The sequence below is a fragment of the Pseudomonas sp. MWU13-3659 genome (assembly GCF_023757525.1).
Taxonomy (GTDB): Bacteria; Pseudomonadota; Gammaproteobacteria; order Pseudomonadales; family Pseudomonadaceae; genus Aquipseudomonas; species Aquipseudomonas entomophila_E.
Genome location: NZ_JAMSHW010000012.1, coordinates 57,672 through 114,466, shown reverse-complemented (window position 1 = coordinate 114,466; position 56,795 = coordinate 57,672). Strand labels below are relative to the sequence as shown.

55 protein-coding genes and 3 tRNA genes (2 of these 58 cut by a window edge) are annotated in these 56,795 nt (G+C 63.3%); 15 read left to right on the top strand and 43 right to left on the bottom strand.

The annotated features are described in order from the left end of the window. Positions 1-45: the final stretch of an NAD(P)/FAD-dependent oxidoreductase gene (locus NGM28_RS16680; protein ID WP_050703671.1), read on the top strand. The gene continues 1,251 nt to the left of window position 1, outside the view; only the last 45 of its 1,296 coding nucleotides appear in the window; its start codon lies beyond the left edge, outside the window; the stop codon is at positions 43-45. A 123-nt stretch (positions 46-168) separates the two neighbouring features. Here NGM28_RS16680 and NGM28_RS16675 read toward each other — a convergent pair whose 3' ends face one another. Next, entirely contained in the window at positions 169-705 is a 537-nt protein-coding gene (locus tag NGM28_RS16675; RefSeq protein ID WP_213658339.1) for a dihydrofolate reductase family protein, read from the bottom strand. Positions 706-895: 190 nt separating this feature from the next. On the opposite strand from NGM28_RS16675, the gene NGM28_RS16670 reads away from it, so the two are divergent. Further along, positions 896-2,149, top strand: coding sequence for a VWA domain-containing protein (locus tag NGM28_RS16670; protein ID WP_252090800.1), 1,254 nt, complete (start codon positions 896-898; stop codon positions 2,147-2,149). Between the two features lie 10 nt (positions 2,150-2,159). On the opposite strand, the gene NGM28_RS16665 is transcribed toward NGM28_RS16670, so the two are convergent. The 20 genes from NGM28_RS16665 to rluD form a co-directional block, all read right to left on the bottom strand. Next, positions 2,160-3,167 carry an LppP/LprE family lipoprotein gene (locus tag NGM28_RS16665; protein ID WP_252090799.1) on the bottom strand — a complete coding sequence of 336 codons (1,008 nt, stop codon included), beginning with the start codon at positions 3,165-3,167 and terminating at the stop codon, positions 2,160-2,162. Between the two features lie 115 nt (positions 3,168-3,282). After that, positions 3,283-3,861: a TerD family protein gene (locus tag NGM28_RS16660; protein ID WP_240064579.1), complete on the bottom strand. Its 579-nt coding sequence runs from the start codon at positions 3,859-3,861 to the stop codon at positions 3,283-3,285. Between the two features lie 34 nt (positions 3,862-3,895). Continuing rightward, a complete protein-coding gene (locus NGM28_RS16655; protein WP_110991753.1) occupies positions 3,896-4,471 on the bottom strand; it encodes a TerD family protein in 576 nt (191 codons plus the stop codon). Positions 4,472-4,500: 29 nt separating this feature from the next. After that, positions 4,501-5,532, bottom strand: coding sequence for a TerC/Alx family metal homeostasis membrane protein (locus tag NGM28_RS16650; protein ID WP_430624199.1), 1,032 nt, complete (start codon positions 5,530-5,532; stop codon positions 4,501-4,503). Positions 5,533-5,543: 11 nt separating this feature from the next. Next, positions 5,544-5,993 carry a tellurite resistance TerB family protein gene (locus NGM28_RS16645; RefSeq protein ID WP_110991754.1) on the bottom strand — a complete coding sequence of 150 codons (450 nt, stop codon included), beginning with the start codon at positions 5,991-5,993 and terminating at the stop codon, positions 5,544-5,546. A 46-nt stretch (positions 5,994-6,039) separates the two neighbouring features. Next, positions 6,040-7,227: a TerD family protein gene (locus NGM28_RS16640; protein ID WP_252090798.1), complete on the bottom strand. Its 1,188-nt coding sequence runs from the start codon at positions 7,225-7,227 to the stop codon at positions 6,040-6,042. Then, positions 7,224-7,823 carry a TerD family protein gene (locus NGM28_RS16635; RefSeq protein WP_240064581.1) on the bottom strand — a complete coding sequence of 200 codons (600 nt, stop codon included), beginning with the start codon at positions 7,821-7,823 and terminating at the stop codon, positions 7,224-7,226. The genes NGM28_RS16640 and NGM28_RS16635 overlap by 4 nt, the downstream gene beginning before the upstream one ends. 2 nt (positions 7,824-7,825) lie before the next feature. Then, positions 7,826-8,554 (bottom strand): HAD family hydrolase, encoded by a 729-nt coding sequence (locus tag NGM28_RS16630; protein WP_240064582.1) that lies wholly within the window; start codon positions 8,552-8,554, stop codon positions 7,826-7,828. Continuing rightward, a complete protein-coding gene (locus tag NGM28_RS16625; protein ID WP_252090797.1) occupies positions 8,554-9,501 on the bottom strand; it encodes an HpcH/HpaI aldolase/citrate lyase family protein in 948 nt (315 codons plus the stop codon). The genes NGM28_RS16630 and NGM28_RS16625 overlap by 1 nt, the downstream gene beginning before the upstream one ends. Next, the gene (locus NGM28_RS16620; RefSeq protein ID WP_502943863.1) at positions 9,498-10,574 is read right to left on the bottom strand and encodes a cysteine protease StiP family protein; all 1,077 of its coding nucleotides are present in this window, start codon (positions 10,572-10,574) and stop codon (positions 9,498-9,500) included. The genes NGM28_RS16625 and NGM28_RS16620 overlap by 4 nt, the downstream gene beginning before the upstream one ends. A 4-nt stretch (positions 10,575-10,578) precedes the next feature. Next, on the bottom strand, positions 10,579-11,337 hold the full coding sequence (locus NGM28_RS16615; protein WP_252090795.1) for an HAD family hydrolase: 759 nt from the start codon (positions 11,335-11,337) through the stop codon (positions 10,579-10,581). Next, positions 11,327-12,454 (bottom strand): phosphoribosyltransferase domain-containing protein, encoded by a 1,128-nt coding sequence (locus NGM28_RS16610; RefSeq protein ID WP_252090794.1) that lies wholly within the window; start codon positions 12,452-12,454, stop codon positions 11,327-11,329. The genes NGM28_RS16615 and NGM28_RS16610 overlap by 11 nt, the downstream gene beginning before the upstream one ends. Before the next feature lie 70 nt (positions 12,455-12,524). Then, the gene (locus NGM28_RS16605; protein ID WP_240064587.1) at positions 12,525-13,664 is read right to left on the bottom strand and encodes a trypsin-like peptidase domain-containing protein; all 1,140 of its coding nucleotides are present in this window, start codon (positions 13,662-13,664) and stop codon (positions 12,525-12,527) included. 73 nt (positions 13,665-13,737) lie between these two features. Continuing rightward, on the bottom strand, positions 13,738-14,736 hold the full coding sequence (locus tag NGM28_RS16600) for an ATP-grasp domain-containing protein (RefSeq protein WP_252090793.1): 999 nt from the start codon (positions 14,734-14,736) through the stop codon (positions 13,738-13,740). 305 nt (positions 14,737-15,041) lie between these two features. Then, positions 15,042-15,117, bottom strand: a tRNA-Lys gene (locus tag NGM28_RS16595). Positions 15,118-15,123: 6 nt separating this feature from the next. Then, positions 15,124-15,200: transfer RNA gene (locus tag NGM28_RS16590), tRNA-Pro, on the bottom strand. Positions 15,201-15,204: 4 nt separating this feature from the next. Further along, positions 15,205-15,280 (bottom strand) — tRNA-Asn (locus NGM28_RS16585). Between the two features lie 458 nt (positions 15,281-15,738). After that, entirely contained in the window at positions 15,739-18,303 is a 2,565-nt protein-coding gene (gene clpB / locus NGM28_RS16580; RefSeq protein WP_252090792.1) for an ATP-dependent chaperone ClpB, read from the bottom strand. Positions 18,304-18,547: 244 nt separating this feature from the next. Next, the gene (gene pgeF / locus NGM28_RS16575) at positions 18,548-19,285 is read right to left on the bottom strand and encodes a peptidoglycan editing factor PgeF (protein WP_252090791.1); all 738 of its coding nucleotides are present in this window, start codon (positions 19,283-19,285) and stop codon (positions 18,548-18,550) included. Beyond that, complete coding sequence (gene rluD, locus NGM28_RS16570) at positions 19,282-20,244, bottom strand: 23S rRNA pseudouridine(1911/1915/1917) synthase RluD (RefSeq protein ID WP_240064590.1); 963 nt, start codon at positions 20,242-20,244, stop codon at positions 19,282-19,284. Before rluD ends, pgeF begins: the two co-directional genes overlap by 4 nt. Positions 20,245-20,393: 149 nt before the next feature. On the opposite strand from rluD, the gene NGM28_RS16565 reads away from it, so the two are divergent. Further along, positions 20,394-21,413 (top strand): outer membrane protein assembly factor BamD, encoded by a 1,020-nt coding sequence (locus tag NGM28_RS16565; protein WP_252090790.1) that lies wholly within the window; start codon positions 20,394-20,396, stop codon positions 21,411-21,413. Between the two features lie 94 nt (positions 21,414-21,507). Further along, positions 21,508-21,738, top strand: a complete 231-nt coding sequence (locus NGM28_RS16560) for a PP0621 family protein (protein WP_240064592.1) — start codon at positions 21,508-21,510, stop codon at positions 21,736-21,738. 57 nt (positions 21,739-21,795) lie between these two features. Here NGM28_RS16560 and NGM28_RS16555 read toward each other — a convergent pair whose 3' ends face one another. The 5 genes from NGM28_RS16555 to rplU form a co-directional block, all read right to left on the bottom strand. Beyond that, entirely contained in the window at positions 21,796-22,242 is a 447-nt protein-coding gene (locus tag NGM28_RS16555; protein WP_240064657.1) for a CreA family protein, read from the bottom strand. Between the two features lie 23 nt (positions 22,243-22,265). After that, the gene (gene proB / locus NGM28_RS16550; RefSeq protein ID WP_252090789.1) at positions 22,266-23,384 is read right to left on the bottom strand and encodes a glutamate 5-kinase; all 1,119 of its coding nucleotides are present in this window, start codon (positions 23,382-23,384) and stop codon (positions 22,266-22,268) included. Positions 23,385-23,471: 87 nt separating this feature from the next. Then, positions 23,472-24,695 carry an Obg family GTPase CgtA gene (cgtA, locus tag NGM28_RS16545; protein ID WP_240064594.1) on the bottom strand — a complete coding sequence of 408 codons (1,224 nt, stop codon included), beginning with the start codon at positions 24,693-24,695 and terminating at the stop codon, positions 23,472-23,474. Positions 24,696-24,882: 187 nt separating this feature from the next. After that, positions 24,883-25,140, bottom strand: a complete 258-nt coding sequence (rpmA, locus tag NGM28_RS16540) for a 50S ribosomal protein L27 (protein ID WP_003247464.1) — start codon at positions 25,138-25,140, stop codon at positions 24,883-24,885. A 37-nt stretch (positions 25,141-25,177) separates the two neighbouring features. After that, positions 25,178-25,492, bottom strand: coding sequence for a 50S ribosomal protein L21 (gene rplU, locus NGM28_RS16535; protein WP_011532169.1), 315 nt, complete (start codon positions 25,490-25,492; stop codon positions 25,178-25,180). A gap of 245 nt (positions 25,493-25,737) precedes the next feature. Between rplU and NGM28_RS16530 the strand changes: the two genes are divergently transcribed. The 3 genes from NGM28_RS16530 to NGM28_RS16520 all read left to right on the top strand — a co-directional run bounded on the left by NGM28_RS16530 (position 25,738) and on the right by NGM28_RS16520 (position 27,607). Further along, on the top strand, positions 25,738-26,706 hold the full coding sequence (locus tag NGM28_RS16530) for a polyprenyl synthetase family protein (protein WP_213659546.1): 969 nt from the start codon (positions 25,738-25,740) through the stop codon (positions 26,704-26,706). A gap of 166 nt (positions 26,707-26,872) precedes the next feature. Then, positions 26,873-27,214, top strand: a complete 342-nt coding sequence (locus NGM28_RS16525; protein ID WP_240064595.1) for a zinc ribbon domain-containing protein YjdM — start codon at positions 26,873-26,875, stop codon at positions 27,212-27,214. Positions 27,215-27,361: 147 nt separating this feature from the next. Continuing rightward, positions 27,362-27,607, top strand: a complete 246-nt coding sequence (locus NGM28_RS16520) for a PA4570 family protein (RefSeq protein ID WP_011532166.1) — start codon at positions 27,362-27,364, stop codon at positions 27,605-27,607. Positions 27,608-27,682: 75 nt separating this feature from the next. Here the strand turns inward: NGM28_RS16520 and bamJ are convergent, their stop codons facing one another. The 5 genes from bamJ to NGM28_RS16495 form a co-directional block, all read right to left on the bottom strand. Next, positions 27,683-28,300, bottom strand: a complete 618-nt coding sequence (gene bamJ / locus NGM28_RS16515) for a BamJ family beta-barrel-assembly machinery protein (protein ID WP_240064596.1) — start codon at positions 28,298-28,300, stop codon at positions 27,683-27,685. A gap of 86 nt (positions 28,301-28,386) precedes the next feature. Further along, positions 28,387-28,692, bottom strand: coding sequence for a DUF6482 family protein (locus NGM28_RS16510; protein ID WP_240064597.1), 306 nt, complete (start codon positions 28,690-28,692; stop codon positions 28,387-28,389). Between the two features lie 161 nt (positions 28,693-28,853). Continuing rightward, on the bottom strand, positions 28,854-29,342 hold the full coding sequence (locus tag NGM28_RS16505; protein WP_011532163.1) for a TIGR00645 family protein: 489 nt from the start codon (positions 29,340-29,342) through the stop codon (positions 28,854-28,856). Positions 29,343-29,510: 168 nt separating this feature from the next. Then, positions 29,511-29,849, bottom strand: coding sequence for a PA4575 family protein (locus NGM28_RS16500; protein WP_011532162.1), 339 nt, complete (start codon positions 29,847-29,849; stop codon positions 29,511-29,513). Between the two features lie 162 nt (positions 29,850-30,011). Then, positions 30,012-32,450, bottom strand: a complete 2,439-nt coding sequence (locus tag NGM28_RS16495; RefSeq protein ID WP_252090788.1) for a Lon protease family protein — start codon at positions 32,448-32,450, stop codon at positions 30,012-30,014. Between the two features lie 253 nt (positions 32,451-32,703). Here NGM28_RS16495 and NGM28_RS16490 point away from each other — a divergent pair, with 253 nt between their 5' ends. From NGM28_RS16490 to NGM28_RS16475, 4 genes are all read left to right on the top strand, one after another. Next, on the top strand, positions 32,704-33,192 hold the full coding sequence (locus tag NGM28_RS16490) for a DUF3015 domain-containing protein (RefSeq protein WP_213659541.1): 489 nt from the start codon (positions 32,704-32,706) through the stop codon (positions 33,190-33,192). A 78-nt stretch (positions 33,193-33,270) separates the two neighbouring features. Further along, complete coding sequence (locus tag NGM28_RS16485; protein ID WP_252090787.1) at positions 33,271-35,124, top strand: Lnb N-terminal periplasmic domain-containing protein; 1,854 nt, start codon at positions 33,271-33,273, stop codon at positions 35,122-35,124. A gap of 138 nt (positions 35,125-35,262) precedes the next feature. Further along, positions 35,263-35,619: a hypothetical protein gene (locus tag NGM28_RS16480; protein ID WP_252090786.1), complete on the top strand. Its 357-nt coding sequence runs from the start codon at positions 35,263-35,265 to the stop codon at positions 35,617-35,619. 150 nt (positions 35,620-35,769) lie between these two features. After that, positions 35,770-36,267: a GreA/GreB family elongation factor gene (locus NGM28_RS16475; protein WP_240064601.1), complete on the top strand. Its 498-nt coding sequence runs from the start codon at positions 35,770-35,772 to the stop codon at positions 36,265-36,267. 82 nt (positions 36,268-36,349) lie between these two features. Here NGM28_RS16475 and gdhA read toward each other — a convergent pair whose 3' ends face one another. From gdhA to NGM28_RS16460, 3 genes are all read right to left on the bottom strand, one after another. Continuing rightward, a complete protein-coding gene (gene gdhA, locus NGM28_RS16470; protein WP_252090785.1) occupies positions 36,350-37,690 on the bottom strand; it encodes an NADP-specific glutamate dehydrogenase in 1,341 nt (446 codons plus the stop codon). A gap of 286 nt (positions 37,691-37,976) precedes the next feature. Beyond that, positions 37,977-39,644 (bottom strand): energy-dependent translational throttle protein EttA, encoded by a 1,668-nt coding sequence (gene ettA / locus NGM28_RS16465; protein ID WP_240064603.1) that lies wholly within the window; start codon positions 39,642-39,644, stop codon positions 37,977-37,979. A 257-nt stretch (positions 39,645-39,901) separates the two neighbouring features. Further along, the gene (locus NGM28_RS16460) at positions 39,902-40,288 is read right to left on the bottom strand and encodes a hypothetical protein (RefSeq protein ID WP_240064604.1); all 387 of its coding nucleotides are present in this window, start codon (positions 40,286-40,288) and stop codon (positions 39,902-39,904) included. 252 nt (positions 40,289-40,540) lie between these two features. On the opposite strand from NGM28_RS16460, the gene NGM28_RS16455 reads away from it, so the two are divergent. Next, a complete protein-coding gene (locus tag NGM28_RS16455; RefSeq protein WP_252090784.1) occupies positions 40,541-44,371 on the top strand; it encodes a sensor domain-containing protein in 3,831 nt (1,276 codons plus the stop codon). 310 nt (positions 44,372-44,681) lie between these two features. Next, complete coding sequence (gene glyA, locus NGM28_RS16450; RefSeq protein ID WP_240064606.1) at positions 44,682-45,935, top strand: serine hydroxymethyltransferase; 1,254 nt, start codon at positions 44,682-44,684, stop codon at positions 45,933-45,935. Between the two features lie 60 nt (positions 45,936-45,995). Here the strand turns inward: glyA and NGM28_RS16445 are convergent, their stop codons facing one another. The 5 genes from NGM28_RS16445 to NGM28_RS16425 all read right to left on the bottom strand — a co-directional run bounded on the left by NGM28_RS16445 (position 45,996) and on the right by NGM28_RS16425 (position 50,095). Further along, positions 45,996-46,295 (bottom strand): helix-turn-helix domain-containing protein, encoded by a 300-nt coding sequence (locus NGM28_RS16445; RefSeq protein WP_240064607.1) that lies wholly within the window; start codon positions 46,293-46,295, stop codon positions 45,996-45,998. After that, entirely contained in the window at positions 46,292-46,645 is a 354-nt protein-coding gene (locus NGM28_RS16440; protein ID WP_252090839.1) for a type II toxin-antitoxin system RelE/ParE family toxin, read from the bottom strand. The genes NGM28_RS16445 and NGM28_RS16440 overlap by 4 nt, the downstream gene beginning before the upstream one ends. A gap of 115 nt (positions 46,646-46,760) precedes the next feature. Next, positions 46,761-47,738, bottom strand: a complete 978-nt coding sequence (gene yjiA / locus NGM28_RS16435) for a GTPase (protein WP_252090783.1) — start codon at positions 47,736-47,738, stop codon at positions 46,761-46,763. Between the two features lie 79 nt (positions 47,739-47,817). Next, positions 47,818-48,015: a YbdD/YjiX family protein gene (locus NGM28_RS16430; protein ID WP_050706909.1), complete on the bottom strand. Its 198-nt coding sequence runs from the start codon at positions 48,013-48,015 to the stop codon at positions 47,818-47,820. A 13-nt stretch (positions 48,016-48,028) separates the two neighbouring features. Continuing rightward, the gene (locus tag NGM28_RS16425) at positions 48,029-50,095 is read right to left on the bottom strand and encodes a carbon starvation CstA family protein (protein ID WP_213659532.1); all 2,067 of its coding nucleotides are present in this window, start codon (positions 50,093-50,095) and stop codon (positions 48,029-48,031) included. A gap of 167 nt (positions 50,096-50,262) precedes the next feature. On the opposite strand from NGM28_RS16425, the gene NGM28_RS16420 reads away from it, so the two are divergent. After that, a complete protein-coding gene (locus NGM28_RS16420; RefSeq protein WP_252090782.1) occupies positions 50,263-50,628 on the top strand; it encodes a PilZ domain-containing protein in 366 nt (121 codons plus the stop codon). A 261-nt stretch (positions 50,629-50,889) separates the two neighbouring features. Then, positions 50,890-52,407 (top strand): nucleobase:cation symporter-2 family protein, encoded by a 1,518-nt coding sequence (locus NGM28_RS16415; RefSeq protein ID WP_252090781.1) that lies wholly within the window; start codon positions 50,890-50,892, stop codon positions 52,405-52,407. A gap of 84 nt (positions 52,408-52,491) precedes the next feature. Here the strand turns inward: NGM28_RS16415 and NGM28_RS16410 are convergent, their stop codons facing one another. From NGM28_RS16410 to truB, 4 genes are all read right to left on the bottom strand, one after another. Beyond that, on the bottom strand, positions 52,492-52,842 hold the full coding sequence (locus tag NGM28_RS16410) for a BON domain-containing protein (RefSeq protein ID WP_011532146.1): 351 nt from the start codon (positions 52,840-52,842) through the stop codon (positions 52,492-52,494). 374 nt (positions 52,843-53,216) lie between these two features. Further along, on the bottom strand, positions 53,217-55,322 hold the full coding sequence (pnp, locus tag NGM28_RS16405; RefSeq protein WP_240064611.1) for a polyribonucleotide nucleotidyltransferase: 2,106 nt from the start codon (positions 55,320-55,322) through the stop codon (positions 53,217-53,219). 248 nt (positions 55,323-55,570) lie between these two features. After that, a complete protein-coding gene (gene rpsO / locus NGM28_RS16400; protein WP_240064612.1) occupies positions 55,571-55,840 on the bottom strand; it encodes a 30S ribosomal protein S15 in 270 nt (89 codons plus the stop codon). A 148-nt stretch (positions 55,841-55,988) separates the two neighbouring features. Continuing rightward, positions 55,989-56,795, bottom strand: partial view of a tRNA pseudouridine(55) synthase TruB gene (truB, locus tag NGM28_RS16395; RefSeq protein WP_011532143.1) — the 3' portion only. Its footprint extends 111 nt past the window's final position; the window shows 807 of its 918 coding nt (coding positions 112-918); its start codon lies off the right edge, out of view — the gene reads right to left on this strand; it ends in the stop codon at positions 55,989-55,991.

Here is a 56,795-nt window from a genome sequence, read left to right as displayed (position 1 = left end):
AGCAAGATTGGGCGCGGGACCGAGCCGCGGCTCAAGTTGCACTGAGGCTTTGAGATCCTGGGGCTGCTGCGCAGCCCTTTCGCGGCGCAAGGCCGCTCCTACAGGGGACGCGATCGTCTGTAGGAGCGGCCTTGTGCCGCGAAAGGGCCGCATAGCGGCCCCAGCGATTCAACGCACCACGCGATACGTGCTCTGCACGAACCCACTCTCGTAGCTGGTCGTCCTCATGTGCTGCAACAGCACATCCTTCGCCAACCCGCCGAACAACGGAATCCCCTGCCCCAGCAGCACGGGAATGCGGGTGATGGTCAGTTCATCCACCAACCCCTCGCGCAAGAACCCCTGGATCAGCTTGCCGCCATCCAGGTACAGGCTCTTCGCGCCCGTGGTTTCCAAGTGCTCGAGCAAGGCGGGGATCGGCCCGGGATGCAACTCGACCCGCTCGGGTGAGTGTTGAGGCAACGCAGGCAGGGTGCTGCTGACCACCACGACGCGCACATCAGGATAGGGCCACTGGCCAAAGGTCATGACCTTGTCGAAGGTGCCACGCCCCATCACCAGCGTATCGACCCCCGCCATGAACCCCGCATAGCCATGGTCATCGGTGGACTGGGTCGCCCCCATCAACCAGTCGAGGGCGCCGTCTTCACGGGCGATGTAGCCATCCAGGCTGGTAGCGATGAAAACACGGGCTTTGAGGGACATGCGCGGCGCTCCTGCGAGTAGTGCCCGCATGCTAGCAAGAAAACCGCACAGCCCGCGCGAAGTGCGCATTCATCGGCTCGCCGCGCGCCGACGAACGGGTATCGGCGTACCGCAGGGCTTCCCAGCGGCGCCTCGATAGGTCAGGCTCACACCGCGCGCAACAGGACGCGGTATCTCAAGGAAGTGCTTCATGCAGATCAACCAAGGACAACGCCTGCCATTGTCCAACCTCATCCAGGGCCAGGCCCTGTCGTTTTCCCTCAATATCGCCTCGCCACACACGGTGGACTGCGCCTGCTTCGGCCTCGATGCCCAGGGCAAGCTGTCGGACGATCGCTACATGGTGTTCTTCAACCAACCCGCCAGCCCCTGCGCCAGCGTACGCCAGGCCATGCCTGGGGAATTCGCCCTCGACCTCGCCCGCCTGCCTGCCAGCATCGAGCGCCTGGTGTTCACTGCGGCCATTGATGGCCATGGCGCCATGCGCGACCTGCAGGCCAGCACCTTCACGATCAAGGATGCCGGCGGACGCGCCGTGGCCACCTGCCCGTTCTCCGGGGCGACGTTCGCTAACGAAAAGGCCATCATGGTGGCGGACATCTATCGCAAGGATGGCCAATGGCGCCTGATGTCCAACCTTCAGGGGTTCAACGAGGGGCTGGCCGCGCTGGTCAGGCATTTCGGCGCTGAAGTCGCCGACGAGCCGGCACCGGCACCGGCACCGGTCCAGGTGACGACCCTGTCGCTGGAGAAGAAAGTGGCGGCCAGTGCCCCACACCTGGTCAGCCTGGCGAAGAAAGCCCAGGTCAGCCTGGAAAAGGCCAAGCTGGACCAGGTGAAAGCACGGGTCGCGCTGGTCCTCGATGCGTCGGGCTCGATGAACGGCCAATACTCCCGAGGCCGTGTACAGGAAGTGGTCAATCGCCTGCTGCCGCTGGCCGTGCATTTCGACGACGACGGCGCCATCGACTGCTGGGCCTTTGCCGCCAAACCGCAGAAGCTGTCGTGCATCACCCTCGCCAACCACAAAGCGTTCATCGACACCGACCATGACGGCTGGCGCGACTGGGATGTCGGCCGCCGCCTCAACGACGAACCGAGGGTGATGGAGCAGGTCATCGAACACTACCTCGCCTCGGGCGACCGTTCCCCGGTGTTCGTGCTGTTCATCTCCGACGGCGGTGTCTCGGAAAACCGCAAGATCACCCGGCTGATGACCGAGGCGGCGAAGCTGCCGCTCTTCTGGCAGTTCGTGGGCCTCGGTGGCAGGGGCTACGGCATCCTTGAAAAGCTCGATGACATGCCGGGCCGAGTCGTCGACAACTGCGGGTTCTTCGCCCTGGACGATCTCCACCAGGTCAGCGAGGAGCAACTCTACGACCAGTTGATGGCGGAGTTCCCCGCCTGGCTGAAGGACGCCGCAGGCAAAGGTATCGTCGCCTGAGCCCTGCTTGTCAGCCGGCGTTCTGGCGCGGCGCCGGCAGTTCGGCGAAGGTCGTGCCGGTCCAGCGGTACTTCACGTCGGTCTCCAGGCTCGGGCAGCAGCGTGGGTCGTCATCGGCATGGGACAGCACCTTCACGGTGATCGTCTCGGGGCCGGCACGCTGCAGCTGCGTGGCACCACCGACGACCAAGGTCTGCTGCAACTGCCAGCCATCGCTGCCGTGATAGTAGGCGGCTAGCGTCTGGTAGGCGCTGTTGCCGCCGCCCTGCCCTTCGATGGTGTAGAGCACCACCGCGTCCTCCACGCCATCGCCGTTCAGGTCGAGCTGAACCTGCTGGCGACCTTCCGGGTATTCGCTGCCGCCGTCGCTGGCAATTTCCTGCGCGATCAGGGCTTGCATGGCGGCGTCGAGGGTGACGTACGCGCGATTGGCGCTAGCAGGGGGCGTGAGTACCGGCGCGGCGGCCACCACGGGTGCGGCCGCAGGTTCAGGTGCGGCTGGGGCCGGGGCCTGGCCCTGCGTCTCGCCGTATTTGGCGGCGGCGGCCTTGTCCGGTTGCAGGCCGGCGGCCTTGACCTTTTTGATGTAGACACGCTCGACCTGGGCCTGGATCTCTTGCAGGTCGCTTGGTGCGAATTCGATGACACCTTTGCCATCGAACGGTTGGGCATCGCCAAGCACCCAGCGCGAGAAGATGCCAGGGCGTTTCTTCTCCAATACCTTGATCACCTCGTCCTTGACCTCCTCCTCGGCCTCCAGGTAGAGCGCCCAGCCTTTGTCGCCGAACAGGGCGATCAGCCCTTCCTTGTCCTTCGCGCCGGCAAGCGGAACAGCCTCCAGCACCTGGATGTTGAAGTCGATGGTCTTGCTCACGCAGCTGTTGGTGAAGTTGCCGAAGCATTCCTCCCGCAATGCCTGCCTGGCCATGGAGAGTTTGTAGTCGGTCATGGCATCGCAGCCGGCCAGCGCCAGCACCCCACCCAAAGCCAAACCCCATTTGATGCTCTTGCTGATCATGCCCTTCGCTTCCTGTTGATACCTGGTCGATCCGGCCCGTGGCTGAATCCTTTCCCTGACTGTCGATGCAAAAAAGCCCCGGCCAGGCCGGGGCTTTTCTTCACCCGAAGATGAATCAGCCGATGTTCACGCCATGGGCTTCGGCCAGCGGCTTGAGGCCACCGGCAAAGCCTTGGCCAATGGCCTTGAACTTGAACTCGTCGTTGTGGCGATACAGCTCACCGAAGATCATCGCGGTTTCGGTGGAGGCATCTTCGGACAGGTCGTAACGGGCGATTTCCTTGCCGTCAGCCTTGTTCAGCACGCGGATGTAGGCGTTCGATACCTGGCCGAACGACTGCTTGCGGCCTTCGGCGTCGTGAATGGTCACGGCGAACACCAGCTTCTTCACATCGCCAGGCAGGGCAGTGAGCTTGACGACAACTTGCTCGTCATCGCCTTCGCCTTGGCCCGAACGGTTGTCGCCCAGGTGCTCGATGGAGCCATCGGCGGACTTCTTGTTGTTGTAGAAGATGAAGCCGGCGTCGCTCAGCACCTTGCCGTTCTCACCGGTAACGAACACCGAAGCATCGAGGTCAAACTCGGTGCCGTCGGTCACGCGTGGGTCCCAGCCCAGGCCAACGATGACTTCGCTCAGACCTGGAGCTTCCTTGGACAGGGAGACGTTACCGCCTTTGGACAGACTTACAGCCATGGTGTGTATTCCTTGCTCGATGGTGGATGGGCGATCAGAAGTTCATGCCGTAGCCATTGGCCAGGGCACGCAGGCCACCGGTGTAGCCTTGGCCGACGGCACGGAACTTCCACTCGCCGTTGTTGCGATAGAGTTCGGCGAAGATCATCGCGGTCTCGGTCGAGGCATCCTCGGCCAGGTCGTAACGCACGATCTCGACACCGGTCACTTCGTTGACGATGCGGATGAACGAGTTGCCGACCTGGCCGAAGTTCTGGCGGCGCGCATCGGCGTCATGGATGGTCACGGTGAAGGCGATCTTGTCGACGTCCGCAGGCACGCGGCTGAGGTCGACCTTGACCACTTCGTCGTCACCGTCGCCGGCACCGGTACGGTTGTCGCCGGTGTGCTCCACCGAACCGTCCTGGCTGCGCAGCTGGTTGTAGAAGATGAAGTCGGCTTCGCTGCGGACCTTGCCGCTGGCGTTCAGCAGGAAGGCGCTGGCGTCCAGGTCGAACTCGGTACCGTCGGTGGCGCGTGGGTCCCAGCCCAGGCCGACCAGGATCTTGGTCAGGCTTGGGTCGGTTTTCGACAGGGACAGGTTGCCGCCCTTTTGAAGAGTCAGTGCCATGAGAACAACTCCTTGTGATTGCTACTGAGTTAAGCGTTTGCGGCCGGGGTCTCTTCCTTTTCCGGGAAGAGCACACTGGCCAGGATGCCGATGGCGAGAACCGCCAGCACGATGATCAGGCTGGTGTTCGGGTCGATGCTGATACCGTGGTGGAACAGGTGGTCGGTGGCATTGAGGCCAAGCTTGGCGGCAATGAAGAACAGCAGCACGATGACTGCCTTCTCGAGGTGCACCAGGTAGCGCTTGAGGGCTTCGAGCACGAAGTACAGGGTACGCAGGCCAAGAATCGCGAAGAGCATCGCCGAGTACACGATCAGCGGTTCACGGCTGACCGCGATGACCGCCGGGACCGAGTCGAAGGCGAACAGCACATCGGACACCTCGACCACCACCAGGCACAGGAACAGCGGCGTGGCGAACAGGCCGCCCTTGGCCGCCAGGCTCATGCCTTTGTTCTCGGGCTTTTGCACTTCGGCTTCGAGCTTCTTGCGGCTGACGAAGAAGTTGTGGCCATACAGCTTGGGCCAGACCGGGAACAGCTTCTTGGCGAAGCGATAGGCGATGTGCTGGGAATAGTCTTCCTCTTCTTCATCGTCACCGCCGCTTCTGAGCATCATCACCGCCGTCCACGCCACGATCAGCGCGAAGACGATCTCGACCCACGGGCCGAACGCCAACAGGCCGGTACCGATGGCGACGAACACGCCACGGAACACGATGGCACCGATGATGCCCCAGTAGAGAATGCGGTGGCGCAGGCCGTCCGGCACCTTGAACCAGGCGAAGATGGCCATGAACACGAACAGGTTGTCGACCGACAGCACTTTTTCCAGGGCATAGCCGGTGACGAACAGGCTGGCCACCTGCGGCCCGTGCTGAACGTAGAGGAATGCGGCAAACGCCAGCGAAATCGCCACCCAGAACAGCGACCAGATCGACGCCCCGGCGAGGGTGATGGGCTTGTCATCGCGGTGAGTGACCATGTCCAGCAGCAGCGCGCCCAGCGCGATGCCGACAAATACCGCCATGGTCAGCGGTGGGAAGCCAATTGTCGTTTCCACAGTCGAAGTCCTTAAAGTTCGAAATCAGCCGGGTTGAGGCCCAGCTCCAGGCAGATCAGGCGCCCGACGGCCTTTTCCTTGCTATCAAAGTCGCCATCGGAAGCCCCGACAGCGCACACCACGCGGACCAGCAGGCGCGCTTCGCCGTCCTTGCCCTTGACCTTGCTGATGGCCTTCAAGGCTTCGGCCTGGCCGATCTGGAAGTCGAATTCGAACTTCGCGCAGGCGTCGCTGAACACCTTGATCACATCGGTCAGGTTGAACACCTTCAACTCCGCGGAGTTGTTGATGAAGCCGGTCATCTTCATTTTTTCTTCGGACTTGATCTCGCCGTCCGCCGCCGACATCAGCGCGCAACCGTTGGCGATCGCCTCCATGAAGGTCCGGTTCTTGTACTTGGCGACTTCCGTCGTCAGTGTTTCCCGGGCCTTGGCCGCATTGGTTTTCAGCCATTCGAGCATGCTGCTTCCCTCGTTGCGGGCCACGCGGCCCGCCTTGATCCGATGGTTATTTGGAGCCGGCCTTCCAGTTCATGCCCCAGCCGTAGGCGCGGTCCATGTCCTGGTGGCCCGGGTGGAAATCGACACGGCGCGAAACCCTCACGGCACCGTTGACGTTTTCCAGCAAGGCGATCGCGCACATGCCGTGGCGGCCGCCTTCCTCGTTCATGCGCACTTCGATCTCGGGCTGGCCTGGCACGAAAATGGTCACCACGCCGTCGGTGGCTCGCCAGTTGGGCGCACCGTCGTAGATGAACGCGAAGATCAGGATGCGTTTGACTTCGCTCCAGAACTGGCCGTTGATGTGCAGCCATTCACCGCCCGTCACCGCGCCAGTGCGGTCGTCGCCCATCAGCTGGATGTAAGGTTCTTCGCGCAGGTCGCCAAAGCGCCTGCCGAGCGCCTGGATCGCGCCCTTGTAGCCATCCTGCATTTCGAACAGGCAACCCAGGTCCAGGTCGATCGCATTGCGTTTGCCCAGCAGGCCACCGAGCAGGCCACCGCCACTCTGGCCCTGGTTCCAGTTCAGGTTGACCTTGATCTCGCCGAACCCGGCAGCGGTCTTTTCCAGGCTGATGCTCGAACGGGTCTTGTCGAGGGTGACCTTGCTCAGGCTGATCGCAGGCTTGGGCGCTGGCGGTGGCGCGACAGCCGGGGCCGGGGCCGGGGCCGGTGTCGGCGCCGGGCTTGGCGCCGCAATGTCGACCCCGAAGTGCCGGGCCAACGGCTCCAGGCCACCGGCAAAGCCCTGCCCGACACAACGGAACTTCCAGGCGCCCTGGCGCAGGTAGAACTCGCCCAGGATCAACGCCGTTTCGCTCATGCCACGGGTCGGGATCTGAGCCTCGATGCCACCGGACACGGTCAATGCCAGGGTGCTGACACGGTCGAACGCTGCCTTGTTCTCGTAGATGGTCGCGGTAAGCGCGACCTTTTCCACCGCAGGGTCGACCCGCCCCAGGTCGAGCGTGAACTCGACCCGGCCACTGGCGGACGAAACCAGCTGGACCGCGCCACCGAGGATGCTGGTCTGGCCGTAGAAACACATGTCGCCATCGCCACGCACCTTGCCGGATGGCGTGAGCGCGAATGCGGAAATATCGATGTCCGCGCCCGCGATCGGTGAGTAGCTGATATCGACACGCAGTTGGCCAGAGGCTACCGGCGCATTGCCGCCCGGAGCCAAGGTCGTCATGAGCGCACCGCGTCGATGGCCAGGTTTACCAGGTCCTCGGCCGTGCGACCGTTCATGGAACGGCCGATCGCCTTGAACTCCCAACCGTTGCCGCCGCGGCTCAGGCTCGCCATGACCACGCCGGTATGGCTGCCTTTTTCCGCCAGGTTGAAACGCGCCAGCTCACGCTTGCCCGATTCGTTGACGATGCGGCAGTAGGCATTCTCGACCTGGTCGAAGGTCTGCCCACGGAAGCTGTTGACGGTGAACACCAGGTGCTTCACGTCAGCCGGCAGGCGCTGCAGGTCGACATAGATGGTTTCGTCATCACCATCACCTTCACCGGTGAGGTTGTCGCCGGAGTGCTTGATCGAGCCGTCCCGCGACGTCAATTGGCGGAACCAGACCACGTCGACGGGCTGGAAATCGCCATCGAGCACGATGCACGAGGCATCCAGGTCGATCGAGTCGTTGCTGCCACCGGACAGCAGCTTGCTGAAGAAGCCACCGGTGGCTTTCACTGGATCCCAGCCCAGGCCCAGGCTGACAGTGGTCAGGCCAGTTCCGGCGGTCTTTTCCAGCGAGATGCTCTGATTCTTGCTCAGGGTGAGTGCCATGATTACGCTCCTTGTTGATCGTCAGTGTGCAAGTGGGAGCCCGTGGTCCTTGCCGGTCCCTGGCTCCCTGCCGTGTTGAAGCGCGGACGCGTACGCCGCCACGCCGGATGAAAATGTCGCCAGTGCGGGTCTTGCGCGGCGGCGAGCAGTTCGTGATCGCCGCGGGTGTCGCCCCAGGCGCGCAAGCGGTATTCGGTGAGCGGGCCGTACTCGGCGGTCAGGCGCAGCACCTTGTGTTCGCACCGGCAGTTGTTGCCGCTGATGCGCCCGGTCAGCCTGCCGTCGAGCACTTCCAGTTCGGTACCGATCAACCTGACCCCCAGCCGTTCGGCGAAGGGCCGCAGCACCAGTGCCGGCGATGCCGAGCACAGCGTCACCTGGGCGCCGGACGCCAGTTCGGCGGCTACCGCGTGCAGGCCGGTCGGGCGCATCAGCCGGGGCCAGGCGCGCAGGCAGAACAGCTCGGCCTTGTGCGTCAGCCACTGGGCCTGCACACCGGTCAGGAAGGTGCGGACAAGCTGCGCCTTGAGGTCGTCGCGGCTCATGCCCCGCGCCACGTACCTGAGGCTGGGCAGGGCCATCCGCAGGAGGCGCCGCGAGAACTCGCGCTTGCCGAAGGCAAATTGCAGGAACGGCACGAAGCTGTCGTGCCGGGTGAGTGTGCCGTCGAAGTCGAACACCGACAGCACCTTGGCACCTTTCGGGCCTGCTTCCAGCATGCCCAGGCTCATCAAAGGACCTCCGCCAGGCGCATGCCGGGCTCATGTGTGCCGGGCTCGGCAGGCTTGATGCCATGCCAGCGCGCACGCTCGAGAATGTTCTGCGCCCACTTGAAATGGGTCGCCGGCTCGCACATCGCGTCGTTGTGCCTGAATACCGCCGGCGCCACATCGTTGACGATCAGCCGGGCGCAATTGAGGTCCTCCAGGCTGACCCGCAGGGTGTCCTGGATCAGGCTGATCTGGTTGGGGTGGATCGCCGTCTTGCCGACCAGGCCATGGGCAATGTCCAGCTCGAGCTCTTCCTGCAACAGGTGCGGCGAGGCCAATTGCTCGAACACCGGCGCGGTCAGCGCGAAGCCCTGGGCGCCCATGACGCCGGCCAGCATGGGGATCACATAGCTCATGGGGGTGGCGTACAGCGTGGTCGCCGGGTTGCGGCGCAAGCCCAGGCAGCCCATGAGGTCGTTGCCACCGATGCGCAGGGCGATGATGCGCTGATCGAGGCTTTCCTTGAGCGCCTGCCCCAGTTCGGTCATGGCGCCAGGGTTGTAGACGTCGGCGGTTTCCAGGGTCGGCATGAGCCGCAGCTCAGGGTTGCTGACCGCCCGCTCCCAGGTGACGAGGCTGTCCAGCGTCAGCTTGGGCACCACGAACCCATCGACATGTTTCATCAGCGGCCAGTCATTGAGCACCGCCGCCATCCGGGCATCACGTGGCCGCACGAACAACAGCGGGCCACCGTCACTGCGCCCACCACGGGCATCGATCTCCCGCAGCAGGGTGCGCAGGTTGGCCAATGCACTGTCCACGTCGGTCTGAGCCACGGCATCTTCGAGGCAGACCACCAGCGAGCGCAGCTCGGGGAACCGGATGCCGAACACCACCTCGAGAATATCGGAGCGCGTGGCGGGCATGTACAACGTGGCGCCCAGCGCGAACGGCGAAATCCTTTTCATCGGTTGACGCTCCGGATGATGGTGACCGCACGATAGGGGCCGAGCTGCTCGCCGCACGCTTCGACGGTGATTCCCGCACGCTCGGTCAGGTGCAACAGCAACTGCACGTCGCGGTCGTCGCGGTCGCGCACCAGCACATGGTCGGGGACGCGGCGCAGGACGGCGCGCGTCGCTTCGGCAATACCGGGTTTTACCCGATTCAGGTTACCGATCTGAAAACGTGCCGCGAGATCACGCACCACCGTGCTCGCCTGCGCCTGCAAACGCGCGCGCGCCTCAGTAGTCCAGGGGGCGACCGGGGCCACCGCGGCCAGGCGACCGCGCTCGTGTTCAATCTGCTCGATGAAGCTGCGCGTGACGTCGTGCTCGCGCAGGTGGTCGTAGACCACGCAACCGTGCAGGCCACGATCGGTGGGCCAGATCGAGCGCGACACCAGGCCCGAGACCGTGGCGCCCAGAATGCCGGACGGGATGATCCAGTCCTCCGCCGAGGCGGCCATCCAGGCCTGGCCGCAAGGGTCGGCCAGCACCACCAGGCGCGGCTCGCCCTGGAACCGTATGTCGCTTGCCAGGGTGCGCCGCAGTTCGCCCGCGATCGCCCCCTTGCCGGTCCAGCCATCGACGAAGACGATGTTCTGCGCGCCGTGGCGCTGGATGATCATCTCCAGCGCCACATGATCGATGCCGCGATCACGGACGATACTGACGCCGTAGTGGTGAGCGTCACGCCCCAGCCCGACCAGCGCGCGGCGCAACAAGACCCCCAGCGGCAGGCCGGCGCGCACGAACGAGACCAGCGCGATACTTGGGCCGCTACAAGCGACGTCCAGTGCCTGCGCCAACGCCTGCACCTCGGCCGCCATGCGCTGGCCATTCTGCGCCAGGGCCTTGGCATACAGCCCCATGTGGACCTCGTCCGGGGCATGTTCCTGACTGATCATTTCGGAGTAGTGCTTCTGATTGGATTGAATCAGCCGCTCCTTCTCAGCCACGTCGGTTACCTGCATCTGCATCGGGCGAAGCAGAAAATGCACATCATCGGGCGCATAGCTGCCGCTGCCGACCGTGCCCATTGCCTCAGTCATTCAGCAAGCCCTCGACCGCATTGGCCAACTGACTGCTGGCCGGTGTTGCCCACAGATGGCAGAGGTTCATGAAACCCAGGTCGGTGATGCTGTCACCGAACCCCAGCACCGGGCGCTCGCCGTGCCGGGCGCGATCACGGCGCAACCACTCCTCCACTGCCAGGCGCTTGCTCAGGCCTTGCGGCAGGAACGCCAGGTTGTTGCCGTTGCCATGTACATGCATGCCCTCCAACAACCCGCGTCGGCGAACTTCGGCCAACACCGTGGCCAATACCGCGTCATCGGCCCCGTTGTGCTTGGTCACCACGTAATGGCGCAGGTCGTTCTCCTCCACCACCCAACCCCGCAGGGAGAAGCCAAGCGCGTCACCGATCGCCAGGGTGGTCTCGCTCAGTGTGTTCAGGCGCTCCTGGAAGGGGGCCAGTGCGTCGACCATGACCCCATGCCAGTCGCTGTCCAACTGCCCCTGGCCACCCAGCAGGGTGCCGCCGTGGGAACAGATCGCCCCGAGGCTGAACGGCAGGCGCACCCGGCTATAGGCCTCGACACTGCGCGCGGTGACCGGTACCACATCGGCTGAACCGAGCAGCCAGTCGACCAGCGCCTGCTGCACCGGGGTCATGTAGCCGTTGGGCTGGCCATTCACATCCAGTGTCGCCACCGCCCTGGCAACGCCTTCGGGCATTTTCCGGGCAGTCTGGAACAGGGTGTCGTCGAGATCGACGAACACCAGTGGGCGCTTAGTGCTCATCGACGATGACCTCCGCGCCCAGCGCCTCGATCAGTTGCGCGCAGACCGCCGGGGCCGGTGTTTCCGAGCAGAGGAGCACCCGGTCGAACTGACCGGGGCGCACGTTGTAGAGGAAATTGGGGATCCCCAGGCCATAGTTGTCCGAGAACGACAGGGCATGGCCAATGGCATGGCCGAGGGCGATCGGCGATCGGCTGGTCGAGCTGAAGTGCACGTCCGCACCCGCACGCTCCAGGCGCTCGGCCAGAAGAAACGGCCGCCAGACGAACTCGCTGGTGCCGATCACGATGACTTTCTCGCCAGGACGAACCTGCAGCCCGGGCGCCAGGGTATCCTCGACGTGGCGAACCCCAAGTCGCCCCCAGTCGCCTTTGGGCGACAGCGGCCACGCGCCGATGGAAACGGCGCCGACGTCCGGCATGTCCGGCAGCGGGGCTGTCGGGTCTTCGTGGAACGCGTAGCTGCCCTCGAGCAGCGAGACCGAACGGGCCCGGCTGCCGATGGCCCGGCCGACCGCGCCGGCCGACCAGTCGGTCAGCACGCAGGTGACCACGCGCTCCAACTGCTGCAGACCGGCGTCCAGCAGTGCCTGGTAGAGGTTGATGAGCGTCTTGCCGGTCGAAGCCTCGTCATCCACCAGGATCAACGAACGTGCCTGCAGCATCCGCTGACGGGTCTCGGGGTCGGTCGGCAAATGAATCAGGTGGGCGCTGGCGTGACTGTGCTCTTCCTCGAACCTCGCGAACAGCTCGGTGCCGAGAGGGTGACGCGTGCTGGTGATATAGACGCAATCATTGCGCTTGGCACTGTAGGCCCGATGCACGCCGGCACCCAGGCCGACAGCGGTTTCAGCCATGCCGATGACCAGCACCGGGCCTGGCAGATCATCGGGGATCTCCGCTGCCAGGCTGTCGAAGCTGGCTGCCATCACGGCGGGACGCACCGGGATATGACGCCCCAGTACCTTGGAAACGAACAGGAATGCCCGTTTGGGGTTGCGGCGCTCGGCGAAGCCGAACAGTTCGGCCGCAGGCAGGACGGTGTCCTGGATCTTGACCTCAAGCACACCGCGCTTGAGTTGTACGCACAGGGAGGTGGGTACTACGTTGCTTTCCATCAATGGCTTCCTAGTCCGATGCCGGGTCGAGCCCTCGCACCAAATCCTGATGTTTCTATTCAATGGGGTGCTATGGGTTGCGCGCCTCGATCTTCCACAACGACTGCTGGCCCTCCCTGGCCAGTTGTGCGGTTGTGTAGGACTGCCCTGTCGGGTTGCGGGCAACCGTGATGCCACAGGCATCGAGAAAAGCCAGGGCCAGCCCGGCCTTGACGGCAAAATTCATGTTCTGTGCATCAGGGACGGTGGAGGTCACCATCCCCACCACGGTGCCGGAACTGTCGAACAGCGGGCTGCCGCTCGAGCCCGGCTGGATCGGGGCGGTGAACTGCAGCAGGCTGGCATCGTTATGCAGCCCGAACAGTGCCGAAACACCGCCTTGGGTCACGTGCATGCCACCACCGGCAAAGCCCGCCATGGGGAAACCGAGCGTGACCACGTTTTCACCCAGGTCGCAGCCTTGCCCATCACGGAAATTCACCGGTTTGAACGGCGGCGCGCCCTGGATGCGCAACAGCGCCAGGTCGTTGCGCGAGTCGACGACCACCGGGTCGGCCTTGTGACGGCCTTCAAAGGAGGCGATGTGGATTTCCTGCATGCCCTCGATCACATGGGCGCAGGTCAGGATGTGCGTGCCGGTCACGGCGAAACCCGTGCCGGTGGCACTGGAGCAGGCCCGGTTCGAGCCCCCGCTGCTGTGGCCTCGGAGGGGGTGGGCATCATCGATCGACAGCCCGATCCTTCGGCCCAGGGCCGAGAGCCCGTAGGCGGAACCTTCCGCCAACGCGCGGAATTTCCACTGCTGATTACGGCAGTAGAATTCACCGATGATAAGCGCTGACTCACCGTGATCGGCGAGCTCTGGTGTGAATTCGATCTGGTTGTCGACCTGAAGCCGAAGTGATTTCAGCTCACTGACCGGCCCTGCCGCAGAGAAGGTGTAGACCACCAGCAGCACGCGGTCGGCACCTGCCGGCAGTTTGCCAAGGTCAAGCTTGCAGCCAATCCGTTCCTGGCTGCCGCTCCACTCCATCCACGGCTGGTCGACCTGGAACAGGGCGGCATCACCCTTGGGCAGGCGCTTGTCATCCACGGGCAGCAATGCGCACGCCGCGTACTCGCCAAACGCCGTGGTATTGCCACATTCCAGTGACCAGGAGCACTGAATGGCCCCCAATGTAGTGTTCGCGCCAGGCGCCAGCACCATCATCCCTGCTTCGCTCCTTGAAACTCTATCCATGTCACCGAGGCAAAATTGTAACAACTTGGCCAGCGTTTTAATATCAGCTTGCTATATCCACCGCGACCGTCACCGGCTTTACCCTGACATTCGGGCGCCATTCACTGACCGGTTCCGCCATGCCCAGGCGTCGGGCTGCGAAGATACCTGGCAGGTTGATGCCCGCCAGGCGGGTGTAGCCGATCCCACCCGAGTAACGTGGGTTGATCTCGAGCAAATGGGGAATACCGCTGGCATCGTCCCGGGTCTGGACATTGATCAGCCCATCGCAGCGGAAATGCCTGGCCGCTTGCAACGCAAGCTCGACTGCGGCGCCGTCACGCTCGAAGCACTGATAAAGGCCCTGCTTGCGGCGGCCGACATGAGCCACGGGGCGCCCGTCCTCGCACACCATGTCGATGGAGCACTCACTGCCGGCCATGTAGGGCATGACCAGCATGGGCGGGCGTTCGGCACCTGCACGGTAGGCGCGCAGGTAAGTCTGGAAATCCACTTCACGGGCATCCGGGTTGGCGAAGCAACGGAACGGGTCCGCACCCTCCCTGAAGCGCCAGAACCCTTGCCCATAGATGCCCACGGCAGGCTTCACGCAGACCTCGCCACTGGCGCGCAAGCGTTCATAAGCCGCGCCAAGTGCTTCGCCATCCAGCACGGTGATGGCCGGCACGCACGCCAGCCCTGCGCGCTCGGCTTCGGCGGTGAATTGGCTTTTGTCATCGACCAGGTCGAAGGTTTGCAGCGACAGGCCACCGGTGACCAGATCCAGGCCTGCTGCTTCGAATCGTTGTCGCTGGGCTTCGAAGACACGGCCTTCGCGACCGGCAACGACAACCTTGATGCCCTGGCTGACGGCTGTCTCGATTACCCAGTCAAGCCGCGCTTCGGTATCCACCGGCTCCATGAGGCTGACATCCGCACCGCCGGTGACTTCTGGCCGGCTCTGCCTGTGAGAGGCAAAGACCCGCACCTGGGAGGCAAGCGCTTGCTTGGCCCCAGCGATGACATCACGTTGACTCGACTGCCCTTCCAGAAACCAGATCACCCATTCATCCCTAAACTCAGTTGACGAGCTCCAGCAACGACTGGGTTGTGGAGATCCTTTCCATGTAACGACAAAACGCGGTGAGGTGGTCGAACACACCCAACCTCTCCACCGCATTGCGGGGGAAGCGCGGCGCATGATAGCCGCCCTTCGAAGTCGGATAGGTTACCAAGCCAATTCAGCGTGTTTCAAAAAGGCAATTGCCAGCGGTTCGACACGTGCAGGTAACCCGCCCGATCACAACCGAAGACCACTTTTCAACCGCAAAAGAAAAAGGGCATCTCAATCGAGATGCCCTTTTTACATGGTGGGTCGTGTAGGATTCGAACCTACGACCAATTGGTTAAAAGCCAACTGCTCTACCAACTGAGCTAACGACCCGGAAAATGGTCGGGGTGAGGGGATTCGAACTCCTGACATCCTGCTCCCAAAGCAGGCGCGCTACCGGACTGCGCTACACCCCGAGATTGGCTCCGCGACCTGGACTCGAACCAGGGACCCAATGATTAACAGTCATTTGCTCTACCGACTGAGCTATCGCGGAACTGAACTTCGGTACATCTTTACTGCTTCGAAGTCTGTGTTAGCTTCGAACTCTTTAGCTGCTTCGCTTTCGCGTTGTCGCTGCTGAGGCCGGCTATTCTACATTCTTCGTTTTGCTTGTCAACCACTTTTTTTCGTTCAACTTACTGATTTGTAAGTTGTTTTGCGATCTCCGATGTTGCTGGTGATTCGCTCAGTGCCTGACAGCGGGGCGAATATTAGGGGCACTCTGAATTTTGTGCAAGCATTTTTTTCAAAATTTTCAGCAAGTTATCTGGAAAGCCCGAAAAGCACCGGTTTTTCTGGGCCTGTGCGGGCCTCTTCGCGGGTAAACCCGCTCCTACAGGGTCAGCATAGTCCTTGCGACCTGTAGGAGCGGGTTCACCCGCGATGAGGCCAGTACAGGCAAATACGCAAAAAAAGCCCCGCACAGGCGGGGCTCTTCATTGATTGCCGTGATCAGGCAAAGACTATCTCTTCGCCCTGCACCTTCGCCGTGATCGCCGCACCAGGCAAGAACTCGCCGGCCAGGATCAGCTGCGCCAGCGGGTTCTCGATCCAGCGCTGGATCGCCCGCTTGAGCGGCCGTGCGCCATACACCGGGTCGTAACCGACTGCGATCAGCTTGTCCAACGCCTCCGGGCTCAGGCTCAGCGACAGCTCGCGCTCGGCCAGGCGGCCGCGCAGGCGACCGAGCTGGATCTCGGTGATGCCGGCGATCTGCTCGCGGCCCAGCGGCTCGAACACCACCACTTCGTCGATGCGGTTGATGAACTCCGGACGGAAGTGCGACCCCACCGCGTCCATCACCGCAGCGCGCTGCGCCTCGCGGTCACCGGCCAGTTCCTGGATCTGTGCCGAACCCAGGTTGGAGGTCATCACGATCACCGTGTTGCGGAAGTCCACGGTGCGGCCGTGGCTGTCGGTCAGGCGGCCGTCTTCCAGCACCTGCAGCAGCACGTTGAACACATCCGGGTGGGCTTTCTCCACCTCGTCGAGCAGCACCACCGAATACGGCTTGCGACGCACGGCCTCGGTCAGGTAACCGCCCTCTTCATAGCCCACATAGCCTGGTGGAGCACCGATCAGGCGAGCCACGGAGTGTTTCTCCATGAACTCGGACATGTCGATGCGCACCATGGCCTCTTCGGTGTCGAACAGGAACTCGGCCAGCGCCTTGCACAGTTCGGTCTTGCCCACGCCGGTGGGGCCGAGGAACAGGAACGAGCCGCTGGGGCGGTTCGGGTCGGACAGCCCGGCACGGGAACGGCGCACGGCGTTGGCCACAGCGGTCACCGCCTCATCCTGGCCGATCACCCGCTCATGCAGCAGGCTTTCCATCTTCAGCAGCTTCTCGCGCTCGCCTTCGAGCATCTTGGCCACGGGGATGCCGGTCCACTTGGAGACGACTTCGGCGATCTCTTCTTCGGTGACCTTGTTGCGCAGCAGCTGGTTGTCGGTCTTGCCGTGCTGGTCGACCATCTGCAGGCTGCGCTCCAGGTCCGGGATCACCCCGTACTGCAGCTCGGCCATGCGGCTGAGGTCGCCCTTGCGGCGGGCGGCTTCCAGTTCCTGGCGGGCCTGCTCGATTTTCTGCTGGATCTGCGCCGAGCCCTGCACCTCGGCTTTTTCCGAAGCCCAGATCTCTTCGAGGTCGGCGTACTCACGCTCCAGGCGGTCGATTTCTTCGGTGAGTTTCTCCAGACGTTTCTTCGCCGCTTCGTCCTCTTCTTTCTTCAGCGCCTGGGATTCCACCTTCAGCTGGATCAGGCGACGGTCGAGGCGGTCGAGCACCTCAGGCTTGGAGTCGATCTCCATGCGGATGCGGCTGGCGGCCTCGTCGATCAGGTCGATGGCCTTGTCCGGCAGCTGGCGGTCGGTGATGTAGCGGTGGCTGAGCTTGGCCGCGGCGATGATCGCGCCGTCGGTGATGGCCACCTTGTGGTGCACTTCGTAGCGTTCCTTGAGGCCGCGCAGGATGGCGATGGTGTCTTCCTCGCTCGGCTCTTCCACCAGCACCTTTTGGAAGCGGCGCTCGAGGGCGGCGTCCTTTTCGATGAACTGGCGGTACTCGTTGAGCGTGGTGGCGCCAACGCAATGCAGCTCGCCACGGGCCAGGGCCGGCTTGAGCATGTTGCCGGCGTCCATGGCGCCCTCGCCCTTGCCGGCGCCGACCATGGTGTGCAGCTCGTCGATAAACAGGATGATCTGGCCTTCCTGCTTGCTCAGTTCATTGAGCAGGCCTTTGAGGCGCTCTTCGAACTCGCCGCGGTACTTGGCGCCAGCAATCAGCGCGCCCATGTCCAGGGCCAGCAGGCGCTTGCCTTTGAGGCCGTCGGGCACTTCACCGTTGATGATGCGTTGGGCCAGGCCCTCGGCGATGGCGGTCTTGCCCACGCCGGGCTCGCCGATCAACACCGGGTTGTTCTTGGTACGGCGTTGCAGCACCTGGATGGTGCGGCGGATCTCGTCGTCACGGCCGATCACCGGGTCCAGCTTGCCCTCTTCGGCGCGCTTGGTCAGGTCGACGGTGTACTTGTCCAGGGCCTGGCGCGATTCCTCGGCGTTGGCGTCGTTCACCGCCGCGCCGCCACGCAGGTTGTTGATGGCGTTCTCCAGGGCCTTCTTGCTCACGCCCTGGCCGAGCAGCAGCTTGCCGACCTTGCTGTTCTCGTCCATGGCGGCGAGCAGCACCAGTTCGCTGGAGATGAACTGGTCGCCCTTCTGCTGGGCCAGGCGATCGGCCTGGTTGAGCAGGCGCGCCAGGTCCTGCGACATGTTCACGTCGCCGGTGGGGTTCTGGATTTTCGGCAGTTGGTCGAGCTCCTTGGTCAACGCCTTGCGCAGGCTGTTGATGTCGAAGCCCACTTGCATCAGCAGCGGCTTGATGGAGCCGCCCTGCTGCTCGATCAGCGCCTGCAGCAGGTGCAGGGGCTCGATGGCCGGGTGGTCCATGCCCACGGCCAGGGATTGGGAATCGGATAATGCCAGTTGCAGCTTGCTGGTCAGTCGGTCTATTCGCATGGGGGATACCTTCCTTTAAAGGGCAGGCGGAGCGATGGACAGCACCTGTAATGATGAACCTGCCTGAGATGACCAATAGATAAGGCTGATTCTGGAAGATTCAAGCTTAGCGGGGTTGACAGAGGTCAGCAGGCGGGGGAATGGCCGGGGGCGCTTTGCGCCCCTTTCGCGGCTAAAGCCGCTCCTACAGAGGATTGCGCTCCCCTGTAGGAGCGGCTTTAGCCGCGAAAGGCTGCAGGCGCCCTTACGGCTGCAACCAGACCAACGAAGCGAAGCGCCCACCCCGCGGGGTGCGACGATAGGAGAAAAAGCGCGGGTCGCTGACCGTGCAGAACCCACCACCATAGACAGCGGTAATGCCTCGTGCCGCCAAGCGAATGCACGCCAGCTTGTAGATATCGGCCATCAGCTTGCCCGGGCGCTCGCCCGCCACAAAGGCATCAGCCGCTTCAGGATGCACGGCCGTGAAAGCATCGCGCACCTCCAAACCGACTTCGAACGCCTGCGGCCCGATCGCTGGCCCCAACCACACCAGTACCTCTTCAGGCGGCGTAGCCAGGCGGTCAAGGGTGGCCTCCAGCACGCCACCGGCCAACCCGCGCCAGCCGGCATGGGCAGCCGCCACACGGGTGCCGGCTCGGTCGCAGAACAAAGCAGGCAGGCAGTCGGCGGTCATCACGGTGCAGGCAATGCCCGGCTGGTCGGTCCAGCTGGCATCGGCTTCGGCGACCACGGCGGGGTCGGCATCCGCCACCACCAGGCCATGCACCTGCTTGAGCCAGGCGGGCTGGATGGCGAACGCGTCACTGAGGCGGCGACGGTTCTCGGCAACCGCCAGCGGGTCATCGCCCACATGGTCGCCAAGATTGAAGGATTCGTAGGGCGGCAGGCTGACGCCGCCCTCGCGGGTGGTGACGCAGGCGCGAACCGAGGCCGGGGCCGGCCAGTCGGGGATGATCAGCGCCGGCGTCAGGCCGCTCATCCGATAAAGCTCTCGCGGTCGTCGTTGAGCAGCGACAGCAGCCAGAGGAAATCGTCCGGCAGCGGCGAGGCCCATTCCATGCGTTCACCGGTGGTCGGGTGGTCCAACGCCAGGAAGCGCGCATGCAGGGCCTGGCGCGGGAAGTTCTTCACCGCCTCGACCATGGCCACGCTGGCGGCCGGTGGAATGCGGAAGCGCACGCCATAGGTCTGGTCGCCGACCAACGGATAACCGACATGCGCCATGTGCACGCGGATCTGGTGGGTGCGGCCGGTTTCCAGCTTGACCCGCACATGGGTGTGCGAGCGGAAGCGCTTGAGCACGCGGTAGTGGCTGACGGCCGGCTTGCCGCCGTCAGTGACCGCCATGCGCTGGCGCTCGCCACCATGGCGGCCGATCGGGGCGTCGATCTTGCCACCAGCGATCACCACGCCGACCACGATGCACTCGTAGATGCGGCTGACCGAACGCTTCTGCAACTGGTCGACCAGGTTGGTTTGCGCCTGCAGGGTCTTGGCCACCACCATCAGGCCGGTGGTGTCCTTGTCCAGACGGTGCACGATACCGGCACGCGGTACGTTGACGATGTCCGGCACATGGTGCAGCAGGGCATTGAGTAGGGTGCCGTCGGGATGACCGGCCGCCGGGTGGACCACCAGCCCGGCGGGCTTGTTGATCACCAGGATCTGGTCGTCTTCATAGACGATGTCCAGCTCGATGTCCTGGGCCACCCATTCGCCCTGGGCTTCTTGCTCAGCTTCGAGGGCCAGGATGGAGCCGCTGTGAACGGTGTCGCGCGGCCGCAGCACCGCGCCATCGACGGTCAGGCGGCCATCTTTGATCCACGAGGACAGGCGCGAGCGCGAGTACTCGGAGAACAATTGGGCGGCGACTTGGTCGAGGCGTTGGCCGCCCAGTTCGGACGGGACCTCTGCGCTAAGTTGAATGATCTCGGACATGCTCGAATCGACGGGCGTTCAGCCTTTGGTTTCGGCTGCGCGCTTGTGGTTAAATACGGCTTCTTTTGCCCCGGGGTTTGGCCGGGGGCGCTCATCATAACAGGACGGCACCGCCCAAGACAGCGGCCGTCAAAGGGACGCAAGCCGCCATGCAAGTGAAACACCTGCTGCTGATCGCCATCCTCGGGCTCACCGCTGCCTGTTCCTCGAACAAGGAAGTCATTGACGAGAACCTCAGCGAGGCCGAGCTGTACCAGCAGGCGCAGGCCGACCTGGACAACTCCAGCTACACCAGCGCCGTGAACAAGCTCAAGGCCCTGGAGTCGCGCTACCCGTTCGGCCGCTACGCCGACCAGGCCCAGCTCGAGCTGATCTACGCCAACTACAAGAACTCCGAGCCCGAGGCCGCCAAGTCTGCCGCCGAGCGCTTCATCCGCCTGCACCCGCAGCACCCGAACGTCGACTACGCCTACTATCTGAAGGGCCTGACTTCGTTCGACCAGGACCGCGGCCTGCTGGCGCGCTTCCTGCCGCTGGACATGACCAAGCGTGACCCGGGCGCGGCCCGCGACTCGTACAACGAGTTCGCCCAGCTCACCAGCCGCTTCCCCAACAGCCGCTACGCGCCGGACGCCAAGCAGCGCATGATTTACCTGCGCAACCTGCTGGCCTCCTACGAAATCCACGTGGCCAACTACTACCTCAGCCGTGAAGCTTATGTCGCCGCCGCCAACCGTGGCCGCTACGTGGTCGAGAACTTCCAGGAAACCCCATCGGTGGGTGATGGCCTGGCGGTGATGGTCGAGTCGTACCAGCACATGCACCTGGACGAACTGGCCGCCACCAGCCTCGAGACCCTCAAGCTCAACTACCCGGACCACCCGAGCCTGGTCGATGGCCAGTTCGTCGTCAAACGGGACGAGAACGGCAACCGCTCCTGGCTGTCGAAGGCCACTCTGGGCCTGATCGATACCAAGACCCCGCTGCCGCCGGGCGAGACCCGCGCCAACCAGGACGTGGTCAAGCAGTTCCAGGACGCCCGCTCGGAAATGCCGGAAGAGCTGCTGCCCAAGGACGAAAACGGCGACCCGATCCTGCCGGCAGGCCCGAAAGAAGCCGAGCAGGACCGTTCGTGGTTCAGCTACATGACCTTTGGTCTGTTCGACTGATCACACGCGCTAAAAGAAAGGGAGGCCTGAGGCCTCCCTTTTTTATTGCCTGCGTCCTAGACTGTCGGCTTCTTTTCTCGACAAGCTGGACACCATGGTTCGCCTACTTTTCTGGATCGCCCTGATCGCCGCCGCGTTCTGGCTGTGGCGCAAGTTCAAGACCAGCCAGCAGTCCCCCGCCGAACCACGGCTGGAGGACCCGCTGAAGATGGTGCGTTGCGCCCATTGCGGCGTGCACTTGCCCAATGACCGGGCGCTGCAGCAGGGCAAGGAGTGGTACTGCAGCCAGCAACATTTGCAGCAGGGGCCAGGCCAGCAGCGCTGACCGACGCTTTCGCACGTACCGCGAAGGGAGGCCGAAGGCCTCCCACTGTTCAGGACGTTATTGCTGAGCCCACGGCACGATCGGAATCGCCGTCACCGCATTCTGCGGGCTGCCTTCGATCACGCGGTCGCTGTACACCAGGTACACCAGCGTATTGCGTTTCTTGTCGAGGAAGCGCACCACCTGCATGGTCTTGAATACCAGCGAGGTGCGCTCCTTGAATACCTCTTCGCCATCCTTCAAGTCACCCTTGAAGTGGATCGGCCCCACCTGGCGGCAGGCGATCGAGGCTTCGGCACGGTCCTCGGCCAACCCCAGGCCACCCTTGATACCGCCCGTCTTGGCCCGCGACAGGTAGCAGGTCACGCCATCAACCTTCGGGTCATCGAACGCCTCGACCACGATCCGGTCGTTCGGCCCGACGAACTTGAACACGGTGGACACCTGGCCGATCTCCTCGGCCCCGGCCAGCATTGGCAGCATCAGCGCCGCCACGGCAAACATCCTTTTCAGCACGGTAATCTCCTTCAGACCAGAACCAGGTTGTCGCGGTGCACCAGCTCAGGCTCGGCACTGTAGCCCAGCAGGTTCTCGATGGCATCGGACGGCTGGCCGATGATCTTCTGCGCCTCCAGGGCGCTGTAGTTGGCCAGGCCGCGGGCGATCTCCTGGCCATCCGGGCCGACGCAAACCACCATCTCGCCACGGCGGAAGCTGCCCTGCACGGTTTTCACGCCCACCGGCAGCAGGCTCTTGTTGGCCTGACGCAGCGCCTGCACGGCACCATCGTCGAGCACCAGGGTGCCACGAGTCTGCAGGTGGCCAGCCAGCCACTGCTTGCGGGCGGCAAGCATGCCGCGCTCGGGCGACAGCAGGGTGCCCAGGCGCTCGCCCGCCTTCAGGCGGTCCAGCACGCGCTCGATGCGCCCACCGATGATGATGGTGTGAGCACCAGAGCGGGCAGCCAGGCGGGCGGCGCGCAGTTTGGTCTGCATGCCGCCACGGCCCAGGGCGCCGCCAGTGCCACCGGCCACGGCATCCAGCGCCGGGTCGTCGGCACGGGCTTCGTAGATGAGCTGGGCTTCGGGGTTGTTGCGCGGGTCGGCATCAAACATGCCATCGCGGTCGGTGAGGATCACCAGCAGGTCGGCCTCGACCAGGTTGGCCACCAGGGCAGCCAGGGTGTCGTTGTCGCCGAAGCGGATCTCGTCGGTGACCACGGTGTCATTCTCGTTGATCACCGGCACCACGCCCAGGTCGACCAACGTGCGCAGGGTGCTGCGTGCGTTGAGGTAGCGCTTGCGGTCGGAGAGGTCGTCGTGGGTCAGCAAGATTTGTGCGGTGTGCTTGCCGTGCTCGCCGAAGCTCGACTCCCAGGCCTGTACCAGGCGCATCTGGCCGATCGAGGCGGCGGCCTGCAGCTCGTTCATCGCACTCGGTCGCGACGTCCAGCCCAGCTGGCTCATGCCGGCGGCCACGGCCCCGGAGGACACCAGCACCAGTTCCACGCCCGCTTCGCGCAGGGCCACCATCTGCTCGACCCACACCGCCATGGCGCCGCGGTCCAGCCCCTTGCCATCGGCGGTCAGCAGCGCGCTGCCGATCTTCACGACCCAGCGCTGGGCGCCAGTCACCTTGCTTCGCATCTTCTCTTCCAACCTATGTCGAATCTGTAGATACCGTGGATACAAAAACGCCGCTCCAGAGAGCGGCGTTTAGTGTACTGCAACCGATCAGTCGCGCACGTAAATGATTTCCGGGCCGTCTTCGTCGTCCTCGAAATCATCCCAGTCGTCATCGTCGCCGATGTCGTGCACGCTCTTGACGCCGGTGCGGCGCAAGGTGCGGGCGTCGTCCAGGGCCTGCAGCTGGGCGCGAGCCTCGTCCTCGATGCGCTGGTCGAGCTCGGCCAGTTCTTCGGCGTAGGCCGGGTCGTTGGCCAGGCGGTCGGCGCGGTCTTCGAGATAACGCATCAGGTCGTGGCTGAGCTTCTCGGTGCCCTGCTTGGCGATGGCCGAGATCACGTAGACCGGGCCATCCCAGTTCAGGCGCTCGACCACTTCCTTGACGCGCTCGTCGCGCTCGTCATCCATGATCATGTCGGCCTTGTTCAGCACCAGCCAACGCTCACGGTCGACCAGCGCCGGGCTGAACTGCGCCAGCTCGTTGATGATCACTTCGGCGGCATCGGCCGGGCTGCTGCCGTCCAGCGGCGCCAGGTCGACCAGGTGCAGCAGCACGCGGGTACGGGCCAGGTGCTTGAGGAAGCGGATACCCAGGCCTGCGCCTTCGGAGGCGCCTTCGATCAAGCCGGGGATGTCGGCAATGACGAAGCTCTTCCAGCGGTCGACGCTGACCACGCCCAGGTTGGGGACCAGGGTGGTGAACGGGTAGTCGGCGACTTTCGGCTTGGCGGCCGACACCGAACGGATGAAGGTGCTCTTGCCGGCGTTCGGCAAGCCCAGCAGGCCAACGTCGGCCAGCACTTTCATTTCCATCTTCAGGTCGCGCTGGTCGCCCGGCTTGCCTGGCGTGGTCTGGCGCGGTGCACGGTTGGTGCTGGACTTGAAGCGGGTGTTGCCCAGGCCATGCCAGCCGCCTTGGGCGACCATCAGCTTCTGGCCGGGGGTGATCAGGTCGCCGATGACTTCCTGCGTGGAAGCGTCGATCACGGTGGTGCCGACCGGCACGCGCAGGAACAGGTCGTCGCCTTTCTTGCCGGTGCAGTCGGTGCTGCCGCCGTTGGAGCCGCGCTGGGCTTCATGATGGCGGGTATAGCGATAGTCGACGAGGGTGTTGAGGTTCTCGTCGGCCACCATGTACACCGAGCCGCCGTCGCCGCCGTCACCACCGTTGGGGCCACCGTTCTCGATGAATTTCTCGCGGCGGAAGCTCATGCAACCGTTGCCGCCATCACCGGCTTTTACCCGGATCGATACTTCGTCTACAAACTTCATTCAAAACCGCCTCTCGCCGGTTGGCGAGTTGAATACTGAAAACCTGAGGCTCTTGCAAAAATGAGCGCGGCGGCCCCGTACGACCGTAGAAACCCACGCCGGCAGCCCATACAAACAGCTTTGCAAGAGGCTCACCACAAACGAAAAAGCCCCGTCGCATGACGGGGCTTCTGGAGCGACGTCGCGATTAAGCGGCGACGATGCTCACGTAACGGCGCATGAACTCGCCTTTTTTCTCGAACTTGATCACGCCTTCGATCTTGGCGAACAAGGTGTGATCCTTGCCCATGCCAACGCCGTAGCCAGCGTGGAATTCGGTACCGCGCTGACGGACGATGATGTTGCCCGGCTTGATAACCTGGCCGCCATACATCTTCACGCCAAGGCGTTTAGATTCTGAGTCGCGACCGTTACGAGTACTACCACCAGCCTTCTTGTGAGCCATGGTTCAATTCTCCAATAAATTCAGGGGATCGGGGCGATTAAGCCTGGATACCGGTGATTTTGATCTCGGTGAACCACTGGCGGTGGCCCATGCGCTTCATGTGGTGCTTACGACGACGGAACTTGATGATGCGAACCTTGTCGTGGCGGCCTTGGGAAACGACTTCGGCCACTACTTTAGCGCCAGCAACAACTGGAGCACCGATGGTGACGTCGTCACCGTTGGCGACCAGCAGGACGCGATCGAAAGTCACGGATTCGCCAGTGGCGACTTCCAGCTTCTCGATCTTGAGGAATTCACCTTCAGCGACTTTGTACTGCTTGCCGCCGGTAACGATTACTGCGTAAGACATGGTATTTCTCCGATAATCCTGCTCACCCAGCGCTTTATATGATGAGTATTGGCTGGCATGGCTGCACAAGGCTGGAAAGGCCCGGCGCAATTGCGTAAGGCAGGTGCTGCCCAGGAAAGTTAGGGTGCGCGATTGTACGCAACCCTATAAATGCTTGCAAGTGCCGGCCCGGGGCCACGGCCACCGCGCCTTGACACACCACTACCCGCGACCTAGCATGCCGCGCAACCTCAATGGAGCAGCCGATGCAACCCCAAACCTTCTACCGCGCGGTAGCTGATGATTTCAGCGCCGTCGACGAGATCATCAAGAAGCAGCTGACCTCGCGCGTGCCGCTGGTATCGAAGATCGGCGACTATATCACGTCCGCCGGCGGCAAGCGCCTGCGCCCGCTGCTGGTGCTGCTGTGCGGCAAGGCCCTGGGCCGCGAAGGCGACGACCTGCGCCTGCTGGCGGCGACCATCGAGTTCCTGCACACCGCCACGCTGCTGCACGACGACGTGGTCGACATGTCCGGCATGCGCCGCGGCCGTTCCACCGCCAACGCCCTGTGGGGCAACGCCCCGAGCGTGCTGGTGGGCGACTTCCTCTATTCGCGCTCGTTCGAGATGATGGTCGAGCTGGGCTCGATGCCGGTCATGCAGATCCTCTCCAAGGCCACCCGCGTGATCGCCGAGGGTGAAGTGCTGCAGCTATCGCGCGTGCGCGACGCCAGCACCACCGAGGAAATCTACATGGACGTCATCCGCGGCAAGACCGCGATGCTGTTCGAGGCCTCGACCCACAGCGCCGCCGCGCTGGCCGGCGCCAGCGACGAACAGCGCGAGGCCCTGCGCACCTTTGGTGACCACCTGGGCGTGGCCTTCCAGCTGGTCGATGACCTGCTGGACTACAAGGGCGACTCGGAAACCCTGGGCAAGAACGTCGGCGACGACCTGGCCGAAGGCAAGCCGACGCTGCCACTGATCTACGCCATGCGCGAAGGCACCCCGGAACAAGCGGCGCTGGTGCGCCAGGCGATCCAGAAGGGTGGCCTCGAGGACCTGGAGCAGATTCGCATCGCTGTCGAAGCCTCCGGCGCCCTGGCCTACACCGCGCAGATGGCCCGTGACTACGTCGCCCGCGCCATCGCCTGCCTGGAAGTGCTGCCGGCCAGCGAGTACCGGGATGCGCTGGTCGAGCTGAGCGAATTCGCGGTAGCACGCACGCACTAAACACATCGCGTCGCCTTTTTCGCGGGTAAACCCGCTCCTACAGGTCCACCACTTACCTGTAGGAGCGGGTTTACCCGCGAATGCTTTTGCACAGGCAAAGCACATTTCCCAGGCAAAACCTTATACAATGTGCGCCTTTGTTCGTCTGTACTTGAAAGGAAAAGCCGTGAGCACTCTGCCACCCTGCCCCCAATGCAACTCCGAATACACCTACGAGGATGGCACCCAGCTGATCTGCCCCGAATGCGCCCACGAGTGGTCGGCCAGTGGCGAAGCCGATGCCGCCAGCGATGACGTGGTGAAGAAGGATTCGGTTGGCAACGTCCTGCAGGACGGCGACACCGTCACCGTGATCAAGGACCTCAAGGTCAAGGGCTCGTCGCTGGTGGTCAAGGTCGGTACCAAGGTCAAGAACATCCGCCTGTGCGACGGTGACCACGACATCGACTGCAAGATCGACGGCATCGGTGCGATGAAGCTGAAGTCCGAGTTCGTCCGCAAGGTCTGACTCCCCCTCGGGGCTGCCCATCGGGCGGCCCTGACAGATCCTGCAACGGGATCGTCCGCACCATTCGGAAGAAATCTTCCAATAGTCCCTTGCTATTTTGATAATAAGAATTATTCTCATTGGAACCGCTATCCAAGGAGAATAGCCATGACCTATCTGATCGACGCCTGGCTCGACCGCCCCCACCCCTACCTGCGCATCCTGCATCGCGAGACTGGCGAAGTCTGTGCCGTGCTTGAAGAAGACGCGCTCGACGAACTGCGCGACCAGGGCGACCTGGATCTTACCGGGTTGAACTCGAGTGAACCGGGGGTGCTCAAGGAGGTGGTGCGCAACCTGTTCCTGTTCTGCTATGCACGGGCGTTGCGCCCAGGGGGAACGGATTGGAACTGAAAAGCTTCGCCGGCAAGCCGGCTCCTACGGGACGCATTCGCAATCTGTAGGAGCCGGCTTGCCGGCGAACAGGCATTACAGAACGTCGAGCAGCTCGACGTCGAACACCAGCACGCTGTGCGGCGGGATGCTGCCAACGCCTTGGGCGCCGTAGGCCAGCTCGCTTGGCACGTACAGGCGCCATTTGCTGCCGGCGTTCATCAGTTGCAGGGCTTCGGTCCAGCCAGCGATCACACCACCGACCGGGAACTCAGCCGGTTGGCCGCGCTCGTAGGAGCTGTCGAACACGGTGCCGTCGATCAGGGTGCCGTGGTAGTGGGTACGCACGTTGTCTTCGCGCGAGGGCTTGGCGCCCTCGCCTGCGGTCAGCACTTCGTACTGCAGGCCCGAGGCCAGGGTGACGATGCCTTCACGCTTGGCGTTACCGGCGAGGAACTCCTTGCCAATGGCAGCGGCGGCTTCAGCCTTGGCTGCGGCTTCGGCTTGCATCACTTCGCGGATGACTTTGAAAGCAGCCGACAGGTCGGCTTCGCTGACACGGCTGTCGGCGCCGTTGAAGGCGTCGGTCAGGCCGGCCACGATGGCCTCCAGGTTGACGCCCGGTGGCGGGTTGTCGCGCAGCTGGCCGCCCAGCTGGCGGCCGATGCCGTAGCTGACGCGGGTTTCGTCGGTGGACAGGTTGAGTTCGGACATGGGCTTGCTCCACTTAAGGGCGCACTGCATCCGCGCCCTTGATGAAAAGGGCGAGCAGCCTAGCACACTGGCGCGGCGTGAAGCAGCTACCAGGCCGAACGCTGGGAAATCGGGACCTTGAGGTCTTCTTCCGGGTGCGTGCCCAGGCCGCACATCTCGTCCTGCACGGACCAGTGCACCAGGTTCATCGACAGCAGGGGAAGTGATTGCAGGTGCTGCCGTGCATCCTCGACCGAGTGCACGCGCAGGCGCTTGCCACGGGCATCGTCCAGGGGGTGGGCGCGGCCCTTGACCCGGGCCTCGAGCAGGTAGTCACCGCCTTCGATGGCGATCAGGTTGAGTTCGTCGACATGGCCGGCCCTGGCCTCGATATTGAGCTGATGCAGGTTCATGGGCGTACCTCGCTGCGGGAACCACGCATGAGTGCTCATTTTTTGTACAGCATCGACAAAAGCGCAAGCCACCGCCCATCGCAAACTTTTGTAGGAGCCAGCTTGCTGGCGAACCCTTGCTACCCCGGTTCGCCAGCAAGCTGGCTCCTACAACTGCGGGATCAGTGCTTGGTGATGCGGTCCAGATAACCCATGACGAACGCCGAGACAACGAAGGTCATGTGGATGATCACGTACCACATCAGGTAGTCGGTGGAGATGTTCTGCGCATCCATGAATACCCGCAGCAGGTGTATCGAGGAGATGGCGACGATGGAGGCGGCGACTTTCATCTTCAGCGACGAAGAGTCCATCTTGCCGAGCCAGCTCAGCTTCTCCTTGCTGTCGTCGATGTCCAGCTGCGAAACGAAGTTCTCGTAGCCCGAGATCATCACCATCACCAGCAGGCCGCCGACCAGCGACATGTCGATCAACGACAGGATCACCAGGACCAGGTCCGCCTCGGCCAGGGTGAAGACATTGGGCAGGACATGGATGATTTCCTGGAAGAACTTCAGCGCCAGTGCCAGCAGGCCCAGCGAGAGGCCGAAGTAGATGGGGGCGAGCAGCCAGCGCGAGGCATACATCGCATTTTCGAGGATACGTTCCATGGACAAGGACTCTTGAGGTGACTGGAAAAGCGGGCGCGAGTATAGCCAGCCACCTGTGACAGCAAAAGCCTATGGTCGTTTTGCGATACACCTGTAGGAGCCAGCCTTGCTGGCGAACCAGGGCAGCCGGGTTCGCCAGCAAGGCTGGCTCCTACGAAGATCATAAATTCAGGTTTCCGGATGGAACTGGTAGTCCCCCAGATTCCGGCAGCGCTCGCCGTTGATCTTGCGCAGTTGCGCCTGCAGGTGCAGGCACCAGATCTGCGGGTCTTGCGCGACCTGGTAACCATGGAGGGTGAGGCTGTCGACGATGGCATTCATCACCGACTCGGCCACCAGCGGACCATGGAACGGCCCCTGGGCCTTGATCGCCGAGGGTTGTTCGCCGGCCATGCCGGCGGCGAAGAGCAAGGTCCACATGCCGTTGTCGCCAGCCAATGGACGAATGCAGCATTCGATGCGGGTCACCAGGCCCAGGCACTGGCGGGTGAGGCTGAGGTTGCGCATGGCGGCGTCCCCTCTGTGAAGCCCTGTTCAGCCCGAAACCGTCGGGCTGTTTCCATCCTGAACCCTGATACTGTCCCTAAGTTCCACTTTAGCCGACCTGCGGAAAAGTTAGAAAACCGGCGCTGAACGGTAGCACTTGGCCGCCAGCGCCGATTTATTGACTCAAGCAGGCTTGGCTTGGGCGATGACCTCCTCCAGCCGCTCCTTCTCGGCTTCCTTGATCTCTTCCTCGCTGATCATCTCGGCGATCACCCGCAGGCGCTCCACCACCCGCGCGTTGACACTGCCTTCAGCGAACTCGCCCTTGTCGTCCAGGGCACCGGCTTCTTCGCCCACCAGCAGGCTCAGGGCCTCGTCGGCCTGGCTCACGGCGTAGACATGGAACTGCCCGGTCTCGACCGCCTGCAGCACACGCTCGTCCAGCATCAGCGTGGCGACGTTGGCCCGCGGGATGATCACCCCTTGCTCGCCGGTCAGGCCACGGGCTTCGCAGAGGCGGAAGAAGCCTTCGATCTTCTCGTTCACCCCACCCACTGCCTGCACTTCACCGAACTGGTTGATCGAGCCGGTGATGGCGAAGCACTGCTTGAGCGGCGTGCGCGACAACGCCGAGATCAAGGTGCAGGCCTCGCCCAGCGAAGCGCTGTCACCGTCGACGTAGCCGTACGACTGCTCCAGGGCGATGCTCGCCGAGATCGCCAGCGGGAATTCCTGGGCGTAGCGGCTGCCCAGGTAACCGGTCAGGATCATCACCCCTTTGGAGTGGATCGGCTGCCCCAGGTTGACCTCGCGCTCGATGTCGACGATACCGCTGCCGCCCGGGTAGACGGTGGCGGAGATCCGCGCCGGCATGCCGAATGCCGAGTCGCCGACTTCGAGCACGGTCAGGCCGTTGCACTTGCCGATGGCCGCGCCTTCGGTGTCGATCAGGATGATGCCGGCGAGCATGTCGTCGAGCACCCGCTGCGACACGCGCCCGGTGCGCGTGGCCTTGGCCTTGAGCGCCCGCTCGATGTGCCCGGCATCGGTCATGGTTTCATTGGCCAGCTGGCGAATGAAATCCGCCTCGCTGACCAGCTGGAACAGGTCGCCGATGCGCGCCGAAAGCCGCGACTGGTTCTCCGCCAGGCGTGCGCTGTAGGTGGCCAGGCGCGCCACCGCGTCGCTGGTCAGCGGCGCCATGCCCTCTTCATTGGTGCGGGTGCGCAACAGCTGGGCGAACTGCTCCAGGTTCTCGTCGACCATCGGCATGTCTTCGTCGAAGTCGACCAGCACCCGGAACATCTCCTGGAAGTCCGAGTCGTGGTCCTGCAGCGCGTAGTACAGCTGGCGCGAACCGATGATCACCAGCTTGACGTTGAGCGGGATCATCTGCGGCGTCAGGCTGACCGTGGCGACGCGGCCCAGTTCGCCCAACGGCGATTCCATCTTCAGCTTGCGCGACTGCAGGGCGCGCTTGAGGGCATCCCAGACGAACGGTTCGCCGAGCATCTTCTCGGCTTCGAGAATCAGGAAACCGCCGTTGGCGCGGTGCAAGGCCCCCGCCCGCAGCTGACGATAGGAGGTGTACAGCGCGCCCTGGTCGGTGCTGTATTCGATCCGCCCGAACAGGTTGTCGTAGGTCGGGTGCGGTTCGAACACCACCGGCGCGCCGCCCTTGCCGGGGTGGCCGACCACCAGGTTGGGCGCGTATTGCTCTTCGAGCATCTTGCGCGCCACGGCGTCGGTCTTGCTGTCATCGACCAGTTGCTCGACCACGGTGCGCAGCAGGTTCAGCTGGACGGACTGCAGGTAGGCGCAAACCGCGGCGTTTTCCGCGTACTTCTGCGACAGCGGCGCCAGCAGGGGCTGCAAGGCCAGGGTGATGGTCTCTTCGTTGAGCTGGCGCAGCTGATTGTTCGACTCACGCTTCCATTGCGGCAGGCTCGACAGCTCTTCGTTCAAGCGCTCCTCGAGTTCGGCGATGTCCTCGTGGAAGCGCTCACGCACCTCTTCCGGCAATTGGGCGAACTCGGCTTCGTCCAGCGCCTTGCCGTCGCCCATCGGCGTGAAAGCGACATTGCTGCTGTCGCGGTACAGGGCCACATCCTTTTCCAGCGAGGCGCGCTCGATGACATCCAGGGCACGGTCGTAACGCTGGTTGAAGGCGCGGTCGATGGCGCTTTTCTTCTGCTGGTAGGAGGGGTGCTCGAACACCGCCGGGAAGGTCGCCAGCAGGTTGTCGATCAGCCCGTTCATGTCGCTGATGAACGCGTTGGCGCTGCCGGCCGGCAACTCCAGCGCGCGAGGCTCGCGGGAATCCTCGAAATTGTTCACGTACAGCCAGTCGGCGGGCGTGTGCTGGCGCTTGCCCTCGGCTTTCAGGTACCGCTTCACGAACGAGAACCGGCCAGTGCCGGGCTCGCCCATCACATACACGTTGTAACCCGGGCGCGGCATGGCCACGCCGAACTGCAGGGCCTCGACGGCACGCTCCTGGCCCAGGACACCACGAAACGGCTCCAGATCGTCTGTGTTGGAGAAGGCAAACTGTTCAGCGGAGAAACGCCGGGTCAGGGCTTCGGGCGCGAGACGCAGGCGCGAGGCGACAGGATCGGGCATTGGGTTTCCTTACTTCGGCGGGGCGGATGACCGCATTCTGGCGCTGCCAGCGCGCAGCGGCAAGGCTGCGCGAGACTTTATGTCGCAGCCCAACCCTACCGATCACGCTAGCAATTTTTCGCAATAAACAACGCAACCTTTGGATCGTGCCTAAACTCCAAACTGCGCGGGGGCCGTAAGGCCTTTCCGACCTGGCAACCGCGTTGCCAGAACCCTGACCATTGGTATGCCACTTGAGAATGAGAACAACGCTATGAAACGGATTCTTCTGGGTACCCTGTTCGCCGCAGTCTCGATCAACGCCATGGCCGAAGCGCCGGGCGGCCCGAACTGTGGCTGGGGCAACATGCTGTTCGAGGGCCAGCGCGGTACACCGGCCCACTTCCTCGCCTCCACCACCAACGGCACTTCCGGCAACGCAACCTTCGGCATGACCTCGGGCACCAACGGCTGCTCGACCAAGGCCTCACTCACCTACGGCGGCAAGTCCTGGTTCGCCATGAACGGCATGATGAACGAGCTGTCCGAGGACATGGCCAAGGGCCAGGGCGAAGCCCTGACCACCTATGCCGTGGTCCTGGGCGTGGCACCTGAAGACCGCGCGCATTTCGCCGCCGTCACCCACGAGCACTTCCAGCAGATCTTCAGCAGCGCCAACGTGACAGCGCAAGCGGTCCACAGCAACACCCTGGCCGTGCTCAAGCGCGACCCGCAACTGGCCAAGTACGCCACCGAGGCTTGAGACCCGCGCCTCCCGCCCCGGCACCGGGGCGGGCTTGGCGATTCATCTTTCGGCATCATCAGGAAGTAGTTGCCCGACATGCTCAAACGCCTCGCATCCCTGGCGCTACTGGTCAGCGCCCCGCTTCACGCCGCACCACAGATCGACCCGGCCCGCGCGCAGCAGCTGGCCGCCACGCCCTACTGGATCGCCCTGGGCCACTACGAGACCGCCAAGCTCGGCGGTTGGCGCAGCTATGTGGATGACCCGCGCTTCTTCCTCGCCGAAGACGGCGCCCACCATCCCGACCAGGAGCTCGCGGCCACGGTGACGGCGCTGTACGCCCCGGCGAGCCTCGGCGACAAGCATCCCCAGTGCGTGTTCCCGGCCCGCACCCGCTGGCTGCGCGAGCAACTGGCGCTGAACGACCTGCCACGCCCGGACTGCCAGGAATTCAACACCTGGTACACGTCCATCGACCCGCACAGCGCAGCGCTGATCTTCCCGGCCGCCTACCTCAACAGCCCGTCGTCGATGTTCGGCCATACGCTGCTGCGTATCGACCAGTCGAACACCCGCCGCGACGACACGACACTGCTGAGCTACGCGATCAACTTCGGCGCCTACATCGAAGGCAGCGACAACAGCATCCTCTACGCCTGGAAAGGCCTGATGGGCGGCTACCCGGGCCTGTTCGCGATGATGCCCTACCAGGAGAAACTCTCCGAGTACCGCAGCCTGGAGAACCGCGACCTGTGGGAGTACCAGCTGGACCTGACCCCGGAAGAGACCGGGCGCATGGTCGAGCATGTGTGGGAGCTCAAGCAGATCAAGTTCGACTACTTCTTTTTCGACGAGAACTGCTCCTACCGCCTGCTGGAACTGCTGCAGGTGGCACGCCCGAGCCTGGACCTGACCTCGCAGTTCCCGCTGACCGCCATCCCCACCGACACCGTCAAGGCGGTCAAGCAGTCCGGGCTGGTGACGGACGTGCGCTACCGCCCTTCACGCGAACGCGAGTTGCTGGCCCGCGCCGAACCGCTCGACCACGCCGAACAACAGCAAGTGCTGGCCATCAGTGCCGACACTGGGCATCTGCAAAGCACCGCTTTCACCGCCCTGCCCCGCGACCGCCAGGCGCTGGTGCAGGACGCCGCCTATCGCCTGGAGCGCTACCGGGCCAATGGCCAGGAGCGCGACGCCGGCCAGGCCGCGCGCAGTTTCGAGCTGCTCAAGGCGATCAACCGCAACCCGCCACCACCGCTGCAGATCGAACGCCCCGGCCTGCCGGAGGACGGTCACCAGTCGCGCACCTGGCAATTGGGCGTGGGCACGCGCGAGGACCGGGCGTTTGCCGAATACGGCCTGCGCATGGCCTATCACGACCTCAACGACAACCTGTACGGTTTCCCGCTCGGCGCTCAGATCGAGATCCTCCAGCTCAAGCTGCGCCAGTACGAGGGCAACGACTGGCAGGTGCAGCGCCTCGACCTGGCCACCATCCGCTCGTTGACGCCGCGCAACGCGCTGCTCAAGCCGTGGTCGTGGCAGGTCGCCGGGGGGCTTGAACGGGTGCCGGGCAAGCATGGCGACGAGGTGCTGGTCAGCCACGTCAATGGCGGTGCCGGTGGCACCTGGCAGCTGACCGACGACCTGCTCGGCTTCGCCTTGGGGACGGCACGGGTGGAGCACCACAACGACTTCGCCGAGTTCATCTCGCCGGCAGCCGGGTTCAATGGCGGGTTGCTGTGGCGCAACGGGCTGGGCAACTTGACCCTGGAAGCCAAGGGCGACTACTTCACCAATGGCGAGGTAAGGCGTAGCGTCAGCCTGAACCAGCAGTGGGAAATCAACCGGGACCTGGGGTTGAGGTTGAGCGCTTCGCGGCAGTTCAGCCAGTTGGCCACGGCGCAGAACGAGGTGATGCTGGAATTGAAGTGGTACCAGTATTGAAGATCGGCCGGCAAGTGCTCCTCGTAGGAGCCGGCCTGCCGGCGAACAGCCCCGCCGCGATCCTTCGACAGCGTTTTGACATCCCGCCAACAATTCACCCCCTAGACTTTCCACCATCACGTCAAAGGTCTTGTGGATATGTCGCAGTACTGGTTGGGCCTGTGTGTCGCGTTGCTGCTGGCCGGATGTGAAACCACCCATGATCAGATGGTCAATCAAGGCTATCCCCCCGCCTACGCCGACGGCTTCCAGGATGGCTGCAGCAGCGGTCGCCAGGCCGCCGGGCTGATGGCCGGCGACTTTCGCAAGGACGTCCCGCGCTACCTGCACAACCGCCAGTACGAAAGCGGCTGGGACGATGGTTTTCGCCAGTGCCACGCCATGCAGTCCAACGAAGACCTGCGCGAATACCGCGAGCGCTACTGGGACGAGCGCGACCGCGAGTGGCAGCAGGAAAAGGACCGCGACGCCGCCCGCGCCTACCGTCGCAACTAGACGTCGCAAACGGACATTTCAGCTTCAAGCTTCAAGCTTCAAGCGATAAGCTCCAAGCAGAAGCCAACGAGCCATAGGGTTGAGCACCTTTCCCTGCCACTCTCGATCAGCTTGCAGCTTGCAGCTTGCAGCTTGCAGCTTGGAGCTTGAATGAGCCGAGCATTCGTCAACGAGGACCAGGCCGCCGCCCAGGCCAGCCAGCCGGTGGAGCGGCGCGTCAGCGACCAGCCCAACTATGTGACCGCCAGCGGCCTGGCCCAGTTGCAGCAACGCGTGGCCGCGCTGAAAGCGCTGCACGGCGAACTGCTGGCCGAAGGCGATCGCGCCGATAAGCAGCGCCTGGCCGACACCGAACGCGACCTGCGTTACTTTACGTCCCGCGTGCAGAGCGCACAGCAGGTGCCCGCCGCCACGTCCACGCAGAAGGTGCAGATTGGCAGCCGGGTGCGGTTTGTCGATGAGGATGGCCAGGAGCACCAGGTACAGTTGGTGGGTGAAGATCAGGCCGATGCCCTGCATGGGCTGATCAATTGGGGCTCGCCCTTGGGGCGTGCACTGCTGGGGGCTGGGCCTGGGGATGAAGTGTTGTGGCGACGACCTGTGGGGGATCAGCAGATCGAGATCGTCTTGATCGAGCCCGAGGCATGAGCGCCCATTCGCCGGCAAGCCGGCTCCTACAGGAACAGCGCTAATCCTGTAGGAGCCGGCTTGCCGGCGAATGGGCTGTAAATCAGACCACGCCCTGCGCCAGCATGGCATCGGCAACTTTCACGAAGCCCGCGATGTTGGCGCCTTTCACATAGTTGATGCGGCCATCGGCCTCTTCGCCGTAATGCACACAGGCATGGTGGATCGACTGCATGATGTGGTGCAGCTTGCTGTCCACTTCACCGGCGGTCCACAACAGGCGCATGGCGTTCTGCGACATTTCCAGGCCCGACACCGCCACGCCACCGGCGTTGGAAGCCTTGCCCGGGGCATAGAGAATACCGGCCTCGATAAAGATATCCACAGCGTCGAGGGTAGTCGGCATGTTCGCGCCTTCAGCCACGCAGATGCAGCCATTGCGCAGCAGGGTACGGGCGTCGTCGGCGTTCAGCTCGTTCTGGGTGGCGCACGGCAGCGCGATATCGCACGCCAGGCTCCACGGTGTCTGGCCCTTGCGGAACTCGAGGCCGAAGCGCCCGGCCAGCTCGCTGATACGACCACGCTTGACGTTCTTCAGCTCCATCAGCGCATCCCACTGCTCATCCCTCAGCCCGGCTTCGCAGAACAGGGTGCCTTCGGAGTCGGACAGCGAAATCACCTTGCCACCCAGGTCCATCACCTTGCGCGCGGCATATTGGGCGACGTTGCCCGAACCAGAGATCGCCACGCGGCGACCATCGATGCGCAGGTCCCGGCGCTTGAGCATCTCTTCGGCGAAGTACACGCAGCCGTAGCCGGTGGCTTCCGGGCGGATCAGGCTGCCGCCGTAGGTCATGCCCTTGCCGGTCAGCACCGAGGTGAACTGGTTGGCCAGGCGCTTGTACTGGCCGAACAGGAAGCCGATCTCACGGGCACCGACGCCGATATCACCGGCCGGCACGTCCAAGTCGGCGCCAATGTGGCGGTACAGCTCGCTCATGAACGCCTGGCAGAAGCGCATGACTTCCGCGTCGCTCTTGCCCTTGGGGTCGAAGTCCGAACCGCCCTTGCCACCGCCCATGGGCAACGACGTCAGCGAGTTCTTGAACACCTGCTCGAAGGCCAGGAACTTGAGCACGCCCAGGTTCACCGACGGGTGGAAGCGCAGGCCGCCCTTGTACGGGCCGATGGCGCTGCTCATCTGGATGCGATAGCCACGGTTGACCTGGACCTTGCCCTGGTCATCGACCCACGACACGCGGAACAGCACGGCGCGCTCGGGCTCGACCATGCGTTCGAGGATGCCAGCTTCGAGGTAGTGGGGATTCTGTTCGAGGAAGGGCCACAGGCTGCGCAGCACCTCCTCCACGGCCTGGTGGAATTCGGGCTGGGCCGGGTCGCGCTGTTGCAGACGTGCCAGGAAATGGTCGACGGATTCGATCATGGTAGACATCTCACCAAGAGGGATTGTTTTTGGTTTTTTCAGGAATGTACCAAGAACCAATCGCACTGGAACAGGGCGCAATGTCGTTTTTATGAAATTATTTGGTGCATTTTCTATAAGTGTATACAAAGCATGAATCGCGTCGCTGCTTCGCGGATAAATCCGCTCCTACAGGAAAGGCCGGTAATACGGCACCTGTAGGAGCCGGCTTGCAGGCGAACAGGCCGAAAACCAGGCACAAAAATGGGGCCCCGAAGGGCCCCATTTTTGCGCAGCGAAAACCGGCTTACTGGGCCAGTTTCTTGTGACGCACACGGTGCGGCTGGGCAGCGGCGTCGCCCAGGCGCTTCTTGCGATCGGCTTCGTACTCGGTGTAGTTGCCTTCGAAGAACACCACATTCGAATCGTCTTCGTACGCCAGGATGTGGGTCGCCACGCGGTCCAGGAACCAACGGTCGTGGGAGATCACGATGGCGGCGCCCGGGAAGTCCAGCAGGGCTTCCTCCAGCGAACGCAGGGTTTCGACGTCGAGGTCGTTGGATGGTTCGTCGAGCAGCAGGACGTTGCCGCCCTCTTTCAGCGTCAGGGCCAGGTGCAGACGGCCACGCTCACCACCGGAGAGGTCCTTGACGAACTTCTGCTGGTCGCCGCCCTTGAAGTTGAAGCGGCCGACGTAGGTGCGCGACGGGATCTCGTAGTTGCCAATGCGGATCTGGTCGGAACCGTCGGAGATCTGCTGGAACACGGTCTTGCTGCCGTCCAGGTCCTCGCGGCTCTGGTCGACACAGGCCAGTTGCACGGTCTCGCCGATCTCGATGCTGCCCGAATCCGGCTGTTCCTTGCCCATCAGCATGCGGAACAGGGTCGACTTACCGGCACCGTTACCACCGATCACACCGACGATGGCACCTTTGGGCATGGCGAACGACAGGTTGTCGATCAGCACGCGGTCGCCATAGCCTTTGGAGACGTTCTTGAACTCGATGACCTTGTCGCCCAGGCGTGGGCCGGCCGGGATGTAGATCTCGTTGGTCTCGCTGCGCTTCTGGAATTCCTGCGACTGCATCTCTTCGAAGCGCTGCAGACGAGCCTTGGACTTGGACTGGCGGGCCTTGGCGCCTTTGCGCACCCACTCCAGTTCTTCCTTCATGGCTTTCTCGTGGGCGCTTTGCTGCTTGGATTCCTGCGCCAGACGCTCCGACTTGGCTTCCAGCCAACCCGAGTAGTTGCCTTCGTACGGGATGCCCGCGCCGCGGTCCAGTTCGAGGATCCAGCCGGCCACGTTGTCGAGGAAGTAACGGTCGTGGGTGATCGCCACCACGGTGCCCGGGAAGTCGTGGAGGAAGCGCTCCAGCCAGGCCACCGAGTCGGCGTCCAGGTGGTTGGTCGGTTCGTCCAGCAGCAGCATGTCGGGGGCCGACAGCAACAGGCGGCACAGGGCCACGCGGCGCTTCTCGCCACCGGACAGGTGCTCGATCTTCGCGTCCCAGGCCGGCAGGCGCAGGGCGTCGGCGGCGACGTCCAGCTGGCGCTCCAGGTTGTGGCCGTCGGCGGCTTGCAGGATAGCCTCGAGCTTGGCCTGCTCGGCGGCCAGCTTGTCGAAGTCGGCATCAGGCTCGGCGTAGGCGGCGTAGACCTCGTCCAGGCGGGCCTGGGCGTCCTTGATCACGCTGACCGCTTCCTCGACCACTTCACGCACGGTCTTGCTCGGATCCAGCTGCGGCTCCTGGGGCAGGTAGCCGACGTTGATGTCGGGCATCGGACGGGCTTCGCCGTCGAATTCCTTGTCGACGCCCGCCATGATTCGCAGCAGGGTCGATTTACCCGCGCCGTTCAGGCCCAGCACGCCGATCTTGGCGCCCGGGAAGAACGACAGGGAAATGTTCTTGAGAATTTCCCGCTTCGGCGGCACGACCTTGCTCAGCCGATGCATGGTGTAGACGTATTGAGCCAAAACCAAGCCCTCTATCAGATAGGTAAAGACATCGACGATCGCCCCGGCCACGTGACCAGGGGGATGTGTTTACGGGGTGTCATTGAACAAAGTGGGCCATTCTACGCCAAGTGACGGCGTTGCACAGATGGGCAGATGGCAGGATGGGGCCGCGTTGCGGCCCTCTCGCAACACAAGGCCGCTCCCACACGGTCGATGTACGACTGTGGGAGCGGCCTTGTGTCGCGATCGAGGACGAAGTCCTCGCCGAGGCCAACTCAGACGTGGGACTGTTTGACCTTGCCACGCGGCAGGCGGCAACGGTCCGACTGCTCGGCCAGGCGCGCGGCCCAGGCGGCCTTGACGCTGAAGCCGCCGCTGCGGGCAGCCTTCTCGACGGCCTTGGCCGGCTTGGCGGCTGGTGCGCTGGTCACCTTGGCCGCCGGTTTGGCCACGACTTCAGCCGGTTGCGCAGCCGCCTTGGCGGTCTTGCGCAGTTCGGCCAGCGATGGCGTCTTGCTCTTCGAGGCGGCAGCCTCCGGCTTGGCCAGCGAGCGCTGGCAGGTCTTGCAGGACACGTCCTCGGCCACGGCAGTGCTGACCAGCGTCTCACTGCTACGCCCACAGGCGGAATCGAGGCCATTGGTGGAATAGTGGGTAACCAAAACCGTACTTCTCCGATGCGTTGACTATTGAAGCGGGCGGCATTCTCGCACAGGTCTTAGGGTCTTGCCGAACCGGCGTGACCGGTTGCAGCTCGACAGGAGACATACGGACTGGCACTTTGCCATATTTGAAGGCATGCTAGGCGGCTTCACTTGTGCGGCTTATAGTGCGCCCGACGCGCGCGGCACGCGCCATGCATGCACCGTGGAAACAGCCCCTGCCATCGTCAGCCAAATCGCAGGACCCAACGCTTGACCAATCTCACGCACTCGTCACCCCTGCGCCCTGCCAATTCATCGGCCGGCACACACCTGCGTGGCTCGCTCAAGGGGGCACTGGCCCTGCTGGCGCTGGTTTTGCTGGGGTTGCTGCTGTGGCAACTGTTCACCCAGTTCCGTCACACCCAGGCCGACCTGCGCCAGCAGAGCCTGGCAACCAGCGCCGAACTCGCCGACCACCTGGGCCTGAACATGGCGCTCAAGGCCCAGCAGGCGCTGAATCTGGTCCAGCCCTACGTCAAACCTCCGGCGCCCGCCGCCCTGCCCAGCCTGTTCGCGACGCTGCACGCGCGCCTCCCTGCGCTGCGCCACATGGCCTGGCTGGACAGCGCCGGGCAGGTGCGCAGCGACACCCTGGACGGCAGCCCCGACCGCCAGATGATTGACGAGATCCTGCAACTGAACCAGGGGCGCGTCTATTTCTACAGCAACGCGCCCGACAACCAATTGGTCTACCTGTTGTTGCGCCAAAGCGCCGAGCAGGATCGCGGCTACTGGCTGCTGCGGCTGAGCCCTGCCTATTACAAGGAGCTGACCCAGCACCTGGACGCCTCGGGCCACCCATCGTGGCTGCTGGAAAACAGTCGCAACGGCGAAGTCATCGAACGCCACGGCACGCAACCGGCCAGCAACGAGCCGTTGCAGAGTGTGATGCTGGCCTTCATCGACAACAGTACCTGGCAGCTGCGCGGCCTGTTCGACGCGGGCCTGGCCCGCGACAAGCTGCTCCCGGCATTGATCGGCAAGTGTGTGCTGGTGCTGTTCTGCGCCCTGCTGCCGGTGCTCGCCCTGATCAACATGCGCCGCCGCCAGCGCGCCCTGCAGGAAGACCGGCGCCGCTACCAGGAGATCTTCGAAGGCACGGGCGTGGCCCTGTGCGTGCTCGACCTGTCCAGCCTGCCCGGCCAGCTTGACCGCTACCACCTGCGCAATCACGCGGCCCTGCGCCACAGCCTGGCCCTGGACGCCAACCTGCGACGCTCGCTGCTGGCGGAGCTGAAGATCACCGAGATCAACCAGGTTGCCCGCCAGTTGCTCAACGTCGATTGCCACCAGGGCGCCTGGCAGCGCCTGATCGAAGGCAGTGGCGATGGCCGTGACAGTGTCGGCATGCAACTGATCGACGCGCTGATCGAGGCACGTGAACAGCTTGAGCTGGAAGTCCGCCTCCCCGCACCACTGGGCGGCGAGCTGCACCTGTGGCTGATGGTGCGCATGCCCCAACAACGTCGCGACTTCCAGGCAGTGATCTTGAGCATCAGCGATATCACCAGCCGCAAGCAGGTGGAGCTGTCCCTGCTCGAGCGCGAGGGTTTCTGGTCGGACGTGGTACGCACCGTGCCCGACCAGCTGTACGTACAAGATGTGCAAAGCCAGCGGATGATCTTCAGCAACCGCCACCTCGGCCAGACCCTGGGCTACGACCGCGCCGAACTGGCACAGATGGGCGAGCGCTTCTGGGAGTTGCTGCTGCACCCCGAGGACGCCGCCCACTACCGCGCCCTGCGCCAGCAACAGCTGGACACCAGCTACGGCCAGTCGCTGCATTGCCAGTTGCGCTTCCGCCACCGTGATGGCGGCTGGCGCTGCTACGACATCCGCGAGCAGGTGCTGACCCGCGACAGCGACGGCCAGGTCACCCGCATCATCGGCGTGGGCAAGGACGTCACGGTGCAGATCGAGGCCAGCGAATCGCTGCGCGACAGCGAGCAGCGCTACCGCATGCTCGCCGAAAGCATCAGCGACGTGATCTTCTCCACCGACAACCAGCTGCGGCTCAACTACGTCAGCCCGTCGGTGCTGGCGGTGCTGGGCTACCAGGCCGACTGGATCTTCGCCAACGGCTGGCAGTCGATCATCGCCAACCCCGCCCAGCTCTCCGGCGCCTATGACCTGATCGAACGGGTCAGCAAGGCACAGGGTGACGCCGAACAACTGGCCCAGTTGCGCACCACCCTGCCCACGCAACTGTTCCTGTTCGACTGCCTGCGCGCCGATGGCCGCAAGATCCCCATCGAACTGCGCCTGGTACTGGTGTGGGATGAGCACGAACGCTTCGAGGGCGTGCTGGGCGTGGGCCGCGACATCAGCCAGCAACGCCGGGCCGAGAAAGACCTGCGCATGGCGGCCACGGTATTCGAGCACTCGACCTCGGCCATCCTGATCACCGACCCGGCCGGCTACATCGTCCAGGCCAACGAAGCGTTCAGCCGGGTCAGCGGCTACGCCGTCGCCGAAGTGCTCGACCAACTGCCGGGCATGCTCACCGTCGAGCACCAGCAGGACGCGCACCTGGGCTATGTGCTCAAGCAGCTCAACCAGCGCGGCAGCTGGGAGGGCGAGGTGTTCCTCAAACGGCGCAACGGCGAGCACTATCCGGCGTGGGTGGGCATCACCGCGGTGCTCGACGATGAAGGCGACCTGGCCAGCTACGTGTGTTTCTTCACCGACATCAGCGAACGCAAGGCCAGCGAGCAACGCATCCACCGCCTGGCCTACTACGACGCCCTGACCCACCTGCCCAACCGCACGCTGTTCCAGGACCGCCTGTACACCGCCCTGCAGCAGGCCGAGCGGCAGAAGGCCTGGGTGGTGCTGATGTTCCTCGACCTCGACCGTTTCAAGCCGATCAACGACTCCCTTGGCCACGCCGCGGGCGATCGCATGCTCAAGGACATGGCCGAGCGCTTGCTGGCCTGTGTCGACAACGACGACACCGTGGCACGCATGGGCGGTGACGAGTTCACCCTGCTGCTGCAACCGAAGGCCACTCGCGAGCTGGCGCTCAACCGTGCCATCCATGTGGCCGAGCACATCCTCGAAAGCCTGGTGACCCCGTTCGTGCTGGAGAACCGCGAGTTCTTCGTCACCGCCAGCATCGGCATCGCCCTGAGCCCGCAGGACGGCAGCGAGCTGAGCCAGCTGATGAAGAACGCCGACACCGCCATGTACCACGCCAAGGAACGCGGCAAGAACAACTTCCAGTTCTACCAGGCCGACATGAACGCCAGCGCCCTGGAGCGCCTGGAGCTGGAGAGCGACCTGCGCCATGCCCTGGAGCAGAACGAGTTCATCCTCTACTACCAGCCGCAGTTCAGCGGCGACGGCAAGCGCCTGACCGGCGCCGAAGCCCTGCTGCGCTGGCGCCACCCGACCCGCGGCCTGGTGCCGCCTGGCGACTTCATCCCGGTGATCGAGGAGCTGGGCCTGGTCGTGGATGTGGGCGACTGGGTGCTGCACGAAGCCTGCCGCCAGCTCAAGGCCTGGCACAAGGACAAGGTGCGGGTACCGAAGGTGTCGGTGAACATCTCGGCTCGGCAATTCTCCGACGGCCAACTGGGCACGCGGATCGCCACCATCCTGGAGGAAACCGGCCTGCCTCCGGCGTGCCTGGAGCTGGAGCTGACCGAAAGCATCCTGATGCGCGAGGTCAATGAAGCCATGCAGATCCTCGACAGCCTGAAAAACCTCGGCCTGAGCATCGCGGTCGACGACTTTGGTACCGGCTACTCGTCGCTCAACTACCTCAAGCAGTTCCCCATCGACGTGCTGAAGATCGACCGCACCTTCGTCGACGGCCTGCCCGAGGGCGAGCAGGACGCACAGATCGCCCGGGCGATCATCGCCATGGCCCACAGCCTGAACCTGGCGGTGATCGCCGAGGGTGTGGAGACTCACGAACAGCTGGAGTTCCTGCGCGAGCACGGTTGCGACGAAGTGCAGGGCTACCTGTTCGGCCGGCCGATGCCGGCCAACCAGTTCGAGGCGCAGTTCAGCAACGAAACGCTGTTCATGTTCCAGTGACCGCCCACTATCACACGATCCCTGCAGGAGCGGCCTTGAGCCGCGAAAGGACCGCAAAGCGGTCCCGGCGATATTTGCGTCAACACTAGAACTGGGGCTGCTACGCAGCCCTTTCGCGGCTCAAGGCCGCTCCTACAGCGGTACAGCGCCGAACTGAAAAAAGCGGACCCAAAAGTCAACTCAAGCCCAGACACGGCGCGGCCTGCAACATGAAGCCCATTGGTCCGCGACTTGATGCCACTTCATATGCCAGCGGCGAATCAATCGGTTAGAATGCCCCCCCAATTCAGCCCGATCCTTGAGGACCGCCATGTTCAGCCGTGATTTGACCATTGCCAAGTACGACGCCGAGCTCTTCGAAGCCATGCAGCAAGAAGCCCTGCGCCAGGAAGAGCATATCGAGCTGATCGCTTCGGAAAACTACACCAGCCCGGCGGTCATGGAGGCCCAGGGTTCGGTTCTGACCAACAAGTACGCCGAAGGCTACCCAGGCAAGCGCTACTACGGTGGTTGCGAGTACGTCGACGTGGTCGAGCAACTGGCCATCGACCGCGCCAAGGAGCTGTTCGGCGCCGACTACGCCAACGTCCAGCCGCACGCCGGCTCCCAAGCCAACGCCGCTGTCTACCTGGCGCTGCTGTCCGCCGGTGACACCATCCTGGGCATGAGCCTGGCCCACGGCGGTCACCTGACCCACGGCGCCAGCGTTTCCTCCTCGGGCAAGCTGTACAACGCCATCCAATACGGCATCGACGCCAACGGCCTGATCGACTACGACGAAGTCGAGCGTCTGGCTGTTGAGCACAAGCCGAAGATGATCGTCGCCGGCTTCTCCGCCTACTCGCAGGTCCTGGACTTCCCACGCTTCCGCGAAATCGCCGACAAGGTCGGTGCCTACCTGTTCGTCGACATGGCCCACGTAGCCGGCCTGGTTGCCGCAGGCGTGTACCCGAACCCGGTTCCGTTCGCCGACGTGGTCACCACCACCACCCACAAGACCCTGCGCGGTCCACGTGGTGGCCTGATCCTGGCTCGCGCCAACGCCGACATCGAGAAGAAGCTGAACTCCGCCGTCTTCCCGGGCGCCCAGGGTGGCCCGCTGGAGCACGTCATCGCCGCCAAGGCGATCTGCTTCAAGGAAGCCCTGCAGCCTGAGTTCAAGGCTTACCAGCAGCAAGTCGTGAAAAACGCCCAGGCCATGGCCGAAGTGTTCATCGAGCGAGGTTTCGACGTCGTTTCCGGCGGCACCCAGAACCACCTGTTCCTGCTGTCGCTGATCAAGCAGGAAATCTCCGGTAAGGACGCCGACGCTGCCCTGGGCAAGGCTTTCATCACCGTCAACAAGAACTCGGTCCCGAACGACCCGCGTTCGCCGTTCGTCACCTCGGGCCTGCGTTTCGGCACCCCGGCCGTCACCACCCGTGGCTTCAAAGAGGCCGAGTGCCGCGAGCTGGCCGGCTGGATCTGCGACATCCTGGCCGACCTGAACAACGAAGCGGTGATCGACGCCGTGCGTGAGAAGGTCAAGGCCATCTGCAAGAAGCTGCCGGTGTACGGCAACTGATTGGCAGACGCCTGATGTGAAAAAGCCCGGCCATGTGCCGGGCTTTTTCATGGTTGCACCTCATCGGGCTGGCGCTACATCCGGTACGAGGCGTATTTCAACGCGCTGCCCCAGAGCCCTCGCCGCACTGGCCAGTGTAGCCAGCGTCATGCCTGCGTCCGTCTGGTCAAGCGCCCGGTCGACTGCCGTACGACTGGTGTGCATGCGCTCTGCAAGCGCCTTCTTGCTGACCTTCTGCTGCTTCATCGCCTCTATCAGCTGCCAGGCGATCACCCGTTTGAGCGCTGCGGCCGTGACTTCCTCAAGGAGGTCTTCCTCGGCGAGAAAATCATCAAAATCCGAGCCGATGTGCGGATTCATATCGCTTGCCTCCTCAGGCTGGCCCTGCGTTGCTTGGCCAACGCACGGTCGACCGAGGGCGTCTTTTGACTTTTCTTGATGAACCCATGGAGCAATACCATGATCCCATCGGTGATTGTGAACATCACTCGCCCCCCGGTATCTCCCAGATCGACTCGAATTTCCCAGAGCCCGCTCTCCATCTTTCGAACCAGAGGCATACCGAGTGGCCAGCCGATTTGCACGGTCTTGATCTCGGCCCCGATCAGCTGACGCTGATCACGCGGGAGTGCTTTCAACCACTCCCGCACCGGCTCGTTGCCACGTTCACTGCGAAAGAAAACAACGCTGACTTGTGGATGTGCCGCCATCAAGTGTACCAAAAAAGGTACCTCTTTCAAGAGGGGCCACTTAATGCCCCGATGAGTTGGGCGAGGCAAAAAAATGCCGCCATCCGGCGGCATCAACCAGTCAGCTACATCCCACTCATCTGTGGCTTAACGCCTCAAACCCCGCCCGGATCTTCTCCTCCGGCAGCTCATCGGCAATGAACACCATCACGCTTTCCCGCGCTTCGCCATCCTTCCACTCGGCGTCCCAATCAAAGCCATAGAGCTTGAGCACCCCCTGGAACACCAAGCGGCGGTCCTCGCCAGCAATGTTCAGCACGCCCTTGTAGCGCAGCAGCTGCTTGCCATGCGCCTCCAGCAATTCGTTCATGAAGTCGCTGAGGCGGTCGATGTCCAATGGCGTCTCGGTGCGCAATACCAATGTCGATATGCGATCCGGGGTGGTCGGCTTGAGCACAGGGCGCAATGCCGGCTTGAGGCTGATACCCAGGTCCGGGTTGAGGTTGAAGCCGCGCACATCGAGCAGCTCCGCCAGGTCGATACGGCCATGCTCGACCACGCGGATCGCCGCCCGGCCATTGATGCGCGCCAGGCGCTCGCGCAGGGCATCGACCGCCTGCGGCTCGACCAGGTCGGTCTTGCTCAGCAGCAGCCGGTCGGCAAAGCCCACCTGGGCCTGGGCGATGGCCTGGGTCAGGTGCAGTTCGGCGTGGGCCGCGTCGACCAGGGTGACGATGCCGTCGAGGAGGTAGCGATCACGCAGGTCCTCTTCGATGAAGAAGGTCTGCGCCACCGGTGCCGGATCAGCCAGGCCGGTGCATTCGATCACCAGGCGATCGAAGGCGATCTCGCCGGCGTCGAGGCGCTCGAGCAGCAAGTACAGTGCGCGGGTCAGGTCGCCATGGATGCTGCAGCATACGCAACCGTTGGCCAGGGTCATCACTTGCACGGGTTCGTCGCCAAGCAGCTGGCTGTCGATGCCGGCCTCGCTGAACTCGTTCTCGATCACGGCGATCTTCAGGCCGTGCTCGGCCTTGAGCATGTGCTTGAGCAAGGTGGTCTTGCCGGCGCCAAGGAAGCCGGTCAGCACGGTAACGGGAATGGGCGTTTGCACGCAGAAATCTCCTTGGAGCTGAAAATGACAGTGGGAGCCCGGTTGCCCGGGCTCCCACTGAATCACGCATGTCGCGGGTTCAACAGCACTTGGGCCCGGACTTGCCACCATAGCGCGCTTCCTGGCGTTCGCGGAAGAACGCTTCGTAGCTCATCACCGGCTTGTCCGGGTGCTTCTTCTGCATGTGCTCGACATAGTTGTCATAGTCGGGCATGCCGACCATCAGGCGGGCTGCCTGCCCCAGGTACTTACCCAGTCGACCCAGGTCGTTGAACATCACGGCGATCCTCTCAAGCGTCAGGCAGGGCCTGGAACGGGGTTTCCTTGTCGGTGCGCTCCTTGCGGCCCAGGGCGGCCAGGCCGACCTTGACGGCGAAGAACAGCACGCTGAACACCACCACCAGGAACAGCACGGTCAGGCCGGCGTTGGTGTAGGCGTTGAAGATCACGTGCTGCATCTGCCCGATATCCTTGGCCGGGGCCAGTACCTGGCCAGCGTCCAGCGCGGTGCTGTACTTCTTGGCCAGGGCCAGGAAGCCTACGGCCGGGTTCGGGTCGAACAGCTTGATCAGGCCTGCGGTGGTGGTACAGATCAGCAACCAGACCGCTGGCAGCAGGGTGACCCAGACGTAGCGCTGGCGCTTCATCTTGATCAGCACCACGGTACCCAGCATCAGGGCGATACCGGCGAGCATCTGGTTGGAGATGCCGAACAGCGGCCACAGGGTGTTGATACCGCCCAGCGGGTCGATCACGCCCTGGTACAGCAGGTAGCCCCACAGCGCCACGCAACCGGCGGTGCCAATCAGGTTGGCGGTCCACGACTCGGTGCGCTTCAGGGCCGGCACGAAGCTGCCCAGCAGATCCTGCAGCATGAAGCGACCGGCACGGGTACCGGCGTCCACTGCGGTGAGGATGAACAGCGCCTCGAACAGAATCGCGAAGTGGTACCAGAACGCCATGGTGTTCTCGCCCGGCAATACCTGGTGCAGGATCTGCGCGATACCCACCGCCAGCGTCGGTGCACCACCGGCACGGGCCAGAATGGTGTGCTCGCCGATATCACGGGCGGTGGCCTCGAGCTGCTCGGGGGTGATCATGAAGCCCCAACTGCTGACCGTTTGCGCTACAGAAGCGACGTCGGCACCGACCACAGCGGCCGGGCTGTTCATGGCGAAGTACACGCCCGGTTCGATCACCGAGGCGGCGACCATGGCCATGATCGCGACGAACGACTCCATGAGCATGCCGCCGTAGCCGATGTAACGGGCATTGGCTTCGTTGTCCAGCAGCTTGGGCGTGGTGCCCGAGGAAATCAGCGCATGGAAGCCGGACACCGCGCCGCAGGCGATGGTGATGAACAGGAACGGGAACAGGGTGCCCTTCCACACCGGGCCGGTACCGTCGGTGAACTGCGTCAGCGCGGGCATTTTCAGCTCGGGCGCAATGACCAGGATGCCGATGGCCAGGCCGACGATAGTGCCGATCTTGAGGAAGGTCGACAGGTAGTCGCGCGGCGCCAGGACCAGCCATACTGGCAGCACGGCGGCGACGAAACCGTAACCCACGAGCATCCAGGTGATCTGCACGCCAGTGAAGGTGAACGCCGGGCCCCACACCGGATCCGCAGCAATCTGGCCCCCCAGCCAGATCGACAGCAGCAGCAGGACCACACCGACCACCGAGATCTCGCCGATGCGGCCCGGGCGGATGTAGCGCATGTAGATGCCCATGAACATCGCGATCGGGATGGTCGCCATCACCGTGAACATGCCCCATGGGCTCTCGGCCAGGGCCTTGACCACGATCAGCGCCAGCACCGCGAGGATGATGATCATGATCAGGAAGCAGCCGAACAGGGCGATGGTGCCGGGGATGCGGCCCATCTCCTCACGGACCATGTCGCCCAGCGAGCGACCGTTGCGGCGGGTGGACAGGAACAGGACCATGAAGTCCTGCACCGCGCCAGCCAGCACCACGCCGGCGATCAGCCACAGCGTGCCGGGCAGGTAGCCCATCTGCGCCGCGAGCACCGGGCCCACGAGCGGGCCGGCGCCGGCAATGGCGGCGAAGTGATGGCCGAAGAGAATGTGCTTGTTGGTCGGGACGTAGTCCAGGCCATCGTTGTTGAGTACCGCGGGCGTGGCCCGGCGGGGGTCGAGCTGCATCACCTTGGTGGCGATGAACAGGCTGTAGTAACGGTAGGCGACCAGGTAGATGGCCACTGCCGCGACCACGATCCACAAGGCATTGATCGCTTCACCGCGACGCAGGGCAACCACACCCAGCGCGCAGGCCCCTATGACTGCCAGCGCCAGCCACGGAATGTGGCGTAGCAGGCTATTATTGTTGTTCATGGTTTACTTCCAGCTGGTGGATTGGAAAAGACCGCCCATCGAGTCTAGGGCGAGTCAATGCGCATTGCCACACTTGCTTTGGTCTAGAGCCTCTGCGGCCAGATTGCGGTACCTGATAAAGCGCCACAATTAACTATAGTCAGGTTGAACCCCCGAGGGCCTTTCCCATGAGCGATCACGACGAACGCCGCCGTTTCCAACGCATCGCCTTCGATGCCCCCACCGAATTGCGCCAGGGTGAACGCCGCTGGCCAGCGAAGCTTCTCGACCTGTCGCTCAAGGGGTTGCTCATAGAGCGCCCAAAACCCTGGGAACCCGACCTCTCCCAGGATTTCGAAGCCATCATCCATCTCGCGCCCGATGTCGCGCTGGAAATGCTGATCGAGCTGCGCCACGAAGAAGCGACCAAGCTTGGCTTCATTTGCCTCAAGATCGATATCAACTCGGCCACTCACCTGCACCGTCTTGTGGAACTGAACCTGGCAGACCGCCCTGAAATGATGCGTGAGCTGCGCGAACTCATCGAAGATTAAAATCTCTTAGCCTGCTAACAATCTGGCTGTGACAGCTTTCCTGTCCAGCCAGACAGCTTCTAACCCCTGCCGCACACGTTTGTACACACCCCTCTAGAACAGCCTCATGCATGTTGGAACGCAACGTGCATCCAGGTTTTGCGCACCCTGGAAGCATCCTTGCCGACGCTACGATCAAAACTTTGTATACAATTTATGTGGCAATGTTTTGTCGGACTTGTCTACAGTAGCGGCACAACAATAAACAGAGAGCCTGCTCCAATGACCACGTCCCCCAGCACGTCTCCCGCCCCGCGCCCCGAGGACGAAAACCTCGGCCTAGGTGCCAACCTGGCCTACGGGCTGCAACATGTCCTGACCATGTACGGAGGGATCGTCGCCGTCCCGCTGATCCTGGGCCAGGCTGCCGGCCTGGGCCCTGCGGAGATCGGCCTGCTGATCGCCGCCTCGCTGTTCGCGGGCGGCCTGGCGACACTGCTGCAAACCCTTGGCCTGCCGTTCTTCGGCTGCCAGCTGCCGCTGGTGCAAGGGGTGTCGTTTGCCGGCGTGGCAACCATGGGCGCCATCATCAGCAGTGAAGGTGGCGGTGGTCTGCAGGGCGTGCTCGGCGCGGTCATGGCGGCGTCGCTGATCGGTTTCCTGATCACCCCGGTGTTCTCGCGCATCACCAAGTTCTTCCCGCCCCTGGTGACCGGTATCGTCATCACCACCATCGGCCTGACCCTCATGCCCGTGGCCGCACGCTGGGTGATGGGCGGCAACAGCGCCTCGCCCGAGTTCGGCAGCGTGGCCAACATCGGCCTGGCCGCACTGACCTTCGCCATCGTCCTGCTGCTGAGCAAGCTGGGCAACGCGACCATCTCGCGCCTGTCGATCCTGCTGGCGATGGTGGTCGGCACCCTGATCGCCTGGGCACTGGGCATGACCGACTTCAGCAAGGTCAGCGAAGGCCCGATGTTTGCCTTCCCCAGCCCGTTCCATTTTGGTATGCCGACCTTCCACATCGCCGCGATCCTGTCGATGTGCATCGTGATCATGGTGACCCTGGTGGAAACCTCGGCGGACATCCTCGCGGTCGGTGAGATCATCGACACCAAGGTCGACTCCAAGCGCCTGGGCAATGGCCTGCGCGCCGACATGGCATCGAGCATCCTGGCGCCGATCTTCGGCTCGTTCACCCAGAGCGCCTTCGCCCAGAACGTCGGCCTGGTGGCCGTGACCGGCGTGAAGAGCCGCTATGTGGTCGCCACCGGTGGCGTGATCCTGGTGGTGCTGGGGTTGCTGCCAGTAATGGGCCGGGTCATCGCCGCAGTACCGACCCCAGTGCTGGGTGGCGCCGGCATCGTGTTGTTCGGCACCGTGGCCGCCAGCGGCATCCGCACCCTGTCCAAGGTCAGCTACAAGAACAACGTCAACCTGATCATCGTTGCCGCCTCGCTGGGCTTCGGCATGATCCCGATCGCGGCACCGACCTTCTACCACAACTTCCCGAACTGGTTCGAAACCATCTTCCACTCGGGCATCAGCTCGGCGGCGATCATGGCCATCCTGCTGAACCTGATCTTCAACCACTTCACCACCGGCAACTCGGACCAGCAGTCGGTGTTCGCCGCCGCCTACGAGCGCACCATCAACTACGCGGACATCTCCGCGCTGCGTGATGGCGACTACTTCAAGGATGGCAAGCTGTTCGACGCCGATGGCAACGAAGTCCCGGTGATGGAAGTGAACAGCGAAGGTGAGCCAGTCCGGCGTCGGGAAACGGCCGCCGAGCACTGAACTGGCGACCAATGAAAAGCCCCGGCACATGCCGGGGCTTCTGCTTGAAAGGTGGCCAAGTCCCTTTGGCCGACGGGACATCCTTTACTCGGCTTTCAGGCCATCAGCCGAGACGGCCTGCACGCCTTTGATCTTCTTGGCGATGGCAACCGCCATGTCTTTCTGGGCATCAGTGATGGCCACGTCCGAGGACAGCGACACGACGCCTTTGTTGGTTTCGACCTTGATGTCGCTGCCTGGCACGCCTTTCTCGGTCATCAGGTCAGCCTTCACCTTGGTGGTGATCCAGGTGTCGGAGGTGGCTTCCTTGGCTTTGGTCACCTCACCGGCCGCCAGCGTCATCGGGGCCTGGGTGGACTGTTGGGCGAATGCCGCATTAGCCAGAGTCAGGGTCAGAGCGGTAGCAGTAGCGGCAGCAATGGCGAACTTCTTCATGTGAGTCACTCCTGTTTTTCGAAAGGTCTGCGCCGTGGATCCTGGCGACAGGTATGAAGGTAGGTGCATGTGCTGTGCCAGCTTTTGATTTACTTATAATTCCTTTAAATTCAGTAAGTTAGAATCAGACCCATTCATGCATGATCGTGCAATCTGCAATACCTTGGGAAAAACGATGTGCAAGATGCATGTTCACCGGCAGGTTTCGCAACCCTCTGCAGGAGCGGCTTTAGCCGCGATGCAGACACCATGCTCTGGCACCCGCTTCGCGGGTGATCGCGGCTGAAGCCGCTCCTACAGAGGTCTAATCAGATCAATCATCCAGGCAACAAAAAAGGGCCCCGAAGGGCCCTTTCCTGTTACGCGTCAGTCGCTCAGACGCCCGATGCCTTGGCGGCGGCAACGTCCTTGATCGACAGCTTGATACGGCCGCGGTTGTCCACGTCCAGTACCAGCACTTCGACTTCCTGACCTTCCTTCAGCACGTCGGTGACTTTCTCGACGCGAGCATCGCTCAGCATGGAGATGTGCACCAGGCCATCCTTGCCAGGCAGGATGTTGACGAAGGCGCCGAAGTCGACAATACGCTCGACCTTGCCGACGTAGATCTTGCCGATCTCGGCTTCGGCGGTGATGCCCAGGATGCGTTGCTTGGCAGCGTCCGCAGCTTCCTTGGTCTCGCCGAAGATCTTGATCGAACCGTCGTCCTCGATGTCGATCGAGGCCTTGGTTTCTTCGCAGATGGCGCGGATGGTGGCGCCACCTTTACCGATGACGTCACGGATCTTGTCGGTGTCGATCTTCATCGCGATCATGGTCGGGGCGTTGGCCGACAGCTCGGTACGCGACTCGCCGATGATCTGGTTCATCTGGCCGAGGATGTTCAGGCGCGCTTCCAGGGCCTGGCCCAGGGCGATTTCCATGATCTCTTCGGTGATGCCGTTGATCTTGATGTCCATCTGCAGCGCAGTGACGCCCTTGGCGGTACCGGCTACCTTGAAGTCCATGTCGCCCAGGTGGTCTTCGTCACCCAGGATGTCGGTCAGGACCGCGAACTTCTCGCCTTCCTTGACCAGGCCCATGGCGATACCGGCAACCGGTGCTTTCATCGGTACACCGGCGTCCATCAGGGCCAGCGAGGCACCGCAGACCGAGGCCATGGAGCTGGAACCGTTGGATTCGGTGATTTCCGATACCACGCGGATGGTGTACGGGAACACGTCGGCGGCCGGCAGCATGGCCTGGACCGAGCGACGCGCCAGACGGCCGTGGCCGATTTCACGACGGCCGGCACCGCCCATGCGGCCACACTCGCCCACCGAGAACGGCGGGAAGTTGTAGTGCAGCATGAAGGGGTCTTTCTTCTCGCCTTCGAGAGTGTCCAGCAGCTGGGCGTCACGTGCAGTACCCAGGGTCGCGACGACCAGGGCCTGAGTTTCGCCACGGGTGAACAGGGCCGAGCCGTGGGTCTTTGGCAGAACGCCGACTTCGATGTTCAGCGGACGCACGGTCTTGGTGTCACGGCCGTCGATACGTGGCTTGCCGTTGACGATGTTTTCGCGAACGGTGCGGTATTCGATCTCGCCGAAGATGTCTTTGACTTCACCGGCCGATGGCTGGCCTTCTTCACCGGAGAACTTGGCAACCGCCTGGTCGCGCAGCTCGCCCAGGCGCGCATAGCGGTCGGCCTTGACGGTGATGGTGTAGCCCTGGGAAACCGCCTCGCCGAATTCGGCGCGGATGGCGTTGAACAGTTCGGTGTTCTTGTCGGCCGGTTTCCAGTCCCAGGTCGGCTTGGCGGCTTCGGCAGCCAGCTCTTTGACCGCTTTGATCACGGCCTGGAATTCGTCGTGGGCGAACAGCACGGCGCCCAGCATCTGGTCTTCGGTCAGCTCCTGGGCTTCCGATTCAACCATCAGCACAGCATCCGAGGTACCGGCGACGACCATGTCCAGGCTCGAGGCAGCCAGTTGCTCGTAGGTCGGGTTCAGCAGGTAGCCGGTGCTTTCGTGGAAGGCAACGCGCGCGGCGCCGATCGGGCCTTCGAACGGGATGCCCGAGATGGCCAGGGCAGCCGAGGTACCGATCATCGCGGCGATGTCCGGGTCGGTCTTCTTGCTGGTGGAAACCACGGTGCAGACGACCTGGACTTCATTCATGAAGCCTTCTGGGAACAGCGGACGGATCGGACGGTCGATCAGGCGCGAGGTCAGGGTTTCTTTTTCGGAAGGACGGCCTTCACGCTTGAAGAAACCGCCAGGGATCTTGCCAGCGGCGTAGGTTTTTTCCTGGTAGTGCACGGACAGCGGGAAGAAGCCCTTGCCCGGGTCGGCTTGCTTGGCACCGACCACGGTCACCAGCACGGTGACGTCGTTGTCGACGGTGACCAGCACAGCGCCGGTGGCCTGACGGGCAATACGGCCCGTTTCGAGCGTAACGGTCGATTGACCGAACTGGAATGTCTTGATTACCGGGTTCACGGTTTCCTACCTTTTTCAGTGGCTCTTGGGGGAACGGGTTCTTGCGAATTCTTGGGCAGAACGGGGAATCGGCCCCATTGACCGTCCAGATACAACACGAGGCTGGGAGCCTGGTGCCGGGCGGAAAAACCGCACGGCGAACCAGGCTGCCAACCTCGCAGATCGCGTAGTGTGCCCAAAGGCAACGCTGGCAGGCAGCGATGCCGAAGAATGCGACACACCATGCAACACCACTGGCCAGGCCGCTATTAGCGACGCAGGCCCAGGCGACCGATCAGGGCGCTGTAACGAGTGGTGTCCTTGCCCTTCAGGTAGTCCAGCAGCTTACGACGCTGGTTGACCATACGGATCAGACCACGACGGGAGTGGTGGTCTTTTTCGTTGGACTTGAAGTGACCTTGCAGCTTGTTGATGTTGAAGGTCAGCAGAGCAACCTGCACTTCCGGGCTACCGGTATCGCCGGCGGCTTGCTGGTAATCGGCAACGATCTGAGCTTTTTCTTCGACGCTGAGGGCCATGTGGCTTCTCCTGATAAACGGATCCCGCAAGCGGGGTCCAATAGGCCAGGGACAAATCCCTGTATTGATAAAGAAGGTGTGACCGCGCCTACTAACAGCCACCCTTGATACCGCAGGCTCTGGCCGAAGCCTCGCCCCACGGTTTCGGTCATTCCGACCGAATCAGCCGACGCGGCGCAATGCGCCCGTCTTCGCTCACTTCACCGATACCGATGAAGCGGCCATTGTGATCCTGTACGCGGACCATGCCAAACTGCGGTGCGTCCGGCGCGCGTACCGCCTGGCCATGCAGCCAGTAGAACGCGCTGTGCTCGGACAACAGCACCAGTGGCCAGTCCTGCAGCCCGCTGTCGGACGGCATCAGGAAGCGATCGAGCGCTTCATTGCCACCCTCTGCGTGGGCCTGTTCGAGTTCCTCGAGCGTTACGGTCTGTGCCAGCGCGAAAGGGCCGGCCTGGGTGCGGCGCAGTTCGGCGACGTAGGCTCCACAGCCCAGCGCCTCACCGATATCCTCGACCAGCGTGCGGATATAGGTGCCTTTGCTGCATCCAACCGACAGTCGCGCACGGGTGCCTTCGCACTCGAGCAACTCCAAGCGGCCAATAGTAACAGAACGCGCCTCGCGCTCCACTACCTCTCCTGCACGCGCCAGCTTGTACAACGGCTGGCCATCACGCTTGAGGGCCGAGTACATCGGCGGTACCTGCAGGATGTCACCCCGGAAACGCGGGATCACAGCCTCGATATCGGCGCGACCAACGGTCACCTCACGGGTCTGCAGGACTTCGCCCTCGGCGTCCGCGGTGCTGGTGGTCTGCCCCATCTGCATCACCGTCTCGTAGCCCTTGTCGGAATCGAGCAGGTACTGGGAGAACTTGGTCGCCTCGCCAAAGCACAACGGCAGCACGCCAGTGGCCAGCGGGTCGAGGCTGCCGGTGTGGCCGGCCTTTTCCGC

Coding starts and splice junctions, on each gene's coding strand:
- NGM28_RS16675 (WP_213658339.1), bottom strand. CDS start 705: ATGTCCCTCAAAGCCCGTGTTTTCATCGCTACCAGCCTGGATGGCTAC.
- NGM28_RS16670 (WP_252090800.1), top strand. CDS start 896: ATGCAGATCAACCAAGGACAACGCCTGCCATTGTCCAACCTCATCCAG.
- NGM28_RS16665 (WP_252090799.1), bottom strand. CDS start 3,167: ATGATCAGCAAGAGCATCAAATGGGGTTTGGCTTTGGGTGGGGTGCTG.
- NGM28_RS16660 (WP_240064579.1), bottom strand. CDS start 3,861: ATGGCTGTAAGTCTGTCCAAAGGCGGTAACGTCTCCCTGTCCAAGGAA.
- NGM28_RS16655 (WP_110991753.1), bottom strand. CDS start 4,471: ATGGCACTGACTCTTCAAAAGGGCGGCAACCTGTCCCTGTCGAAAACC.
- NGM28_RS16645 (WP_110991754.1), bottom strand. CDS start 5,993: ATGCTCGAATGGCTGAAAACCAATGCGGCCAAGGCCCGGGAAACACTG.
- NGM28_RS16640 (WP_252090798.1), bottom strand. CDS start 7,227: ATGACGACCTTGGCTCCGGGCGGCAATGCGCCGGTAGCCTCTGGCCAA.
- NGM28_RS16635 (WP_240064581.1), bottom strand. CDS start 7,823: ATGGCACTCACCCTGAGCAAGAATCAGAGCATCTCGCTGGAAAAGACC.
- NGM28_RS16630 (WP_240064582.1), bottom strand. CDS start 8,554: ATGAGCCTGGGCATGCTGGAAGCAGGCCCGAAAGGTGCCAAGGTGCTG.
- NGM28_RS16625 (WP_252090797.1), bottom strand. CDS start 9,501: ATGAAAAGGATTTCGCCGTTCGCGCTGGGCGCCACGTTGTACATGCCC.
- NGM28_RS16620 (WP_502943863.1), bottom strand. CDS start 10,574: ATGGGCACGGTCGGCAGCGGCAGCTATGCGCCCGATGATGTGCATTTT.
- NGM28_RS16615 (WP_252090795.1), bottom strand. CDS start 11,337: ATGAGCACTAAGCGCCCACTGGTGTTCGTCGATCTCGACGACACCCTG.
- NGM28_RS16610 (WP_252090794.1), bottom strand. CDS start 12,454: ATGGAAAGCAACGTAGTACCCACCTCCCTGTGCGTACAACTCAAGCGC.
- NGM28_RS16605 (WP_240064587.1), bottom strand. CDS start 13,664: ATGATGGTGCTGGCGCCTGGCGCGAACACTACATTGGGGGCCATTCAG.
- clpB (WP_252090792.1), bottom strand. CDS start 18,303: ATGCGAATAGACCGACTGACCAGCAAGCTGCAACTGGCATTATCCGAT.
- pgeF (WP_252090791.1), bottom strand. CDS start 19,285: ATGAGCGGCCTGACGCCGGCGCTGATCATCCCCGACTGGCCGGCCCCG.
- rluD (WP_240064590.1), bottom strand. CDS start 20,244: ATGTCCGAGATCATTCAACTTAGCGCAGAGGTCCCGTCCGAACTGGGC.
- NGM28_RS16565 (WP_252090790.1), top strand. CDS start 20,394: ATGCAAGTGAAACACCTGCTGCTGATCGCCATCCTCGGGCTCACCGCT.
- NGM28_RS16560 (WP_240064592.1), top strand. CDS start 21,508: ATGGTTCGCCTACTTTTCTGGATCGCCCTGATCGCCGCCGCGTTCTGG.
- NGM28_RS16555 (WP_240064657.1), bottom strand. CDS start 22,242: ATGTTTGCCGTGGCGGCGCTGATGCTGCCAATGCTGGCCGGGGCCGAG.
- proB (WP_252090789.1), bottom strand. CDS start 23,384: ATGCGAAGCAAGGTGACTGGCGCCCAGCGCTGGGTCGTGAAGATCGGC.
- cgtA (WP_240064594.1), bottom strand. CDS start 24,695: ATGAAGTTTGTAGACGAAGTATCGATCCGGGTAAAAGCCGGTGATGGC.
- rpmA (WP_003247464.1), bottom strand. CDS start 25,140: ATGGCTCACAAGAAGGCTGGTGGTAGTACTCGTAACGGTCGCGACTCA.
- rplU (WP_011532169.1), bottom strand. CDS start 25,492: ATGTCTTACGCAGTAATCGTTACCGGCGGCAAGCAGTACAAAGTCGCT.
- NGM28_RS16530 (WP_213659546.1), top strand. CDS start 25,738: ATGCAACCCCAAACCTTCTACCGCGCGGTAGCTGATGATTTCAGCGCC.
- NGM28_RS16520 (WP_011532166.1), top strand. CDS start 27,362: ATGACCTATCTGATCGACGCCTGGCTCGACCGCCCCCACCCCTACCTG.
- bamJ (WP_240064596.1), bottom strand. CDS start 28,300: ATGTCCGAACTCAACCTGTCCACCGACGAAACCCGCGTCAGCTACGGC.
- NGM28_RS16510 (WP_240064597.1), bottom strand. CDS start 28,692: ATGAACCTGCATCAGCTCAATATCGAGGCCAGGGCCGGCCATGTCGAC.
- NGM28_RS16505 (WP_011532163.1), bottom strand. CDS start 29,342: ATGGAACGTATCCTCGAAAATGCGATGTATGCCTCGCGCTGGCTGCTC.
- NGM28_RS16500 (WP_011532162.1), bottom strand. CDS start 29,849: ATGCGCAACCTCAGCCTCACCCGCCAGTGCCTGGGCCTGGTGACCCGC.
- NGM28_RS16495 (WP_252090788.1), bottom strand. CDS start 32,450: ATGCCCGATCCTGTCGCCTCGCGCCTGCGTCTCGCGCCCGAAGCCCTG.
- NGM28_RS16490 (WP_213659541.1), top strand. CDS start 32,704: ATGAAACGGATTCTTCTGGGTACCCTGTTCGCCGCAGTCTCGATCAAC.
- NGM28_RS16485 (WP_252090787.1), top strand. CDS start 33,271: ATGCTCAAACGCCTCGCATCCCTGGCGCTACTGGTCAGCGCCCCGCTT.
- NGM28_RS16480 (WP_252090786.1), top strand. CDS start 35,263: ATGTCGCAGTACTGGTTGGGCCTGTGTGTCGCGTTGCTGCTGGCCGGA.
- NGM28_RS16475 (WP_240064601.1), top strand. CDS start 35,770: ATGAGCCGAGCATTCGTCAACGAGGACCAGGCCGCCGCCCAGGCCAGC.
- gdhA (WP_252090785.1), bottom strand. CDS start 37,690: ATGATCGAATCCGTCGACCATTTCCTGGCACGTCTGCAACAGCGCGAC.
- glyA (WP_240064606.1), top strand. CDS start 44,682: ATGTTCAGCCGTGATTTGACCATTGCCAAGTACGACGCCGAGCTCTTC.
- NGM28_RS16445 (WP_240064607.1), bottom strand. CDS start 46,295: ATGAATCCGCACATCGGCTCGGATTTTGATGATTTTCTCGCCGAGGAA.
- NGM28_RS16440 (WP_252090839.1), bottom strand. CDS start 46,645: ATGGCGGCACATCCACAAGTCAGCGTTGTTTTCTTTCGCAGTGAACGT.
- NGM28_RS16430 (WP_050706909.1), bottom strand. CDS start 48,015: ATGTTCAACGACCTGGGTCGACTGGGTAAGTACCTGGGGCAGGCAGCC.
- NGM28_RS16425 (WP_213659532.1), bottom strand. CDS start 50,095: ATGAACAACAATAATAGCCTGCTACGCCACATTCCGTGGCTGGCGCTG.
- NGM28_RS16420 (WP_252090782.1), top strand. CDS start 50,263: ATGAGCGATCACGACGAACGCCGCCGTTTCCAACGCATCGCCTTCGAT.
- NGM28_RS16415 (WP_252090781.1), top strand. CDS start 50,890: ATGACCACGTCCCCCAGCACGTCTCCCGCCCCGCGCCCCGAGGACGAA.
- NGM28_RS16410 (WP_011532146.1), bottom strand. CDS start 52,842: ATGAAGAAGTTCGCCATTGCTGCCGCTACTGCTACCGCTCTGACCCTG.
- rpsO (WP_240064612.1), bottom strand. CDS start 55,840: ATGGCCCTCAGCGTCGAAGAAAAAGCTCAGATCGTTGCCGATTACCAG.